This window comes from Pseudomonas sp. P1_F1_2 (assembly GCF_056405815.1).
The window spans coordinates 1-57671 of sequence record NZ_JBFUBK010000021.1 but is presented as its reverse complement, the minus strand read 5'-3'; the positions used below and the strand labels follow the sequence as shown (position 1 = coordinate 57671).

Below are 57671 nucleotides of genomic sequence, written 5' to 3'. Positions count from 1 at the left end.
ACACCGGTCAGGCCTTTTTGCTCGGTGTCGAACAATACCAGCACGCCGTCGACGCATTGCGCGACCTGGGCCGCCGGTTCCAGCGAGACTTTGTAGTCTTCGCCCGGAATGGTTTTAAGCATCGTGAATTCGTTGAGCAGCAACGCATCCTCAGGCTTGGCGAAATGCAGGTAGCCGTACCACCACAGGGCACCGACAGTGCCGAGGATGCTGCAGATACCGGTGATGATCAGCGGGATGGCGTTACGTTCTTCACTCATTGCGGACTCTCTGGTGGTTCATCTTCAGAATGTTTGGGCGCCGGGTAATTGGGGATTTCACCCAGGCGGCGCAGGCCGTTGAAATGCTGCGGATCGTCGAGATAACGCAACATGACGGTTCGCCAGACCGGGTCGGCGAACGTCTGCACATGCCCCCCTCGGGTCAGTTGCAGCACCCGTGGCGGCGGCGCAGCTTGATACAGACGGATGCCGTTGGAAAGGGGCACGATCGGATCGTCGATGCTGTGGTAGAGCAGTTTCGGTACGCCGTTGAGCTGTGGCATCGAGTTGATCGCGCTGTCGCCGTCCGGCACCAGCCACGACAACGGCACCTGGACTGGCCAAGTCAACCATGAGGTGCTCAGGGCAAACTGCCCAACACTTCGATAGCTGGCGGGCGCACCGTCAAGGACCAGCGCCTTGAGTTGCTTCTGGCGCTCAGGGTGTTGAACAAGGTAGTGCACGGCCATCGAGCCACCGAGGCTTTGACCGAGCAGGATCAATGGTTTGCCTTTGACCTCGGGTGCCTGATCGAGCCATTTGAACGCCGCGTCTATGTCCAGATAGAGTGCCGGCAGGCTCGGCTTCCCTTCGGATAAACCATAGCCGCGATAGTCGATCAGCAGCACTTGATAGCCTTCCTTGGGCAACCACCAGCTCCCCCCCAGATGCATCGGCAGGTTGCCACCGTTGCCGTGTAAATGCAGGACAGTGCCTTTGACCTCGACACCCTTTTTCGCCGGCAGCCACCAGGCATTCAGCTTGACGCCGTCGGCGGTGACCAGGGTGACATCGCGGTACTCGAGATCAGCTTTTTCCGGGGTGAACAACTGCCCGGGCTCAGGGTAGAACAGCAGCGAACTGCAACCGTTCAAGGTCAGAAGCAGACAAACAATGCCGAGGAATCTCATCCGTTGAAACCTCGCGAGAATAAGGGTTGAAACACTGGGTCTGTAGGAGCCGAGCTTGCTCGCGATAGCGGTATGTCAGGCGATACACAGGTTGAATGTAATTGCGCCATCGCGAGCAAGCTCGGCTCCTACAGGGGATCTCATGGTTCACAGGATGTTGGAGTAATCCGCCTCGATCCGGTCCAGGCTCAGGTGGTTGAGGAAGTTGGAGAAGCACATCCATGCGGACAGCGCGTTCAGGTCGCGGAACTGTTCGGGCAAGTACTTGGGTGGCACCACCAATCCTTCATCGACCAACTGGCGCAAGGTGCGCATGTCTTCCAGCGTGGTCTTGCCGCAAAACAGTAGCGGTATCTGCTCCAGCTTGCCTTTGCGCACCGCCAACTGAATGTAGTTGTAAATCATGATGAAGCCCTTGAGGTAGGACAAGTCTTTGGTAAATGGCAGACCTGTCGGCACCGAGCCACGGAAAACGCGACTGGTGTTGCTGTAGCTCTCGGGCATTTCAAACCCTTGCTCACGGAAAAACTCGAACACCTGCAGGAAGTCCGCGCCCTCCTCCACCATGTGAATGGCGCGGGTGCGGTTGGTCAGTTTGCGCAGGCGACTCGGGTAGGACGCGAAGGTGATGATTTCCATCAGGATCGCCAGGCCTTCCTGCGTCACCGTCGAGGACGGCGGGCCCTTGGCCAGAAAGGTGCAGATCGGCTGGTTCAGACCATTGAGCGTGGTGCCTACGTGCACCAGCCCTTCGTGAACCTCCAGGGCTCGCACGTCGCGGTCGTTGAACATCGCGTCGGAGCGGATCTTGATGTAGTCGGCCCCCGCTGCCGCATCGGCGACGATGCCGTCGGACTCAAACACCCGAATGGTTTCCTCGGCCTCGCCAAACACCTTGTTCAAACGATGCTGCAGCATCGCGACAGCGTCCTTGGCGGTCAACGTCTTCGGTTCATCCTTGAGATCGCCACGGCCATCAATATTGTTCAGGTAATCGGAGAGCATCAGGCCCAGGTCGGACAAGGTCGGGTCGCCAGCGTGAAACGCATCGGACGCGGCGCCATACAGCTCCTGGGAAATCAGCCCGAAATCCTCGGTGCCGCGCGCTTCGAGCATGCGCACCACCATGCGGTATTCCTTGCACATGCGACGCATGATCTGGCCGACCGGATTGAACTGGCCGAGCTGGCGGGTGATGTCGCGCTCGATGTTCTGGAACTCCAGTTTCACCTGGCTGGAATCGAACGCCAGCGGCCGATTCAGGTAATAGTCACGGTCCACGGCAGRCAATTCCTTGCCCTTGGCCTTGAGAAATTTCTGACGGATAGTGTCGTCCCACTTGACCGCATCAAGGACCCGAATCGGCGTCTGCGCCAGCACAATGCGATCGGACAAAATGCGTATCGTCTGCTGGTAATCGTCCACCCGAAACTCCTGTAGAAAAGCCGTTATGTACTGGGTTTATTTGCGTTTGGCCATGCGCTGATAGMGCACCGCTTCGACGAAGACATCGGAATTGGCCGGATCGTCGAGGTAAGTAAACACCTGATCCATCGAGTTGTTGACCAATACGCCGTCGCCGTCATCGGTCTGGAAGTCTTCGCCACTCAAGACTTTTTGTCCGAGGGCCTGGTTGATCTGCTCGAGGTCGAGGTTGTAGACCACCAGTTCATGTTGTTCAGTGAGCTCGAAACCGGCAATGGTGAAATGCCCGCCGAATTTGGCCGGCACCTTCGCCGACAAGTACCAGCGGCTGCCATGGCGCGAGACGGTGAAGGGATAGGCTTCACGTTCGCCGGGGGTTGCCTTGAAGTAACTGACCGCCTGATAGCGATTGTCGCCGATGCGCGTCAACTCAAGGTTCATCGGTTCGCCCCAGGCGTTGGTGCTGGTCCATTTGCCGAGTAAACCTTTGGGCGCGGGGTCGCTTGCGGGCAGAGGCTCCTTGAAGGTCACCAGACAGCCACTGAGCAGCAACAACGACAAGGCGATCACTACGCCACGCCAGGCTTTCATTCAACACTCCCTATGAACACACGCAGCCCTGAACTGAACACCTGCCCCTGTGGGAGCGAGCTTGCTCGCGATAGCGGTGTGTCAGCCAACAGAGATGTTGAATGTCAGGCCGTCATCGCGAGCAAGCTCGCTCCCACAGGGTTTTGTGGCGTCCTCAGGGATTACACCGACGCGAGTACCAAGTGCATGTAACGATTGAGGATACCGAGCATTTCTTCTTCGCCCACAGGCTCCGCGTCGTTGAGCAAGCCCTGATACTCCATCCGTCCGATAATCGCCGTCAACACTTTGGCATCCTCTTGTGGCTCACGAGAACCCAATACCTCGAAAAGCTGGCACGTGCCCTGAAGGAGGATTTGCTGATGCGAGCGCACCAGTTCCGCCAGGCGCGGGTTCAACAAGGCCTCCTGACGGAACGCCTGTTCCGCCATCAAGTGTTCGCGACGGTTGATCAATTGCCGGTGAACGTAGTCCGCCATCAGTCGAGCGATATCGTCCGCCAGTTGCGCGCGAGCCTGCGGGCTGCCGTCGCCGCTGACCACCATCTCGCGCAGCAGGCCTTCGTTGTTCACCCACAACTTGGCCATGAACGCCGCACTGCGTTCCACGTATTGAGCGAAGGTATCGGTGAGCAAGTCATCGATATCCTTGAAGTAATAGGTCGTCGCCGACAACGGTACGCCGGCCTCGGCCGCCACCGCCCGGTGGCGCACGGCCCGCACGCCATCGCGCACGACAATGCGCATCGCCGCATCGAGAATGTCCTGTCGACGCTGCTCGCTGCCCTGTCGGCTGGCCTTGCGGCCCTGGTACTGAACACTTTCAGCGACCGCAGTGGCGATACCCGCTGCACCTTCTTGAGCCATTGCACGATTCACGACAGGTCTTTCCTCTCAGATGAAAGCAACAAATTGATACGTTTGTGCCAGACAGGCAATAAAAAGCCGCCTGAAAAGGCGGCTTCTTAATTGAAACACTTACGCTTGCGGCCGCATGTGCGGGAACAGGATCACGTCGCGGATCGACGGCGAGTTGGTCAGCAGCATCACCAGACGGTCGATACCGATGCCTTCACCCGCCGTTGGCGGCATGCCGTATTCCAGCGCGCGCACGAAGTCGGCGTCGTAGTGCATGGCTTCGTCATCGCCCGCGTCCTTGTCAGCGACTTGCGCCATGAAACGCTCAGCCTGGTCTTCCGCGTCGTTCAACTCGGAGTAGGCGTTGGCGATTTCACGGCCGCCGATGAACAATTCGAAACGGTCGGTGACGTTCGGGTTGTCATCGTTGCGACGAGCCAGCGGCGACACTTCGAACGGGTACTGGGTGATGAAGTGCGGCTGCTCCAGCTTGTGCTCGACCAGTTCTTCGAAAATCATCACTTGCAGCTTGCCCAGACCTTCGAAGCCCAGCACCTTGGCGCCGGCCTTCTTGGCGATGGCGCGAGCCTTGTCGATGTCGTTCAGGTCGTCAGCGGTCAGCTCAGGGTTGTACTTGAGGATCGAGTCGAACACCGACAGACGCACGAACGGTTCGCCGAAGTGGAACACTTTGTCGCCGTAAGGCACGTCGGTGCTGCCCAGAACCAGCTGCGCCAGCTCACGGAACAGTTCTTCGGTCAGGTCCATGTTGTCTTCGTAGTCGGCGTAAGCCTGGTAGAACTCCAACATGGTGAATTCAGGGTTGTGACGAGTCGAAACGCCTTCGTTACGGAAGTTGCGGTTGATCTCGAACACTTTCTCGAAACCGCCAACAACAAGGCGCTTGAGGTACAGCTCTGGCGCGATACGCAGGAACATGCCCATGTCCAGCGCGTTGTGGTGGGTTTCGAACGGCTTGGCCGCCGCACCGCCAGGAATGGTTTGCAGCATCGGCGTTTCGACTTCCAGGAAGTCACGCTGCATCAGGAAGCTGCGGATGTGCGCGATGACTTGCGAACGAACGCGGAAGGTCTGGCGCACGTCTTCGTTGACGATCAGGTCGACATAACGCTGACGGTAGCGCTGTTCGGTGTCGGTCAGGCCGTGGTGCTTGTCCGGCAGCGGGCGCAGCGACTTGGTCAGCAGGCGCACAGTGGTCATTTCAACGTACAGGTCGCCCTTGCCGGAACGGGCCAGGGTGCCTTCGGCGGCGATGATGTCGCCCATGTCCCAGGTCTTCACGGCGGCCAGGGTTTCTTCGGACAGGGTTTTACGGTTGACGTAAACCTGAATCCGCCCGGTCATGTCCTGAATCACCATGAACGAGCCACGGTTGAGCATGATGCGACCGGCAACCTTGACCGGAATTGCAGCCTCTGCCAGCTCTTCCTTGGTCTTGTCCGCGTATTTCTTCTGCAGATCTTCGCAGTAGTTTTCGCGGCGGAAGTCGTTCGGGAAGGCATTGCCCTTGGCGCGCTCGGCAGCAAGCTTTTCCTTGCGCAGGGCGATCAGGGAGTTTTCTTCCTGTTGCAGGGCTTGCGGGTCGAGTTCTAGGTCGCTCATGTCTTTAAATATTCCATCACAGGTTCGTTGCCCCCAGGCCTGCGGCCTGGGGATCGCCGGCAGGCCGGCTCCTACAAGGATCGAGGTATGTCAGTCGATCCTGTATTGCATGGCTTACAGGCCTTGTTTCAGGCTGGCCACCAGGTATTCGTCGATATCGCCGTCGAGCACCTTGTCGCAGTCGCTGCGTTCGATGTTAGTGCGCAAATCCTTGATTCGCGACGCATCGAGTACATACGAGCGGATCTGGTGACCCCAGCCGATGTCGGACTTGGTGTCTTCCAGGGCCTGGGAGGCGGCATTGCGTTTCTGCACTTCCTGCTCGTACAAGCGCGCCCGCAACATTTTCATCGCGGTGTCTTTGTTGGCGTGCTGGGAGCGTTCGTTCTGGCAGCTGACCACGGTGTTGGACGGTACGTGGGTAATCCGCACGGCCGAGTCGGTGGTGTTTACGTGCTGACCACCGGCACCGGAGGAGCGGTAGGTGTCGATGCGCAGGTCCGACGGGTTGATGTCGATTTCGATGTTGTCATCGATTTCCGGCGACACGAACACGGCCGAGAACGAGGTGTGGCGGCGGTTACCGGAGTCGAACGGGCTCTTGCGCACCAGACGGTGCACGCCAATTTCGGTACGCAACCAGCCAAAGGCGTATTCGCCCTTGATGTGCACGGTAGCGCCCTTGATCCCGGCGACTTCACCGGCGGACAGCTCCATGATGGTCGCGTCGAAACCGCGCTTGTCAGCCCAGCGCAGGTACATGCGCAGCAGGATGTTGGCCCAGTCCTGAGCCTCGGTGCCACCGGAGCCGGCCTGGATATCCAGGTAGGCGTTGTTGGCATCCATTTCACCGCTGAACATGCGACGGAATTCGAGTTTTTCCAGCGACTCGCGCAGGCGCTCGACTTCGGCAGCGACGTCATCGACGGCGGCCTGGTCTTCTTCTTCGGCGGACATCAGCAGCAGGTCTTTGGCGTCGGCCAGGCCTGAGTGCATTTCGTCGAGGGTTTCGACGATCTGCGCCAGCATGGACCGCTCGCGGCCCAGTTCCTGAGCGTACGTCGGGTTGTTCCAGACAGACGGATCTTCAAGCTCGCGATTGACTTCAGTCAGACGCTCATGCTTTTGATCGTAGTCAAAGATACCCCCGAATAGTTTCGGAGCGCTCGGACAGGTCCTTGATACTGTTAAGGATCGGGTTGATTTCCATGGCGGGCAGCACTCGTTGGCGAACTTTTGAAAGCCGGCGAGTATAACGTAATCAGGCTGTCACGGCAGCCCGCCTGGCCGCTTTACCGGCGAATGGTTTTGATTGAAACCATGGAACATCCCTGTAGCAGCGGTCGAGCCCCGCGAGGCCGCGTCCGAGGACGAAGTCCTCGCCAATCCTGCGCACGCGGTTTGCCTGGTAGACCGTGTTGTATGGTTTTACGACGGCTTTGCCGCCGGACGCAGCCTCGCAGGCTCGGCAGCTGCTACAGGTCGCGTATTACTTCACTCAATCCCCACCTGATTACGCCCATTGTTCTTCGCCAGATACAGCCCTTTATCCGCCGCCGAGATCAATTGCCGGCAATCGCTGCCCTGCTGCGGGACCATGGTGGACAGGCCGATGCTGATGGTCAGGCATGAGCCTTCGGTCGGTGAAATGTGCGGAATTTTCAGCGCGGCCACGGTTTGACGCAGTTTCTCCGCCACCAGCCGCGCACCGCCCGGCGTGGTATTGGGCAGCACCAACGCAAACTCTTCGCCACCGTAACGGGCTGGCAGGTCGGACGGGCGAGCGCTGGCCTCGCGAATCGCCGTCGCCACCTTGCGCAAGGCTTCGTCGCCCTCCAGATGGCCGAAGCTGTCGTTATAGGACTTGAAGTAATCCACATCGATCATCAGCAACGACAATTGGCTCTGGTCACGCAGCGAACGGCGCCACTCCAGTTCCAGGTACTCATCGAAATGCCGGCGGTTCGACAGCCCGGTCAGGCCATCGGAGTTCATCAGGCGTTGCAGCACCAGGTTGGTGTCGAGCAGTTGCTGCTGGCTGACCCGCAACGCCCGGTACGCCGCATCGCGCTGCAACAGCGTCATGTAGGAGCGCGAGTGATAGCGAATGCGCGCCACCAACTCGATGTTGTCCGGCAGCTTCACCAGATAATCGTTGGCCCCGGCCGCAAACGCCGCGCTCTTGATCAGCGGGTCTTCCTTGGTCGACAGGACAATGATCGGAATGTCCTTGGTCGCCGGATGATTGCGGTACTCGCGCACCAGGCTCAGGCCGTCCAGACCGGGCATCACCAGATCCTGAAGGATCACCGTCGGCTTGATGCGGATCGCTTGGGCAATGGCTTGGTGCGGGTCGGCGCAGAAGTGGAAGTCGATATTGTCTTCGTTCGACAACCCGCGACGCACCGCTTCGCCGATCATCGCCTGATCGTCCACCAACAACACCATGGCGGCGTTTTCGTCGGTTTTGTAGTCGTCGAGCTGTAATTCATTCATGTGCGGTCACCTGAATACTGCCTTTGCCAGGATTACTGCTAATGGTGGTCATTTCGGAAAGATCTCCAGCAATCGTGGTGCGATCTTGTTCAGTGGGCGGACTTCCACAGCAGCGTCGATGGCCGCGGCCGCCTTGGGCATTCCGAACACCGCACTGCTGTTCTGGTCCTGAGCGATGGTCAGGTAACCCTGTTGGCGCATGAGTTTAAGCCCCTGCGCGCCATCGCGCCCCATGCCGGTCAACAAAACCCCCACGGCGTCACCGTTCCAGTAATTGGCAACGCTTTCGAAAAACACATCAATTGAAGGACGGTAGATTTCGTTGACCGGTTCAGCGGTGTAGGCCAGCGTGCCGTTTTTCAGCAAGCGAATATGGTGGTTGGTACCGGCCAGCAACACCGTGCCAGCCTGGGGCGCCTCACCTTCCACTGCCAGGCGCACGTTCAAGCCACTGGCGCTGCCGAGCCATTCGGCCATGCCGGAAGCGAAGACCTGATCCACATGCTGGACCAGCACGATCGCTGCCGAAAAATCTCGCGGCAAACCCTTGAGCAGAATTTCCAGCGCTGCCGGCCCGCCGGCGGATGAGCCGATGGCGATCAGGCGCTGGCGCGAGGCGGAACTGCGATGCGGGCTCGGTGCCTTCGGGACTTGAGCGTTGCGGCCACCAATCAGCCAGCCGATGTTCATGATCTTGCGCAACAACGGGGCCGCCGCCTCTTGGGCATTGCCGGCACCGAGGGCCGGGGTGTCGACCACGTCCAGCGCGCCGTGGCCCATGGCCTCGAACACCCGATGCACGTTCTGCTGGCGGTCAACGGTGACGATGACAATGGCGCACGGTGTTTCTGTCATGATCCGCCGGGTCGCTTCCACCCCGTCCATGACGGGCATGATCAGGTCCATCAAAATCAGATCCGGCGTATTTTCGGCGCAAAGCTGCACCGCCTCCGCTCCATTGCCAGCGACCCAAATCACCTGGTGCGCCGGCTCAAACGCCAAGGCCCGGCGCAAAGCCTCTACCGCCATGGGCATGTCATTGACGATCGCGATTTTCATGCCTTTGCTCCTCCGATGAGCTCAACCACTGCATCAAGCAGGGCATCGTCATGAAAACTGGCCTTGGCTAGATAATAGTCGGCCCCGGCGTCCAGTCCACGACGACGGTCTTCCTCGCGATCCTTGTACGACACCACCATCACTGGCAGCGATTGCAGGCGATTGTCCCGGCGCAATAACGACACCAGTTCGATGCCATCCATGCGCGGCATATCAATGTCGGTGATCAGCAGATCGAAATCCTCCGAGCGCAGGGCGTTCCAGCCATCCATACCGTCAACCGCCACGGCCACATCGTAGCCGCGATTGAGCAGCAGCTTGCGTTGCAACTCGCGAACCGTCAGTGAGTCATCAACCACCAGAATCCGTTTACGCGCCGCCTCGACCGCTTGATTGCTGTGGCGGGCAATGCGCTCCAGGCGCCCGGTATTGAGCAGTTTGTCCACCGAACGCAGCATGTCTTCGACGTCGACGATCAGCACCACCGAACCATCGTCGAGCAAGGCCCCGGCGGAGATGTCCTGCACCTTGCCCAGACGTTCGTCCAGCGGCAATACGACCAATGTCCGCTCGCCGATAAAACGCTCGACCGCCACGCCGTAAATCGCATCGCGCTCGCGGATGACCACGACTTTGAGCGTCTGCTGACTGTTCTGGCTGACCGGGCGCTGCAACAGCTGACTGGCCGCCACCAGGCCGACATGCCGACCTTCATGCCAGAAATGCTGACGCCCTTCGACCTGCACGATGTCCGCCGACTCCAGGTCGCACATGCGTTCGATATGAGCCAGCGGAAACGCATAAGCCTCGTCACCGACTTCCACCACCAGGCTACGGACCACCGACAGCGTCAGCGGCACTTCGAGGTGGAAGCGGCTGCCTGCGCCCGCCGTTTGCTCCAGCACCACCGCTCCGCGCAATTGGCGGACCATGTGTTGAACCGCATCCAGCCCGACACCACGTCCGGAGACTTCGGTGACCTTGTCGCGCAGGCTGAAACCCGGCAGGAACAAAAACGTCAGCAGCTCTTCTTCGCTCAATTGCGCGGCGGTTTCGGCTGGGGATAACTGCCGCTCGACAACGGTGCGGCGGACCTTTTCCAGGTCGACGCCGTTGCCGTCATCGCTCAACTCCAGCACCAGCAGACCGGCCTGATGGGAGGCACGCAGACGAATCACCCCCTCCCCCGGTTTGCCGGCCAGCAACCTTTGTTCCGGGGATTCGATGCCGTGATCCACGGCGTTGCGCAACAAGTGCGTCAGTGGCGCTTCGAGTTTTTCCAGGACGTCGCGGTCGACCTGGGTTTTCTCGCCCTCGATCTCCAGCCGCACCTGTTTACCCAAGTCCCGGCCCAGATCGCGGACCATGCGCACCTGCCCGCTCAACACGTCGGCAAACGGGCGCATGCGACAAGCCAGCGCGGTGTCGTACAGCACCTGCGCCCGCTGACTGGCCTGCCAGGCAAACTCATCCAGCTCGGCGTTTTTTTCGATCAACAGTTGCTGGGATTCCGCCAGCAACCGCCGCGCATCCTCGAGCGCCTCCTGAGCTTCAAGGCTCAAGGCGTGCTCCTTGAGATGCACGTTGAGGTTTTCCAGTGCCCGCAGACCGTTGTTTTGTATGCGCTTGAGGCGCTGCATGGTCGCCAGGTGTGGTTTGAGCCGCTGGGTTTCCACCAGGGATTTACTCGACAGGTCGAGCAGGCTGTTCAAGCGCTCGGCCGTGACGCGCAGCACGCGCTCACCGTTTTCGGTGGTGCGTTTAGCCTTGCGCGGGGTTTCAACCGGGGCGGCTGGCGGCTCAATGACCGGGGCCGGCAACTCGACGGTCTGCGGTTCAGGCAGACGTTCGTCCCTGAGCGGTTCGACCGGTGCCAACGGATCAAGTACATGGGCCATCAACGCCACATAGGCCTCGATATCCGCCGGTGTCAGGTTGTTGTTCGGCGTGGCGATGCGCATCAGCAGATCGGTGCCTTGCAACAACGCATCGATGTGCTCGGGCCGCAAGTACAACTGCCCTTCCTGAGCGCTGACCAGGCAGTCTTCCATCACATGCGCAACACTGACCCCGGCATCGACACCGACGATCCGCGCGGCGCCCTTTAGCGAGTGCGCCGCGCGCATGCACGATTCGAGTTGATCGGCCTGAGTCGGGTTGCGCTCCAACGCCAACAGCCCGGCGTTCAGGACCTGGGTCTGGGCCTCGGCTTCCAGGCTGAACAGTTCGAGCAACGAAGCGTCGCGCATTTGCTCGGGGGTCATGTGAGGCTCCGGGTCACGGCGGACAGCAACTGTTCTTCATCCAGCCAGCGCAAACTGCGACCTTTGAACGGCAACACGCCTCGGGTGTATTTGCCGCTGGCCTGAGTGCCCGATTGCGATGCGGCATCCAGAATTCGTTCGTCGATGGCATGAATCCCGTCAACCTCGTCCACCGGCACCACCACCGGCCCACCGTGGGCGGCGATGATCAGCATGCGCGGCATGACCCGCGCACCGGTGGCCACGTTGTTGGTGGCGTCGAGCCCGAGCAATTCCACCAACGACAGGCAGGCGACCAACGCTCCGCGCACATTTGCCACGCCGAGCAACGCCCGGGAGCGCTGGTGCGGCAACGAATGAATGGCTTGCAGGGGCGCCACTTCCACCAGGCTGCGAGTGGCCAGGCCCAGCCATTCCTCGCCGAGTCGGAACATCAGCAGCGAACGGGTTTTCACCTCGGTTTCAACCGCTGCCGAATGTTGCACGCGGTCGTCCTGCTGCAAGGCGTAGCGGTCGAGCAAACGCGTAGCGGCGGCCGAGTACACCGCGCAATTGCGGCAGTGAATGTGCTCGGTCAGCAGCGGGCAGGACTTGTCACCGTGAATACCGATGCGGTTCCAGCAATCGTCGATGGCCTGGGCATCYTCATGGGTAACGTTCAAGGTGTCGGAGGCGCTCATCGTTTACGCTCACTGTCAGCGCGCTCGCTGCGGGCGGCGCGGTCCTGCAATCGTCTGGCACCCGCCGCATCACCCTGGGATTGCAGCAAGGCCGCCAGGTGCATCAACGCGTCGGGATGTTGCGGTTCAAGGTACAACGCCTTGCGATAAAAACCTTGGGCTTCGAAGGTGTTTCCACTGACATCGCTGAGCAGCCCCAGCCAGTAAAACACTTGGGCGACCGGCTCGTGGCTGCGCAAATACCCTTCGCACGCGGCGCGGGCTTCGACACTTTTGCCTTCGTTGGCCAGCACCGCGATGTTCGCCAGCAACGCAATCGCGTCCGATGCTTTCGCCGCGATTGGCGACGTGAGGGGGGTGAACGGGCGGTTACGCACGGTTGGCGGTGTCACGCTGCGCACGGGTTGGCGTACCGGCAGCGGCGCCGGCACGAACACGGGAAACGGCTCAGGCTGTGGCGCACTCTGGCGGCTGAACGCAAACGACTGCGCAATGCCAATCGAGCGCATGCCAAAACGCCCCAACAAACCACCTTCGGCCGGGCCGATAAACAGCACGCCGTCGACATGCGTCAGGTGCTTGAGTACTTCAAAAACCTGCTGCTGGGTTGGCTGATCGAAATAGATCAGCAAGTTGCGGCAGAACACAAAATCATAAGGTTGCGCGTTAGCGAGCAAGGCCGGATCAAGCAGGTTGCCGACCTGCAAACGCACCTGCTCAAGCACGCGCTCGCTGAGGCGATAACTGTCGTCTTCGGCACTGAAATGGCGGTCGCGAAACGCGATATCGTGACCGCGAAACGAGTTTTTCCCGTAGACCGCACGCCTGGCCTTTTCCACCGACAGTGGGCTGACGTCCATGCCTTCTACCTTGAACTGATGCGGTTCAAGCCCGGCATCAAGCAGGGTCATGGCGATGGAATACGGCTCCTCACCCGTGGAACACGGCAGGCTGAGAATTCGCAGCGCACGCATGTTGTTGATTTCGGCCAGCCGTTTTACCGCCAGTTTCGCCAGGGTCGCGAAGGATTCCGGATAACGGAAAAACCAGGTCTCCGGCACGATCACCGCTTCGATCAATGCCTGCTGCTCATCCTGCGAGCCTTGCAGTGTGTGCCAATACTCATCGGCCGTCAGCGCATTGGACGCCGTGCTGCGCTGGCGCACCGCGCGCTCGATGATCGCCGGGCCCACCGACGTCACGTCGAGGCCGATACGTTCCTTGAGGAAATCGAAAAAACGCTGATCGCTGCTCATGACCGCTCCTCAAGCGATGCCAGGTCCAGCGGTGGCGAAGGAAACAGCAGCGCGCGAACCTGATCATCGAGCAAATCAACGACCCGTACCCATTGCAGCAGTCCTTGCGCATCCTCCCGAACCGGCCCCAGGTACGGCGCCTGGCGGTTGTCCAAACCATAGGGTTTGAAGTCCGCAGCGTCACAACGCAAGGTATCGGTGGCCTGCTCAAGGATCAGGCCCAGCAACATCGAGGGTGTCGTGTCATCCGGCCGATAGTGCACCAGCACCAGCCGCGTACTGGTACGGGCCTGCGCCGGTTGACCGAACGTCAGCGCACAAAGGTCGATCACCGGTACGACGGCGCCGCGATAAGCAAAGACCCCGGCGACCCAATCAGGCGCCCGTGGAATCGGCTTCAAAGGCAGGCGTGGCAACACTTCCGCCACTTCGATGGCCTGCAAGGCAAAACGCTCGCTGGCGATGCGAAACACCAGGAACAACGATTGCTTCGCCGGCACCACGGCGCCGCGTTTGCCCGCGAGTTCGCTCATCAGACTTTGAATCGCGAAACGCCGCTGCGCAGCCCGACGGCCACCTGGCTCAGTTCGTCGATGGCGAAACTGGCCTGGCGCAACGACTCGACGGTCTGGCTGCTGGCATCACCCAACTGCACCAGCGCATGGTTGATCTGTTCGGCACCGGTGGCCTGCGCCTGCATGCCTTCATTGACCATCAACACCCGCGGCGCCAGCGCCTGCACCTGATGGATGATCTGCGACAACTGCTCGCCGACCTGCTGCACTTCGGACATGCCCCGGCGCACCTCCTCCGAGAACTTGTCCATGCCCATCACGCCGGCAGACACCGCCGACTGGATCTCGCGCACCATTTGTTCGATGTCATAAGTGGCGACAGCGGTTTGATCCGCCAGGCGCCGCACTTCGGTGGCGACCACGGCGAACCCGCGACCGTATTCACCGGCCTTCTCGGCTTCGATTGCAGCGTTGAGCGACAGCAAGTTGGTCTGGTCGGCGACTTTGACGATGGTCACCACCACCTGGTTGATGTTGCCGGCCTTCTCATTGAGGATCGCCAGTTTGGCGTTGACCAGATCGGCCGCGCCCATCACCGAGTGCATGGTGTCTTCCATGCGCGCCAGGCCTTGCTGCCCGGAACCGGCCAGCACCGAAGCCTGATCGGCAGCAGTGGAGACTTCAGTCATGGTGCGCACCAGGTCCCGGGACGTCGCGGCGATTTCTCGGGAGGTCGCGCCGATTTCCGTGGTGGTGGCGGCGGTTTCCGTGGCGGTGGCTTGCTGCTGCTTGGACGTGGCGGCGATCTCGGTCACCGACGTGGTCACTTGCACCGACGAGCGCTGGGCCTGAGACACCAGCGACGTCAGCTCGGTCATCATGTCGTTGAAGCCGGTTTCCACGGCGCCGAATTCGTCTTTGCGCTCCAGGTTCAAACGGCCACTAAGGTCGCCGGTGCGCATGATTTCGAGGATGTCCACGATCCGGTTCATTGGCGCCATGATCGCGCGCATCAGCAGCAAACCGCACAGGCCGGCGGCCAGCACCGCAATCAGCAAGGAAATGCCCATGATGACCTTCGCGGTGACCACGGCGTCGTCAATGTTCGCCATGTCCTGGTCGGCCACTGCTTTGTTTTCGCGGATGATGTCGTTGAGTTTCATCCGGCCCGCCGTCCACGCCGGGGTCAGCTGTTCATTGAACAGTTTGATGGCGTCGGCCTCCTGATTGTTCTTATGCAGGTCGAGGAGTTTCGCCAGGATCTTCTGGTACTCCTCATGCAGCTTTTCGAACGCGGCGATTTCGACCTTGTCTTCCTCCGTGGTCACCGTGCGTCGATAGTTGTTCATCTGCTCCAGCAGTCGCGCCTCGAACGCCTTGAAATCGGCGGCGTCTTCGACACTGACGCCCTGCCCTTCCTTGAGGCCGAGCATCTCCTGGGTCTGGATAAAACTGTCGACCCAGGCACTGCGAATCATCGAGCTGAAATACACCCCCGGCAGCGCATCATCGCGAACGCTTTCTTCACTGGCTTCGATCTTCAACAGCCGTGAATACGAGACGACGACCATCAACAGCATGATGGCGATGATTACCGCAAAGCTCGCCAAGATGCGTTGGCGCAACGTCCAGTTTTTCACAGTCAGTCCTCGGGGCGGTTCAAATGCTGGGGAGTATAGCCGAGGGCGTTGTTTCATTTATAAGACGGTGTGCGGCGGTTCTCAATCCAGGACTTACAGGGAAACCTGTCGCACCTGCTTCTCCAGCTCTGCCTTCAACCCCGGCTCCAGCTTCAACTGCCGCGCCAGCTCATCGAGGTAGGACTTCTCCATGAAGTTCTGCTCATCCACCAGCATCACGCTGGCGATGTACATCTCGGCGGCCATTTCCGGCGTGCTGGCAGCCCGGGCAACGTCCGTCGGGTCCAGCGGTTTGTTAAGTTCGGCATGCAGCCAGTGCTGCAACACCTGATCGTTGTCGAGCTTGCTGAACTCACTTTCGATCAGCGCACGCTCGCGTTCATCAATATGGCCGTCCGCTTTCGCTGCAGCCACCAACGCCTTGAGAATCGCCTGGCTGTGCAGTTCAACTTGCGCCGGGGGCAAGCGATCGAGGGTTTGCGGTTCAGTGTTCGGTGCCGTGCCTTGCTGGGCCTGCCAGTTGCCAAAGGCCTTGTAGGCAATCACGCCCAACGCGGCGAGGCCGCCGTAGACGGCGACTTTGCCGCCGACGCTACGAGCCTTTTTGCTGCCGAGCAACAAACCCATGGCGCCCGCAGCTATTGCACCGCCGCTCGCGCCCGAGAGCAAACCGCCGAGGCCACCGCTGGACGCCTTGTTCTGATTGCCGCCGGCCTTGTTCTGCAGCAGGTCCTGACCGGACTTGAGCAGTTGATCGAGCAATCCACGGGTATTCATTTTGCCGCCTCCAGGAAAGGGGTTAACCGGACACTTAAGGCCCCGAGCCTAATTCGAAAGTGCCCCGCGTCTCCCGGCGAGAGTGCTTCTGAATGTTGCCAGGATAAAACGGCCCATCGAATAAAAAGATATACACTCGAGCGAATCTATAAAAACCGCCCACCGGGTACTGTCCCATGATGACCCTGCGTCAGATTCGTCATTTCATCGCCGTGGCCGAGACCGGCTCGATCTCCGCCGCCGCGCAAACCGCGTTCATTTCCCAATCGACTTTGACCCTGGCGATCCAGCAACTGGAAGAGGAGATAGGCGTAGGCCTGTTTAACCGGCACGCCAAGGGGATGAGCCTGACTCATCAGGGCCATCAATTCCTGCGTCAGGCGCACTTGATCCTGGCCACGGTGGACAACGCCAAGCGCAGCCTGCAACAGAGCACCGATCAGGTGGCCGGGCAGTTGATCGTCGGGGTGACCAGCCTCGTGGCCGGCTATTACCTGGCGGACTTGCTGACAAGATTCCAACGCGCCTACCCCAACGTCGAAATCCGCGTAATGGAAGACGAACGCCCCTACATCGAGCATTTGCTGGTCAGCGGCGAGATCGACGTCGGCGTGTTGATCCTCTCCAACCTCGAAGACCGCCACGCCCTGCAAACCGAAGTCCTGACCCATTCGCCCCATCGCTTGTGGCTGCCGGCGCAGCATCCGCTACTGGAACACGACAGCATCAACCTCGCCGACGTAGCGCGAGAGCCGCTGATTCAACTGAACGTCGATGAAATGGACCGTAATGCCCAGCGCATGTGGTCCGCCGCGTCGCTGCAACCACGCATCACCCTGAGAACCGCGTCGACGGAAGCCGTGCGAAGCCTGGTGGCGGCCGGTTTGGGCGTATCGATCCAGCCCGACATGACCTATCGCCCGTGGTCGCTGGAGGGCGACATCATCGAAGCGCGCCCGATTGCCGACCTGAGCCAGACCCTCGACGTCGGCCTGGCCTGGCGTCGCGGCACGGCGCGGCCAGCGCTGGTGGACCCGTTCCTGACGGTTGCGCGCGAGCAGCCCCACGGCGGGCGCAAGCCATCTATTTAATCGAACGCCACCTTCAGTATTTAGTATTTGTCGACCTCGGGTCCGCGCACTAGTCTTGTTGCATCTATATAAGACGGCCGGCCCCAGTCACAGGGAGCAGCATGGCCACACAAGAAAAGAGAACCCGAAAGATGGCTGGCGCGCAGACCCCGTTGTTCACCGCGTTGTTGATCGATGGCGAATTGGTCGCGGGTCAGGGTTTTGTCGAACCCATCCTCAACCCCGCCACCGGGGAAGTGCTGACGCACATCGCCGAGGCCAGCACCGAGCAAGTGGAAGCCGCGATTCTCGCCGCCCATCACGCCTTCGCCAGTTGGTCACGGACCACGCCACAGCAACGTTCGAACCTGTTGCTGGACATCGCCAATGCCATCGAAAAACAAGCCGACCTCCTCGCCCGTCTCGAATCCCTGAACTGCGGCAAGCCGTTGCACCTGGCCCGTCAGGACGATTTGAGCGCGACAGTGGATGTGTTCCGTTTCTTTGCCGGCGCCGTGCGCTGCCAGACCGGCCAGCTCAGCGGTGAATACCTGCCGGGGTATACCAGCATGGTGCGCCGCGATCCTATAGGGGTCGTCGCCTCTATCGCGCCGTGGAATTACCCGATCATGATGGCCGCGTGGAAAATCGCCCCGGCCCTTGCCGCCGGCAACACGCTGGTGTTCAAGCCGTCCGAACACACGCCGTTGTCCATCCTCGCCCTGGCCCCAGCCCTGGCCGAGATCCTGCCGCGTGGTGTGATCAATATTGTCTGCGGCGGCGGTGAAGGGGTCGGCAGCCACTTGGTCAGTCACCCGAAAATCCGCATGGTGTCGTTGACCGGCGATATCGTCACCGGGCAAAAAATCCTGCAAGCAGCGGCGAAAACCTTGAAGCGCACGCACCTCGAACTCGGCGGCAAAGCGCCGGTGATCGTCTGTAACGATGCGGACATTCAAGCGGTGGTCGAGGGTGTGCGCACTTACGGTTATTACAACGCCGGTCAGGATTGCACCGCCGCGTGCCGGATTTACGCACAGGCCGGGATTCATGATCGTTTGGTGGCTGAGCTCGGCGCGGCGGTCAGCAGCCTGCGTTTCGCCGGCAAGCGCGATGCCGATAACGAAATCGGCCCGCTGATCAGCACCCGCCAGCGCGACCGCGTGGCCAGTTTTGTCGAACGCGCCCTCGGCCAACCGCACATCGAGCGGGTGACCGGTGCGGCGGTGCATTCCGGTGCCGGCTTCTATTACCAGCCGACGCTGCTGGCCGGCTGCAAGCAGAGCGATGAAATCGTTCAGCGTGAAGTGTTCGGGCCGGTGGTCACCGTGACCCGTTTTGACGGGCTCGAACAAGCCGTGGACTGGGCCAACGACTCCGAATACGGCCTCGCCTCCTCGGTCTGGACCCAAAACCTGGACAAGGCGATGCAGGTCGCAGCGCGCTTGCAGTACGGCTGCACCTGGATCAACAGCCATTTCATGCTGGTCAGCGAAATGCCCCATGGTGGCCTGAAGCGTTCGGGCTACGGCAAAGACCTGTCCAGTGACTCGCTTCAGGACTACAGCGTGGTGCGGCACATCATGGCGCGCCATGGCCAGCATCTCTGACTACGCTAATAACAAGCCGCTAACGGCATGCTTCACCACGTTCACAACTGCCCCGACCATAATTAAAGAAGAGGGAATTCCCATGTTCGTGCACAAGACCGCACTGCTCAGTGCAATCACTACAGCGCTGCTGGCCAGCGCCAGCCTCCAGGCCGCTGAACCGCTGAAAGCGGTCGGCGCCGGCGAAGGTCAGCTGGATATCGTGGCCTGGCCCGGCTACATCGAACGTGGCGAAAGCGACAAGGCCTACGACTGGGTCACCGGTTTCGAGAAGGAAACCGGCTGCAAGGTGAACGTGAAGACTGCGGCCACTTCCGATGAAATGGTCAGCTTGATGGCCAAGGGCGGTTACGACCTGGTGACCGCGTCGGGCGATGCCTCGTTGCGGTTGATTGGCGGCAAGCGTGTGCAGCCGATCAACACGGCGTTGATCCCGAACTGGAAAAACATCGACCCGCGTCTCAAGGATGCGCCGTGGTACGTGGTCAACAAACAGACTTACGGCACCCCGTATCAGTGGGGCCCGAACGTATTGATGTACAACACCAACGTGTTCAAGACCGCGCCGACCAGTTGGGCCGTGGTGTTCAATGCGCAAAACCTGCCGGACGGCAAGCCGAACAAGGGCCGCGTGCAGGCCTATGACGGCCCGATTTACATCGCCGACGCGGCGCTGTACCTGAAAACCGCCAAGCCGGAATTGGGCATCCAGAACCCGTACGAACTGTCCGAAACGCAGTACAAAGCCGTGCTTGATCTGTTGCGTGCCCAGCAGCCGCTGATCCACCGCTACTGGCATGACACCACCGTGCAGATGAGCGACTTCAAAAACGAAGGCGTGGTCGCGTCTGGCGCCTGGCCGTATCAAGTCAACGGCCTGATGAACGAGAAACAGCCGATCGCTTCGACCATCCCGAAAGAAGGCGCCACCGGTTGGGCCGACACCACCATGATGCACGCTGAGGCCAAACACCCGAACTGCGCCTACAAGTGGATGGACTGGTCGTTGCAACCGAAAGTCCAGGGTGATGTGGCGGCTTGGTTCGGCTCGTTGCCAGCGGTGCCGGCGGCGTGCACCGGCAGCGAACTTCTGGGTGCCGAGGGCTGCAAAACCAACGGTTTCGACCAGTTCGAAAAAATCGCCTTCTGGAAAACCCCGCAGGCTGAAGGCGGCAAGTTCGTGCCATACAGCCGCTGGACCCAGGACTACATCGCGATCATGGGCGGCCGATAAGCCCCCCGTAGCAGCTGCCGAGGCACGAGGCTGCGTTGCGTGTCCGCAGGACCGCCCTCGGGGCCGCTGCGCAGCCCAACGCAGCCTCGTACCTCGACAGCTGCTACGACGCTGTTCATTAAGTTTCAGATTTTTCAGAAGTCCAGGCAGGGCCGCTGCGACGGCCCTCGCCTTTTTGGAGCACCGCACCATGACGCTTGCAGTCCAGTTCACCAACGTTTCCCGTCTGTTCGGCGAAGTGAAAGCCGTAGACCGGGTTTCCATCGACATCCAGGACGGCGAGTTTTTCTCCATGCTGGGCCCTTCCGGCTCGGGCAAAACCACCTGTTTGCGCCTGATCGCCGGTTTCGAACAACCGAGCGCAGGCTCTATCCGGATTCACGGCGAAGAAGCCGCCGGGTTGCCGCCGTATGAGCGTGATGTCAACACGGTGTTTCAGGATTACGCCCTGTTTCCGCACATGAATGTTCGCGACAACGTCGCCTATGGTTTGAAAGTCAAAGGCGTCGGCAAGGCCGAGCGCCAGAAACGCGCCGAAGAAGCCCTCGACATGGTCGCCCTCGGTGGCTACGGCGAGCGCAAACCGGTGCAACTGTCCGGCGGTCAACGTCAGCGTGTGGCCCTGGCCCGCGCACTGGTCAATCGCCCGCGTGTGCTGCTGCTCGACGAACCCTTGGGCGCCCTCGACTTGAAGCTGCGCGAGCAAATGCAGAGCGAGCTGAAGAAACTGCAGCGTCAGCTCGGCATCACGTTCATTTTCGTCACCCATGACCAGACCGAAGCGCTGTCGATGTCCGACCGCGTGGCCGTGTTCAACAAGGGCCGCATCGAACAGGTCGACACCCCGCGCAACCTCTACATGAAACCGGCAACGACCTTCGTCGCCGAATTCGTCGGCACCTCCAACGTGATTCGCGGCGATCTGGCGAAGCAGTTGAGCGGCAATCCACAGCCGTTCTCGATTCGTCCCGAACACGTGCGTTTCGCCGAAGGCCCGCTGGCCGGCCACGAAATCGAAGTCAGCGGATTGCTGCACGACATCCAGTACCAGGGCAGCGCTACTCGCTACGAACTGAAGCTGGAAAACGGCCAGACCCTGAACATCAGCCAGGCCAACAATCAATGGCTGGACGTCAGCGCCCAGCACCAGACCGGGCAACGCATCAGTGCTCGCTGGGCACGGGAAGCGATGATCCCGCTGCACGACACCGTTGCCGGCGGGGTGTGAAATGACCAGCGTGGTTATCCCTCAAACCCCGGCCGGCGGCTCGCCGTTGCGCAGGTTTTCCAACCTGCTGTATCGCCGGCCGAATTTTTACCTGTCATTGCTGCTGGTGCCGCCACTGCTGTGGTTCGGCGCGATCTATCTCGGCTCGTTGCTGGTGCTGCTGTGGCAAGGCTTCTACACCTTCGATGACTTCACCATGGCGGTCACACCTGACCTGACCCTGGCGAACTTCGCAGCGCTGTTTCAGCCGTCGAACTTCGACATCATCCTGCGCACCTTGAGCATGGCTGTCGTCGTGTCGATTGCCAGCGCCATCGTCGCGTTCCCGATTGCCTACTACATGGCGCGCTACACCACCGGCAAGACCAAGGCGTTTTTCTACATCGCGGTGATGATGCCGATGTGGGCCAGTTACATCGTCAAGGCGTATGCCTGGACCTTGCTGCTGGCCAAGGGCGGCGTCGCGCAGTGGTTCGTTCAACACATGGGGCTGGAGCCGGTGTTGCAGTTTGTGCTGGGCATTCCGGCCGTGGGCGGCAGCACCTTGTCGACCTCGCACCTGGGGCGCTTCATGGTGTTCGTCTACATCTGGTTGCCGTTCATGATTCTGCCGATCCAGGCATCGCTGGAACGTCTGCCGCCGTCCTTGCTGCAAGCCTCGGCCGACCTTGGCGCCAAGCCACGCCAGACCTTCATGCAAGTGATTCTGCCGCTCTCGATTCCCGGCATCGCCGCCGGTTCGATCTTCACATTCTCGCTGACCCTGGGCGACTTCATCGTGCCGCAACTGGTCGGCCCGCCGGGCTACTTCGTCGGCAGCATGGTGTACGCCCAGCAAGGCGCGATCGGCAACATGCCGATGGCCGCGGCCTTCACGCTGGTGCCAATTGTGCTGATCGCCATTTACCTGTCCATCGTCAAACGACTGGGGGCCTTCGATGCACTCTGACAAAGCCTCTTGGGGCCTGAAAATCGCAGCCTGGGGCGGATTGGTGTTTTTGCACTTCCCGATCCTGATCATCTTCATGTACGCCTTCAATACCGAAGACGCGGCTTTCAGCTTTCCGCCCAAGGGTTTCACCCTGAAGTGGATCGGCGTGGCGTTCTCGCGCCCCGACGTGCTGGAAGCGATCAAGTTGTCGTTGCAGATCGCTTCGATCGCCACGCTGATCGCCATGGTCCTCGGCACGCTGGCTTCAGCGGCGTTGTACCGGCGCGACTTCTTTGGCAAGCAAGGCATTTCGCTGATGCTGATCCTGCCGATTGCGTTGCCGGGGATCATCACCGGGATCGCCTTGCTGGCGACCTTCAAGACCTTGGGGATCGAGCCGGGGATGTTCACCATCATCGTCGGCCACGCGACCTTCTGCGTGGTGATCGTCTACAACAACGTCATCGCCCGTTTGCGCCGTACTTCACACAGCCTGATCGAAGCGTCCATGGACCTCGGCGCCGATGGCTGGCAGACCTTCCGCTACATCGTCCTGCCGAACCTCGGCTCGGCGTTGCTGGCCGGCGGCATGCTCGCCTTTGCCTTGTCGTTCGACGAAATTATCGTCACCACCTTCACCGCCGGCCATGAACGCACCTTGCCGCTGTGGCTGCTCAACCAGCTCAGCCGCCCACGGGACGTGCCGGTGACCAACGTCGTCGCGATGCTGGTGATGATCGTGACCATGCTGCCGATCCTCGGCGCCTATTACCTGACCCGGGGCGGTGAGAGCGTCGCGGGCAGCGGCGGGAAATAACCGAATAACCACTGAAGGAACCGAATCTCTGTAGGAGTGAGCCTGCTCGCGATGACTGACTGTCTTTCAACAGTGATGTCGACTGTAAGACCGCTATCGCCGGCAAGCCGGTCTCACTCCTACATTTAGAGCCGGTTCAGACAGAAAAATAAAAGCGTCAATGAGGACAATGCCATGCAAACCAAACTCTTGATCAACGGCCAACTGATCGACGGCGAAGGCCCCGCCCAACCCGTGTTCAACCCGGCCCTGGGTCGTGTGCTGATCGAAATCAACGAAGCCAGCGAAGCCCAGGTCGATGCCGCCGTGCGTGCGGCGGATGCCGCGTTCGACAGCTGGTCGCAAACCCCGCCCAAAGAACGCTCGCTGCTGCTGCTCAAACTCGCCGACGCCATCGAAGCCCATGGCGAAGAACTGGCCAAACTGGAATCGGACAACTGCGGCAAACCGTACAGCGCCGCGTTGAACGACGAGATCCCGGCGATTGCCGACGTGTTCCGCTTCTTCGCCGGCGCCAGCCGTTGCATGAGCGGTTCGGCGGGCGGTGAATACCTGCCGGGCCATACCTCGATGATCCGCCGCGATCCGGTGGGCGTGATCGCCTCCATCGCGCCGTGGAACTACCCGCTGATGATGGTCGCCTGGAAAATCGCCCCGGCCCTGGCCGCCGGTAATACCGTGGTGCTCAAGCCGTCGGAACAAACCCCGCTGACCGCCCTGCGCCTGGCCGAACTGGCGTCGGAAATTTTCCCGGCCGGCGTGCTCAACCTGGTGTTTGGCCGTGGTCCTACCGTGGGCAGCCCGTTGGTGACGCACCCGAAAGTGCGCATGGTGTCGCTGACCGGTTCGATCGCCACCGGCTCGAACATCATTTCCAGCACCGCCGATACGGTTAAACGCATGCACATGGAACTGGGCGGCAAAGCCCCGGTGATCATCTTTGACGACGCCGACATCGACGCCGCCGTGGAAGGCATCCGCACCTTTGGTTTCTACAACGCCGGTCAGGACTGCACGGCGGCATGCCGCATCTATGCGCAGGCAGGCATCTACGAAAAATTCGTCGAGAAGCTCGGCGAGGCGGTCAGCAGCATCAAGTACGGCTTGCAGGATGATCCGTCGACCGAACTGGGGCCGTTGATCACCGCCCAACATCGCGACCGCGTGGCCGGGTTTGTCGAGCGCGCCATTGCACAACCGCACATCCGTTTGATCACCGGCGGCAAGTCGGTGGACGGCAATGGCTTCTTCTTCGAGCCGACCGTACTGGCCGACGCCCAGCAGGATGACGAAATTGTTCGCCGCGAAGTGTTCGGGCCTGTGGTGTCGGTCACAAAGTTCAGCGATGAAGCCCAAGTGCTGGGCTGGGCCAATGATTCGGACTACGGCCTGGCGTCGTCGGTCTGGACGGCGGATGTCGGTCGCGCGCATCGCATGTCTGCCCGCTTGCAGTACGGCTGCACCTGGGTGAATACGCACTTCATGCTGGTCAGCGAAATGCCTCACGGCGGTCAGAAACTGTCCGGTTATGGCAAAGACATGTCGATGTACGGGCTGGAGGACTACACCGTCGTCCGGCATGTGATGTTCAAGCATTAAAAACATCGCGAGCAAGCTTTGCTCCTACAGGTTCACTGCAATACCTGTAGGAGCCGGGCTTGTCGGATCGCCGCACCGCCGCGATGGCGTCACCGCAAACTCAAGGAAGAAACCGGCACCCGCACCATCAGGCACCAAACCAAAGAAGTCAAAACAATAACCACCGATCCGGGCAGTGCCGTCATGGCCCCGCCACGGTTTCGGACATCCGAAATCTGCCGATTTTCCGGAGCTAACACCATGGATACAACACCCGAACTTGCTGTCCCCGTCGCTGACAGCGACGCCGAGCAGTTACGCAAACTGGGTTACACGTCGAACTTCAATCGCAGCATGAGCCTGTGGGAAAACTTCGCCCTGGGCTTCACGTACCTCTCGCCCGTCGTAGGGGTTTATACCCTCTTCGGCCTGTGCCTCGCCGCTGGCGGACCACCGATGTTCTGGGCCTATTTGCTGGTCGGATGCGGCCAGTTGCTGGTGTGCCTGATCTTCGGTGAAGTGGTTTCGCAATTCCCGATTTCCGGTGGCGTCTACCCGTGGGCCCGTCGTTTAGTGGGCAAGCGCTGGGCGTGGATGGTCGGCTGGATCTACTCCATCGCCCTGTGCGTGACCATCGCCGCGGTTGCCGTGGGTGCCGGTCCGTACCTGGCGGCCATGATGGGTTTTGAACCGAGCAACAACACCAACATCATCATCGCGCTGTTGCTGACGCTGTTTGCCACGTTGGTCAACCTCAGCGGCACCAAGGTGCTGGCGCGCATCGCCATGTTCGGCTTCCTGTGTGAATTGGTGGGCGCGGTGATCGTCGGCGTTTACCTGCTGGTCTTCGAGCGTCATCAACCGCTCAGCGTGTTGTTCAACACCTTCGACATCAGTGTTGACGGCTCGTACCTGCCAGCCTTCCTGACCGCTTCGCTGGCGGGGATGTTCCTGTACTACGGCTTCGAGGCCTGCGGCGATGTGGCCGAAGAAACCCCGAACCCGAGCAAGAAAATCCCGGTGGCCATGCGCATGACCATCTACATCGGCGGCATCGCGGCAATGTTTGCTTGCCTGGCGCTGATCCTCGCCGTGCCGGACATGCAAGCCGTCATCAACGGCACCGACAAAGACCCGGTCACCACCATCCTCAACAACGCCTTCGGCCCGGTCGGTTCGAAAGTGGTGATGGGCGTGGTGATGATTTCCTTCATCTCCTGTGTCATCAGCCTGCAAGCGGCGGCGAGTCGTCTGCTGTATTCCTACGCTCGGGATGAAATGGTCATCGGCAGCTCACTGCTGAAGAAGATTTCTCCTAACACCCAGGTACCGGTGGCTGCGCTGTTCGTGTCCGGCGTCCTGCCGGCGCTGATCATCGTGCTGGGCTTCTTCCTGCAGGACGCGGTAGCAACCATCGTCAGCTTCGCGGCCATCGGCATCTACCTGGCGTTCCAGATGATCGTGCTCGGGGCTCTCTATGCCCGTATGAAAGGCTGGAAACCAAGCGGAAAATTCACCCTCGGTGCGTGGGGCTGGATCGTGAACATCGGCGCGCTGGCGTATGGCATTGGCGCAATCATCAACATGGCCTGGCCGCGTACGCCGGATGCGGCGTGGTACATCAACTACGCCATGGTGCTGAGCACGGCCATCGTGATTGGCCTGGGGTTGTTGTACATGTGGATTGCCAAGCCGTATGACCACGGTACAGCGCCTGCGGGGGATGCGTGGAAGGTTAGTCGGTAAAGGTACTTTCTCAGCCCGCAGCGATGCGGGCTGGGTTGGTGGTGTTAAATCGGTTGAGGTTTGGAGAGACTTTCAAACTCGTCCATCAATAGATGGATTTCGGTACTCGGGTTGGCTTCGCCGCTAATGGCGACATCCTCGATAATCTTTGGCGCTAAAGCTCTTGCCCTTTGAAATGGCTCCCCCAAGAGTTTGGCGAAATAGTTGATGTCTTCGCCCTTCGCATACTTATCCATGTTGGGCTTTTCTCTGAGGCTCTTGGCTACCAAGTCGCCTGGAGAGCACTTCCCGACCGCACGAAAAGGCTTTCGATTGAACCCGAAATGCAGAAGAAGCCAAAACTCAAAACAGGGGTATGAAGCGATAACTTTGATTTTCGGATGCGGCCTAGCCAGATTAATTGCTCGCTCAAAACACAAATGCGTATCGCGATCCAAGGCACAAAACACCTTATCGAATCCTTTCTGACGGGCGATGGCTGTTTTTACAATGCCACTTGGGTGTGTGATGCCGCAGTGGGCAATGTCCACTTGAGCATTGGCGCGAAAATGAAATGCGGCCTCTTCCAGGTATCGTTTTCCTGACTTGCTGTCTTCACAGAGAATCAGCACTTTGGGTTGAGGCTTGAACCGGGATGCCTTTCGATCAAACAGCCGTATAGGGCGTGCCATGATCAGCCCCGCCTTATCAACGGTAATCCGCGATAACGGCCTTCAAAGTAGCGTTTCTCGACGTCCTCTCCTTCTCGTCCTTCAAAATCGTGAACCGAATAAAGACAGGTTGCACCGTTGGCATCGCGCTCGGTGATCCAGAACTGATCGCGCCGAAGTGTTTTGGCGTTCATTAGATGAGTGTCATGGGTGGTAAAGATCAGTTGAGTATCCAGCCCACTGTCCAAGTGTTTCTCAATCAGGTCATCAACGATTGAAGGGTGAAGGCTGCTGTCCAACTCATCGACAGAAAGAATCCCGCTCCCATCGGCGTGATTGATCATGAACCAAGGCAGCCAGAATCCGATCAGGTTTTTTGTACCCCCCGACTCCTCTGAAAAATCGAATTCGGCTTTTCCAAGAAGGCTCGTATGCGTCAGGGTAACTTTGTCTTTTTGGGCGGCCGCAAAGAACTCTTTCAGCGTGAGTTTTTTTGCAGGTTGAACAGATTCCGCGTCTTCGGTGTTGAGGTGGATAGCTGACACAGGGATATCCACATCCTTTAGAAAATCTCGCAAATTGCCGGTGTGATCCGAAGCAATCTTCAGAAATCTGATGGACGCGGCTGACAGCCCCATGAAGTTGTTCTGCTCGATCACGAGTAGACCGGTTTGAAACCAGCCAAACGGACCCCGCAACTGGGTCAGCTCTTCGCTACTGTTCGCTATCGCCTGCGAAATAAACAATGTTTTGGGGCTCGTCAGACGCCGCCACGCATTGTGGACTTCTTTACCACCCTCAAGGTGTGCTCCAAAAATATACTGCTCACCCTCCTCCGCAAAACGACGCTGATACAGCAGCACTTCCTTGCCTTTGGGGTATGAAACCAGTTGTTCCTCGATAATCCGCAGAGCAGTCAGGCGCAGAACAAACCGATATCGGAGCCCGCGTTGAATGAAGTTGTACTCAAAACAACTGGGTTCATGTTGGAGTTTCGGGTCAAAACGAAAGGGCGAAACCGGTAGCGGTTCATCATTTGAGGACGGTAATGCTGTGAGCAACTGTCCGATGATTCCCATCGCCCGAATGAGCGAAGATTTACCAGACGCATTCGGCCCGTAGATCGCCGCCACCTTCAACAAATCCGGCAGTTTTTCTCCATTTACCGGCGGCGCGAACAGGTTGCGCTTTTTGCTCAAGCGCGGCGTCGCAGCCATGGACAGGGTTTGTTTGTCACGGAAGGAGCGATAGTTGGAAACAGAGAATTCGATCAACATGTAGCAAACCTGCAGTTCGTTCCTGAAAACGAAAAAACTATAGGAAAAACCTGGGCTGGGATGCTGCATCAGTGCATTTCAAGCAAAAACAGGAAATTCCTACAGCCCGAGCCTTCAAGTTAAAAGCCCCATTCCTACGGCATGCGTCGCCAGAGTAGACTTGGCGCCGCGAGCGCCTGAGAGATAGGCTTTACCTCGTCGCTGCCAAATCAGCGACCCGGGGTCGAAGCCGGAACACTATCAACATGGCGCATCCGCGCCCCCATATGAACTGGGGCAATTTTTTGCCTTTCAGTTTCGCTTTATGGTGGGCCGTGTGGCGCGGGCCTCTTGGCTTCATGTTGATCGAGAATGTCCCGACTTCGAACGCCGCACGGTCCGCCACCCAAATCTGTCGAAGGATCAGTGGCGGCTCCTTTTCAACATGGAGTCGAAAATGCTTGAGCACACGCTAAATCCGTCCAAAATCCATCCTCATTTCACCCCAACCGTCTTCACCCGCCACAACCGCTTTCTTCACACCTTCATGCACGCCAACCAGGCTTGGTTCTGCGTCCAGGACCTCGGTCGCCTGATGGGCCGCCCTCTGGATCAACGCCTCACCCTGAAGCTCGATCCCGATCAGCGCCAACAGGTCTTGTTGCTGAGGAACGGCAAAACCATTGAATCGTTGATGGTCAGCGAATCTGGGATGTACGCCCTGCTGGTTCACCATTTCGTCCCGGAAAACCGAAACTTGCGCCAATGGCTGAGCAACGAGGTCATACCTACCCTGCGTGAGTCGAAAGCTGCTGTGGATAACATTCCAAGCCTGAGTTCATTGCAATGGGCAGGCATCTCGGTGCCGCTGCTGCATTGGCAACATCAAGCCTGGATCAAATGGCGGGACATGCCTGACCTGATGCAAGTACAACGACCCTTCAAGATCATGGGCACTTGCAGTTGAAGACAGGGTAAAAAATGAAAAAGGGGCGGACTTCACAGTCCGCCCCTTGGCTTTCCAACAAGACTTAATCTCAAACCTTCAAAACCGCGAAACACTCCGCATCGCATCCACCAGATACCGCATCGCAATCCGGTCGCTCTCCGACAGCTCGCGATACCGTTGCAACAACTTCAGCTCATCCGGGCTGAGCCGACGCCTTCGCCGGCCACTCGCCAGGCATGGAAGGATTCCTAACATATCGGTGAGTCCTTGTACTTTCGTCATGGACGATGTCCTTCTATAGGTCTGTGGAAACTTCAAAAACCGCATCGCCCTTTCCTCTTCATCAGTCGCCGGCCTGAAGGGCAGAAACCGGTCATGACCACAGAATAGAAACTATCTGCGCGCTGAAAAGCGATTTTTAGAGTAATTAGTCAAAAAAAGCAGAAATGCCCTATAAATCAGAAAGTACTGTCGGAAAACTTCACCGACATTTCTTGTTTCATTGCCACACTGACAAAGTGTTACCCATCAATTCTTGTCTGCAATCGAACGGTTTAAGCTATTTGGCATCTGTTTAAAGTCCGTTGCGTTTGGCCGAAGGCATGTCCGAACCGATATTTTTGATCCAGCACGTGCCAGGAACGGCGCGGGATTGTTCACGACAGGTTGTACTTATGCATCGCAGGAACTTGCTCAAAGCGTCCATGGCCATCGCGGCTTACACCGGTTTGTCTGCCACCGGCCTGTTGGCCGCCCGCGCCTGGGCGGGCAATGGCACAGCGGATGGCGAGGCCCAGGCCTTCGATTTCGAAGCACTGAAAATTCAGGCCAAGCAACTTGCCGGCAACCGCTATCAGGACACCAAGCAGGTGCTGCCGCCAACGCTGGCGACCATGACGCCGCAGAATTTCAACGCCATCCGCTACGACGCGAACCATTCGCTGTGGAAAGACCTGAACGGTCAGCTGGACGTGCAGTTTTTCCACGTCGGCATGGGGTTCAAGCAGCCGGTTCGCATGTACAGCGTCGATCCCAAGACGCGTCAGGCGCGCGAGGTGCATTTCCGCCCTTCCCTGTTCAACTATGAAAAAACCACGGTCGACACCAAACAACTGACGGGCGATTTGGGGTTTTCCGGGTTCAAGCTGTTCAAGGCCCCGGAGCTGGACAGGCACGATGTGCTGTCCTTCCTTGGCGCGAGTTATTTCCGAGCGGTGGATAGCACCGGGCAATACGGGCTGTCGGCACGCGGCCTGGCAATCGATACCTACGCAAAGAAGCGCGAGGAATTTCCGGACTTCACCAAGTTCTGGTTCGAGACTCCGGACAAGGACAGCACCCGTTTTGTGGTCTATGCCCTGCTGGATTCGCCGAGCGCCACCGGCGCTTACCGTTTTGACATCGATTGCCAGGCCAATCAGGTGGTCATGGCGGTCGATGCCCACGTCAACGCGCGTACTGCCATCGAGCAACTGGGGATCGCGCCCATGACCAGCATGTTCAGCTGTGGCACCCATGAACGGCGCATGTGCGACACCATTCACCCACAGATTCACGACTCGGACCGTCTGGCGATGTGGCGCGGTAACGGCGAGTGGATCTGCCGCCCACTGAACAACCCGGCGAAACTGCAATTCAACGCCTTCGCCGACACCGATCCCAAAGGCTTCGGCCTGGTGCAGACGGACCATGAATTCGCCAGCTATCAGGACACGGTCGACTGGTACAGCAAGCGTCCGAGCCTGTGGGTAGAACCTACAACCGCGTGGGGCGAAGGCTCTATCGATCTGCTGGAAATTCCTACGACCGGTGAAACACTGGATAACATCGTCGCGTTCTGGACCCCGAAAAAACCGGTCGCGGCCGGTGACTCCCTGAACTATGGCTACAAGCTGTACTGGAGCGCGCTGCCACCGGTCGGCACGCCATTGGCTCGGGTCAACGCCACCCGCTCGGGCATGGGCGGCTTCACCGAGGGCTGGGCGCCGGGCGAGCACTACCCCGAAGTCTGGGCGCGGCGTTTTGCCGTGGACTTCACTGGCGGCGGCCTCGATCGCTTGCCCGAAGGTGCCGGGATCGAGCCGGTGGTGACGTGCTCGAACGGGCAGGTGAAGGATTTCAACGTGCTGGTGCTCGATGACATCAAGGGTTAMCGCATCACCTTCGACTGGTTCCCGACCAATGACAGCGTCGAGCCGGTGGAGCTGCGGTTGTTCATTCGAACCAATGACCGGACGTTGAGTGAAACCTGGTTGTATCAGTATTTCCCGCCAGCGCCGGATAAGCGTAAGTACACCTGACAGTTAATGGTTGTCTGGGCTGGCCCCATCGCGAGCAAGCTCAGCGCCTACAAGTGTATGCGTTCGATACGATACCCTTGTAGGCGCTGAGCTTGCTCGCGAAGAGGGCCTGACAGACAACAAACCTCAGTGCACAGAAACGCAAAAGCCCCAGTCAACTCGACCGGGGCTTTTTGGTTTTACAGCGTCAATCAGTCACGCAAATCCGACTCATGAATCGGCTGCTCCCGATGGGTCGCGCGTTGGTATTGCGCCGGCCAGATGGCCTTGCGTCCACCCAGGTCATCATCGGCATGCAGCGGCCAATACGGGTCGCGCAACAACTCACGGGCCAGGAAGATGATGTCCGCCTGACAGGTGCGCAAAATGTGCTCGGCCTGCGCCGGCTCGGTAATCATTCCAACCGTGCCAGTGGCAATGCCCGACTCCTTGCGCACACGCTCAGCGAAGCGGGTTTGATAACCGGGCCCTGTCGGAATTTCGGCATTGGCGGCCGTACCGCCCGAGGAAACGTCAATCAGGTCCACGCCCAACGCCTTGAGGCGTCGCGCCAGCTCTACCGTTTCATCCGGGTTCCAGCCGTCTTCCACCCAATCGGTAGCCGACACCCGCACGAACAGCGGCAGCTCTTCAGGCCATACCGCACGCACCGCTTCAGTGACTTGCAGCACCAGCCGAATCCGGTTCTCGAACGAACCGCCAAATTGATCGCGTCGCTGATTGCTCAGGGGCGAAAGAAATTGATGCAACAGGTAACCGTGGGCGGCGTGTATTTCGACCACTTTGAAACCAGCGGTCAGTGCGCGCCGGGCCGAGTCAACAAAAGCCTGGACGACCTCGGCGATCTCGCTTTCATCGAGCTGCCGTGGGTGGGTGTGCTGCGGGTCAAATGCAATCGTCGAAGGCCCCACCGGCACCCAGCCACCGTCTTCGGGCTTGACGCTGCCATGTTTGCCGAGCCACGGCCGATGGGTGCTGGCCTTGCGCCCGGCGTGCGCCAACTGGATACCGGCCACAGATCCCTGGGCGGCGATAAAGCGCGTGATGCGTTGCAGGGGTTCGATCTGTTCGTCGTTCCACAGGCCGAGGTCCTGGTCGGTGATGCGCCCGTCGGCGGTGACCGCCGTGGCTTCGGTAAACACCAGGCCGGCACCGCCGACAGCGCGACTGCCGAGGTGGACGAGGTGCCAGTCATTGGCCAGCCCATCGACGCTGGAGTACTGGCACATCGGAGAGACCGCAATACGGTTGAGCAGGGTCAATTGACGCAGGGTATAGGGTTCAAGCAGCAGACTCATGGGTCACCTCTCGTATCAGTGGGCAGGCTCCAGGGTTCTGTTTGAAAAGTCGACGAGTGACATGAAAAAGGCGCAGCACCCGCCCCCGCGGGCAAAAAATTCGACAAGACGTCACAAGGATAATCAAGCAGTGATTAGAGCCTAGTCGACATCGGGGGATGAGGGAGGGTTCAGATGAATTGGGGGTCAGAAAGTTTGCTATCGCGGGCAAGCCCGCGATGGAGTCAACGCGGTTCGATGTGGACAATCATCAGCTGAACGGTTTCGTTGCCACGGAACTCGTTGAGGTCGAGCTTGTAGGCCAATTCCACCCACTTGATGGTCGGGTTCGGCCAAATATCGCGGTCGACGCCGAAGGCGATACCGTCGAGTTTGACCGAACCGCATTCGCTTTTCAGTACCACTTTGAGGTGACGTTCGCCGACCACGCGCTGCTCGACCAATTGGAACACGCCATGGAACAACGGCTCCGGGAAGTGCTGCCCCCAAGGACCGGCATGTCGCAGGGCACGCGCCAGCTCGAGGTGAAACTCTTCGACCGCCAGCGTGCCGTCCGACAGCAGGCGCCCGGTCAGGTCTTCTTCACGCAATTGTCGCCGCACTTCGGCGTCAAAGGCCTCGGCGAACAGCGGAAAATTCGCTTCCGGCAGCGTCAGGCCAGCCGCCATGGCATGACCGCCGTATTTGCTGATCAGGTTCGGATGCTGCGCTGCCACCACGCTCAACGCGTCGCGAATGTGGAAGCCCTGAACCGAACGCCCCGAGCCCTTGAGCAAACCATCGCCCGCATCGGCAAAGGCGATCGTCGGACGGAAATAGCGCTCTTTCATACGCGAAGCGAGGATCCCGATGACCCCTTGGTGCCATTCGGGGTCGAACAGGCATAAGCCGAACGGCATCGACTCGACCGGCAAATCCTTCAGTTGCGCCAGCGCTTCACGCTGCATGCCCTGCTCGATGGATTTGCGGTCCTGGTTCATGCCATCCAGCTGGACGGCCATTTCCCGCGCCATTCCCGCGTCTTCGGTGAGCAGGCATTCGATACCCAGGCTCATGTCGTCCAGCCGCCCTGCCGCGTTCAGGCGCGGGCCGACAATGAAGCCCAAATCCGTGGAGGTGATGCGTGCAGGTTCGCGCTTGGCCACTTCCAGGATGGCCTTGATTCCCGGCCGGGCACGTCCGGCGCGAATTCGCTCCAGGCCCTGGTGCACCAGAATCCGGTTGTTGGCATCCAGCGGCACCACGTCGGCAACGCTGCCCAGCGCCACCAGGTCGAGCAGTTCACCGATGTTTGGCTGCGGGCGGCTCTCGTACCACCCGAGGCTGCGCAGACGGGCGCGAAGGGCCATCAGCACATAAAAAATCACCCCGACGCCGGCCAGCGCCTTGCTCGGAAACTCGCACCCTGGCTGGTTCGGGTTGACGATGGCATCGGCCAGCGGCAGTTCATCGCCCGGTAAGTGGTGATCGGTAACCAGCACGTTCAGGCCATGCTGCTTCGCCGCCGCGACACCTTCGACGCTGGAGATCCCGTTGTCCACGGTAATCAGCAGCTGTGGCGAACGGGTCAACGCCACTTCGACGATTTCCGGTGTCAGGCCGTAGCCATACTCAAAACGGTTCGGCACCAGGTAGTCGACATGAGCGGCGCCCAGCAGGCGCAACCCCAACACGCCCACGGTACTGGCCGTCGCGCCATCGGCGTCGAAGTCGCCGACGATCAGAATCCGCTGCCGCTGCTCCAGCGCCGTCACCAGCAAATCCACGGCGGCATCGATGCCTTTGAGCTGCTGGAACGGAATCAGCCGCGCCAGGCTCTTGTCCAGTTCAGCCTCGGTGAGCACGCCCCGCGCCGCGTACAGGCGGGTCAGCAGCGGTGGCAGATCACCGAGAAATGGCAGAGTTGCAGGCAGTTGGCGAGGATCGATACGCATGGGGTGACGGAGGCTTCTCTTGAATACGTGGGATTAATCGGGTGTCGGCGCAGGATCAGCCGCGCTCACCTTGCAGCCATTGCAACTGGACTTCGTGCTGACCACGGTCGTCGGTCACGAAAATCGTCCCTTCGCTGATCATCACGTCCCACTTGATAACGCGTGGCATGTCCTTGGCCAGGGTTTCCAGGACTTCCTGCGGCACGGCGGCGATGTTGACGTTTTTCAGGGTTTTGATCGCCGGGATCACTTTGGTTTCCCAGACACGCAGGCTGCCGTAGGCCAGCAGGCTGGTGCGTTCGGTGCGACGCGAGCACCAGGTCAGGCGATCGGCATCTGGCTGACCGACTTCGATCCAGTGCAGGACACGGTCGTCCAGGCTCTTTTCCCACAGAGCGGGTTCATCCACGTCTGACAGACCACGACCAAATGACAGCTGCTCGTTGTACCAGAAGGCGTAGGCCAGCAGCCGCACGGTCATGCGCTCTTCGGTTTCCGAAGGGTGACGGGCGATGGTCTGCTTCACAGTCTGGTAAACGCTGCGGTCGAGGTCGGTGAGGTTCAGTTCAAACTTGTAGGTCGTGGACGGCTGGGCCATGAACGGGCTTCTTGATACGAGGAAAGGCGGCAAGTCTAACCGATGCTGTAGGCAATCAACGAATTGAAGGCGATGAACCTTGGTCGTCTGACGTTCGGCTATGTTAAAACGCTGTATCCGCTCAGCCTTTGTCCTACAGGATCCCGCATGCCGCTTACAGGAAAACCGCTCTCAGGTTTGAAAGTCATTGAATTGGGTACGCTGATCGCCGGGCCGTTTGCCTCACGCATTTGCGGCGAGTTTGGCGCTGAAGTGATCAAGATCGAATCCCCCGACGGCGGCGATCCGTTGCGTAAATGGCGAAAACTGTACGAAGGCACTTCGCTGTGGTGGTTCGTTCAGGCGCGCAACAAAAAATCCCTGACACTAAACCTGAAACACCCTGACGGCCTGGCGATTCTGAAAAAGTTGCTGGGCGAAGCCGACATCCTGATCGAGAATTTCCGCCCTGGCGTGCTGGAAAAACTGGGCCTCGGCTGGGAGACCTTGCACGCGCTGAACCCGAAACTGGTGATGGTGCGTCTCTCCGGCTTCGGTCAGACCGGGCCGATGAAAGACCAGCCAGGTTTTGGCGCGGTTGGCGAATCCATGGGCGGTTTGCGCTATATCACCGGTTTCGAAGACCGACCACCGGTACGCACCGGGATTTCCATCGGCGACTCGATCGCGGCGCTCTGGGGCGTGATCGGCGCACTGATGGCCCTGCGTCATCGCGAAGTGAACGGCGGTCTCGGCCAAGTGGTCGACGTGGCGCTGTACGAAGCGATCTTTGCCATGATGGAAAGCATGGTGCCGGAGTTCGATGTGTTTGGTTTCATTCGCGAACGCACCGGCAACATCATGCCGGGTATCACGCCCTCCTCGATCCACACCAGCGCCGACGGCAAACATGTGCAGATCGGCGCCAACGGCGATGCGATTTTCAAACGGTTCATGCTGATCATCGGCCGCGAAGACCTGGCCAATGACCCGGTGCTGGCCAGCAATGACGGGCGTGACAGCCGTCGCGACGAAATTTATGGCGTGATCGATCGCTGGGTCAACTCACTGCCGCTGGACACGGTTATCGAACAGCTGAATCAGGCCGACGTTCCGGCCAGCCGGATCTTCAGTGCCGAAGACATGTTCAGCGATCCGCAGTACCTGGCCCGGGAAATGTTCCTGCAGGCCAAGCTTCCGGACGGCAAAGATTTCAAGATGCCGGGAATCGTGCCGAAACTCTCAGAGACACCCGGCACTTCGCAATGGGTTGGGCCGCAACTGGGCGAGCACAACGCACAGGTACTCCAGGAACTTGGCTATGACGCGACGCAGATCGCACAACTGCGCAAAGACGGAGCTATCTAAGCTGAGGCGCCTGCTTGCGTTGCCCTTTAGACCTCGCACGTCGTCCGACGCGCGGGTGACAGGCGCGTTGCTGTTGATATTTCTGCTCGGCGGCCTGGTCTCATCGGCGATGGCACAACCCAGGGAAACCCTGGTCTGGTTGATGCGAGATCTACCGCCCCTGACCATTTTCGAAGGACCGAAAAAAGGTCAAGGCGTCATCGATCAGCTGTTGCCTCTATTGATCGCCGGCATGCCGCAATACGAACACACCGTCATGCGGGTCAATCGCGCTCGCGGCTTGCAAATGCTCCACGAGCCGTCCCTGACCTGCGATGCGGCGTTGAACTGGAGCAAGGAGCGTGAAAGCTGGATCGCATTTTCCCTCCCGGTTTTTCGGGCCATGAGCAATGGTTTGGCGGTCAGACGGATAGATCAGCCGGTGCTGGAGCCCTTTATTCGGGACGCTGAAGTAGACCTGGCTGCCCTGCTGGCCAGTGGTCGCGAGAAGCTGGGGATTATTGCCGAGCGCAACTACGGCGAATACCTCGATGCATTGCTCAAACAAGCACCGCCCGGTGCGTTGACGTTGCACTACGGAAACGACGCCTTGGGCAGTCTGTTGCAAATGCAACGCCTGGGGCGCTTGCGACTGTTGTTGGGTTACCGCCCGGAAATCCGCTATCAGGCCCAACAGCAAGGGATAGCGGAAGATGAATTGCAGTTTTATCCGATTCGCGGCACCGGCAAATACCTCTCCGGCTACATCGGTTGCACCGACACTCCCAAGGGTCGGCAGGCCATCGTCGAGATCAACCAATTGCTGCGCAAAATGCCGCGCGATCATTTGAGCGAGGCCTATGCGGCCTGGCTCGATCCGGAAAGTCGCGGCGCCTATCTGGAAGAGACCCGGGCCTTTTTCGAGCATCAGGCCGGGCAGTGACAAATCGCAGGCAAAAAGAAACCCCGAGCAGTGGGGAGACAACTCGGGGTTAAACGTGGCCTACATAAAGACCCGTAACAGCAAGCGACAAGCACCGGAGCACAATGCTTGATCCTGCTGCTGTAGGGTCTGACTGATCTGTGCGCAGGAAGGTTCCCACAGATGTCACTTCAATTTCGGCTAGCCAGCATTTTGTCCTGAGCGGCATTGCGCAATGCCGCGATAACGCAAGGCTCCAGCCGTCCTTCGGCAATGAGCACGTCGCGGTGCAAGCCGTCGACGACGTCGGTCAGCAGACGTTTGTCGGTCAACTGAGCCTGATTGAAGGCCCGTTCGACGACAATGACGCCGGTCGCATTTTTCAGTGTTACCAGGCATTCGCCATGGGCACCCGACGGGGACAGCGTGACCTGATACGGGCTCAGCGCTTCACCGAGCAACAGACTGATACTTTCCATCTCGATCACCACTCAATAGTCCGAAAACAAAGTGCCTGGGGCGTGCTCACCATTAGTGACCACTGGCCCGAGTAGAAAGTTCTGGATTCCAGGTACACGCGCGTCGGCGCCTCTGGTTGTTAGAGCATGCACGGCAAAGATGACAGGGAAAAAACAAGCGCATCACCCGTCGCGGCTCCGCCCCCTGTCCGTCCAGCCGCCCAACAAACCACGCAATTGGCCATCGGCGCTATAGAACGGCACCGTCCACTGGTAGATATCCCTGATACCGTTCTTGAACTGCAATTGACGTTCGCTGAACCGCGCCTTGCGCGTACTCAATTGGCTGATGAACTCGGCATGCAAACGTTCAGCAGTCGCTTTGGGCAAGACATCCAGTTCAATCAACTGTCGGCCCTGAATCTGCTCGAAACGGGTCGCCAGGCTCTCCTCGTAACTTTTGTTGCACATGATCAAACGCCCTTCCAGATCACGCACAAACATCGGATCGGGCATGGCATCCATCAAGGCGTGCTGAAAGGCGAGCTGGTCGCCGAGGCTTTTCTCCGCTTCCAGCCGTTTCTTGATCAACACCGTGAAGCGACGACTCCACAGCAACGACAGCAAGCCAAACAGACTGACAAAGACCACTCCCCAGCAACCCCACTGGCTTAGCCGCTGCCATACAGTGGGCGCGTGCACCGGGCTGATACCGTCGAGCCATTTCAAGCGAATGGCGCGCAACTCGGCAGGCGGAAAAGCTTCGAGCGCTTTGTTGAGGATACTCAACAATTGCGCCTGGCCTTTGCGGACCGCCAGGTAATCGGGGTCCCACTTTCCCTCCAGGGTATGCCACACCTTAAGCTGTCCCGCGGGATAGAGATGCGCACCGATTTCGTTTTCGATGGTGGCATACGCCTCACCGCTCTCGACCAGCGCCCGGCCTTCGGCATAGGTTTTCACCGAGCGCAACACGATCGCCGGATGGTCACGACGAATCGTCGCCTCCAGCGCATGCCTGGCCGGTAGCACCAGCACCCGTTTTGCCATTTGATCCAGAGACTCAACGACAGGCATCCCCGCGCGCCCGATCAGCACCCAGCCAGCGCCCCCGAACGAGTGACTGAAATCCATAAACGTCTTGCGCTCGTCATTCATTGCCAGCGTCGTGGTCATGTCCGCGGCTCCACTTTCCAGACGCCCCATCAACTGATCAGTGGAAAACGTCTCTTCGTGAACAAATTGCAAGCCTGTCATGGCGCTGATGCGGTTGAGCAAATCGTTGTTCAAGCCGCTCCATTGACCGTGCTCATCCTTGAACAGATACAGCGGGTACTGCGCCGAAGCGACAATCACCCGAGGGTGTGCAGCAATCCATTCACGTTCTTGGGCGTCGAGCTCGATCATCGCTCTGACGGCAGGCTCCGCGGACTGCGGCACTGCCAATTGCGCTGCAGTTGCCCCTTGAGCAAAACCCAGGGCAATGAGTAAAAACATCCAGCACACGGCTGGTTTTAATCCTTTGAAAAACTGCATCACCACTTCCTTGCTGTTCAACTCGTCTGTCCGTCATAGGCGGCTCTTCATTAACGAAGTGGGACAAGTGTGGCATGCAGAAACGAGAAAGCCCGTCAGGAGACGGGCTTCAAAATGTGACAGCTTTTAGCGCTTACAAGGGTTTACCACGGTTGCCATGCTGACTGACAAAGGCCTGTACAGCTTTCAGGTCGTTCGGCAACACGGTGCAACGCTCATCTCGCTCAAACAAATCAGAAAGATGTGCAGGGAGCTCAAGCGCTTTTCCTACGCCAGCCTTCTCCACCGCGTCCGGGAATTTGACCGGATGGGCCGTCCCCAGAATCACCATTGGAATATCCAGGCTACGACGGCACTCGCGCGCAGCTTTCACGCCGATGGCCGTGTGCGGGTCCAGCAATTCGCCGGTCTGCTCGTACACTTCGGCGATGGTTTCGCAGGTTTGTGCATCATCCACAGCCAGCGAATCAAACAGCTTGCGGGCTTCGGTCCAGCGCTCCTCTTCAACGCTGAAACCGCCACCCTGTTTGAAGCTGTCCATCAGGCCGGCAATGRCTGCACCGTTGCGACCGTGCAGGTCAAACAGCAGGCGTTCGAAGTTCGACGACACCATGATGTCCATCGACGGTGACAGCGTGGCGTGCAGGGTTTCCTTGACGTACTGATTACCGCTCATGAAGCGGTGCAGGATGTCGTTGCGGTTGGTAGCGACGATCAACTGGTTGATCGGCAGGCCCATGTTACGCGCCAGGTAACCGGCGAAGATGTCGCCGAAGTTGCCGGTCGGCACCGAGAACGATACCGAGCGCGCCGGGCCACCCAGCTGCAGCGCTGCGTGGAAATAGTAAACGATCTGGGCCATGATCCGCGCCCAGTTGATCGAGTTCACCGCCACCAGACGTGTGCCTTTGAGGAAGCTCTGGTCAGCGAAGCTCGCCTTGACCATTTCCTGGCAGTCATCGAAGTTGCCTTCGATGGCGATGTTATGGATGTTCTCGCCGAAGATAGTGGTCATCTGGCGACGCTGCACTTCCGACACGCGGTTATGCGGGTGCAGGATGAAGATGTCGACGTTTTCGCAGTGCTTGCAGCCTTCGATGGCAGCCGAACCGGTGTCGCCGGAAGTAGCGCCGACAATCACCACGCGCTCACCGCGCTTTTCCAGCACGTAGTCGAGCAAACGACCGAGCAGTTGCAGGGCGAAGTCTTTAAACGCCAGGGTCGGGCCGTGGAACAGTTCCAACACCCATTCATTGCCGTTCAGCTGACGCAACGGTGCCACGGCGTTGTGCGAGAACACGCCGTAGGTTTCTTCAAGGATCTTTTTGAAATCGGCGTCGGGAATGCTGCCGGTAACGAACGGGCGCATGACCCGGAAGGCCAGCTCGTGATACGGCAGGCCGGCCCAGGAGGCGATTTCTTCCTGGGTAAAACGTGGCAGGTTTTCCGGGACGTACAGACCGCCGTCGGTGGCAAGACCTGCCAGCAGGACGTCTTCGAAATTCAGGGCCGGTGCCTGGCCGCGGGTACTGATGTAACGCATGACTGACTCCAATGGACAGTGTTCGTAGTGCCGGGCCCGCAAGCGGGCCCGGTCAACGATATCGGCTTAGTTCAGGTGCTCGACGCGGATCCGTACAACCGGACCGACGACGCCCGCCAGGGCTTCGAGAGCGGCGATCGCATCGTTGATGTGCTGCTCCAGCACGCGATGGGTCAGCAGGATCATCGGCACCAGGCCGTCGTGTTCCTCGGCTTCCTTCTGCATGATCGACTCGATGTTGATGCCGCGCTCCGACAGGATGCTCGCCACCTGGGCCAACACGCCCGGATGGTCCTTGGCCTGAATGCGCAGGTAGTAGGCGCTTTCGCAGGCTTCGATCGGCAGGATCGGGTGAGCCGACAGCGAGTCCGGCTGGAAGGCCAGGTGCGGCACACGGTTTTCCGGGTCGGACGTCATGGCGCGAACCACGTCCACCAGATCAGCGATCACGGACGAAGCCGTTGGCTCCATGCCGGCGCCAGCACCGTAGAACAAGGTCGAACCGGCAGCGTCGCCGTTGACCATGACCGCGTTCATCACGCCGTTGACGTTGGCGATCAGGCGATCAGCCGGGATCAGCGTCGGGTGTACGCGCAGTTCGATACCGCTGGCGGTGCTGCGTGCAACGCCCAGGTGCTTGATGCGGTAGCCCAGCGCTTCGGCATAGTTCACGTCAGCGGTGGTCAGCTTGGTGATGCCTTCGGTGTAAGCCTTGTCGAACTGCAGCGGGATACCGAACGCGATGGACGCCAGGATCGTCAGCTTGTGGGCTGCGTCGATGCCTTCAACGTCGAACGTCGGGTCAGCTTCGGCGTAACCCAGGGCTTGCGCCTCGGCCAGCACGTCTTCGAAGGTGCGACCCTTCTCGCGCATTTCGGTGAGGATGAAGTTGCCGGTGCCATTGATGATCCCGGCGACCCAGTTGATACGGTTGGCGGACAGGCCTTCACGGATCGCCTTGATCACCGGAATGCCACCGGCCACCGCCGCTTCGAACGCCACGATCACGCCTTTCTCGCGTGCCTTGGCAAAAATTTCATTACCGTGAACGGCAATCAATGCCTTATTCGCGGTGACCACATGCTTGCCATTCTCGATGGCCTTGAGTACCAGCTCGCGGGCAACGGTATAGCCGCCCATCAGCTCTATAACGATGTCGATCTCAGGGTTCGTGGCCACTTCGAAGACATCGTTGGTAATCGCAATACCGGTCGTCTGGAACTGAGGCTTTGGCGTGCGCATGGCAATTTGTGCCACTTCGATTCCACGCCCGGCACGACGAGCAATTTCCTCGGCGTTGCGCTGAAGTACGTTGAAGGTACCGCCACCGACGGTTCCTAACCCACAGATGCCTACTTTGACCGGTTTCACTGTGAACTCCCCATAAAACGGCCGACGCAAGGTCGGCCGTGAAAACAACCGCGTGCTCGCGGTTCTCTATTAATGGCCCGGCGATGTGGCTGCCGGACCATGATCGTCAATGGCTGACCGTGACGATGCGAATTTACTTCGCGCCCAGTGCCAGTTTGGCGACTTGTGGCGCCGGCTGGTAGCCCGGAATGACCTGACCGTCGGCCAAAACGATGGCCGGTGTACCGTTCACGCCGATCGACTGACCGAGGGCGAACTGCTTGGAAACCGGGTTATCGCACTTGGCGGCCTTGATTTCCTTGCCATCGACCATTTTGTCCATGGCCGCTTTCTTGTCCTTGGAGCACCAGACCGCTTGCAGCTGTTCGTCACCCGGCGAACCCAGGCCCTGGCGCGGGAACGCAACGTAGCGCACTTCAATGCCGCGCTTGTTCAGCTCAGGCACTTCGGCGTGCAGCTTGTGGCAGTACGGGCAGGTGGTGTCGGTAAATACGGTGATGTGCGACTTGGTTTCGCCGATGGCCGGGTAGACCACGGTTTCAGCCACAGGAATGTCGTTGACCAGTTTGGAAATACCCAGGCGCTCGGTCTTCTCGGTCAAGTTGACCGGTTTGCCATCCTTGAGCTGGAACAGGTAGCCCTGAACGACATACTGGCCGTCGGCGCTGGCATACAGCACACGGCTGCCCTTGAGTTTGACTTCGTACATCCCTGGCAACGGGCTGGCCGTAATGGTTTCGACGGGCACGTCGAGCTGGAGGTTTTCCAGGCTTTTACGAATGGCTTTGTCAGCCGCGTCATCGGCGACGGCAAAGGTGCTGACCAACGCAATGGCGGCGGCGGCGAAAATCTGGGTCAGACGCATGAGAACTCCTGAAGGCGGACAAATGGGACGATCAGAACGCCCGTGCCGAAACACCGGGTCATAAACGCCCATCGTGCAAACCGGCAAAGCCTACCACATAAGGTCCGTGTGGCCGAATGCGCCTGTCGTAAGTCATCTCACTCACCGTGCACGACGCTTTTATGTAGCAGCTGGCGAAGCCTGCGTTCGACTGCGCAGCAGTCGTTAAATCAGACACAGAGGTGTATCAGTTAAACCGCGGGCTCAGGGTTTACGGCTGCTGCGCAGTCGAACGCAGGCTTCGCCAGCGGCTACACAGTCCTGTGTTAACCGCGCGGGTGATGTTTGGCGTGCAAGTCTTGCAAGCGCGCCCGGGCTACATGAGTGTAGATCTGGGTGGTGGACAAATCGCTGTGGCCGAGCAGCATTTGCACCACCCGCAAGTCGGCACCATGGTTGAGCAGGTGCGTGGCGAAAGCATGGCGCAACGTGTGCGGCGACAGCGACTTGCCGATCCCGGCGACCTTGGCCTGGTGCTTGATGCGGTGCCAGAAGGTCTGGCGGGTCATTTGCTCGCCGCGCAGACTCGGGAACAGCACATCACTGGGGCGCCCGCCGAGCAGTTCGCCACGGGCATCGCGCATGTAGCGCTCAACCCAGACAATCGCTTCCTCCCCCATCGGCACCAATCGTTCCTTGCTGCCCTTGCCCATCACCCGCAACACGCCTTGACGCAAGTTGACTTGCTCCAGGGTCAGGCTGATCAACTCGGTCACCCGCAAGCCACAGGCATACAGCACTTCGAGCATGGCGCGGTCACGCTGGCCGATCGCTTCGCTCAAGTCCGGCGCCTTGAGCAAGGCTTCAACGTCGGCTTCCGACAGGGATTTAGGCAAAGGCCTGCCCAACTGAGGCATGTCGACGCGCAAGGTCGGATCGACAGCGATCAACTTTTCCCGCAGCAGATAGCGATAAAAGCCACGCACACCCGAGAGAAATCGCGCAGTGGAACGGGGTTTGTAGTTCTGCTCCAAGCGCCAGGCCAGATGATCGAGGATCAGCTCACGACCGGCGTTGATCAGCTCCAGATCCTTCTCCTGCAGCCAACCGTTGAACAGGGCCAGGTCGCTGCGATAAGCATCGCGGGTATTGTCGGAAAGACCTTTCTCCAGCCACAGGGCGTCGAGAAACTGGTCTATCAGCGGATGATCGATAGCAGGCATGGGCGCTCTAGGCACACAGTCTCGGGACTGCGCGCGAAAAAAAGGTGAACTGTAAAAATGGCCGCTAGTCTTTCATAGCCCGCCACTTCAAGGAACAGGAGCTTCAATGAGCGAACAGCAGATTCTGTTGGTTTTTGGCGGTATCGGTGCGGCAGCGTTGGGCTGCCAATGGTTGGCCTGGCGCCTCAAGTTACCGGCGATTCTGTTTCTATTGTTGACCGGGATTCTGGTCGGGCCGGTTCTGGGTCTGCTCGACCCGCTGGAAATGTTCGGACCATTGCTGATGCCGCTGGTATCGCTGGCGGTGGCACTGATCCTGTTTGAAGGCAGCCTGACCCTGCACCTTTCAGAATGGCGCGAGATTGGCAGCGTGGTGCATCGACTGGTCACCATCGGCGCGCTCTCGACCTGGGTGGTCATTGCCGTCGCGACCCATTGGCTACTGGGGTTCGACTGGTTGCTCGCCATTCTGTTCGGCAGCTTGACGCTGGTCACCGGCCCCACGGTCATCGTGCCAATGCTGCGCGTCGTGCGGCCGAAAGCCTCGATTGCCAACATCCTGCGCTGGGAAGGCATTGTCATCGATCCAATCGGAGCCCTGCTCGCCGTGGTGGTTTACAGCTTTATCATCGCCCGCGCCTCGGGTGATGGCTGGAGCCAAAGCCTGCTGACTTTCGGTGGCGTGATTGTGTGCGGCAGCTTATGCGGGATCGCCGGGGGCTGGGTGCTCGGCACGATCATCCGACGCCAATGGCTGCCCGAATACCTGCACAACCTGGCAGCGCTCGCGGCGGTGTTGGGGATTTTCATTGCGGCCAATGAAGTCATGAACGAATCCGGATTGCTGGCGGTGACGTTGATGGGGATGTGGCTGGCCAACATGAAGGGCGTGGATGTGCGCGACATCCTGCACTTCAAGGAGAACCTCAGTGTGCTGCTGATCTCCGGGCTATTCATTCTGCTGGCCGCGCGGCTGGACTTGAACGCCTTGATTGCACTGGGGCCGCTGGTGCTGATTCTGCTGCTGATCATTCAGTTGATTGCCCGGCCATTGAACGTGATGCTTTCCACGGCGGGTTCAAGCCTGAGCTGGCGTGAACGCGCGCTGCTGGCCTGGATCGCACCGAGAGGGATTGTGGCGGCGGCGGTCTCGGCGATTTTCGCGATTCGTCTGGATGAAGCCGGCCATGAAGGTGYCTTGCTGCTGGTGCCGCTGACGTTTGCTGTGATCATCGGCACGGTGGTACTGCAAAGTGCCACGGCTCGACCGTTAGCCCGGTTATTGAAAGTCGCTGAACCAGCGCCCAGCGGCTTCCTCATCGTCGGCGCCAACGGCCCGGCGCGAACCGTGGGCAAAGCCTTGCAACAACTGGGCAGTCGAGTACTGCTGACGGATTCAAGTTGGGAGAACATTCGGGCGGCGCGAATGGACGGTCTGCCCACCTACTTCGGCAATCCGGCATCACAGCATGCCGATGCTCATCTGGATCTGGTTGGCCTGGGGCATTTGCTGACCCTGTCACCTTCGGGCGAATTGAACACGGTGGCGACCATGCGCTTTCGTCATGACTTTGGTCATCAGCGCATGTTCGGCGTAGCCAGCGGCCAGGACAGCCGCCGCACCGACAAGCATCGGGCGAGCCGCAAGCATCGTGGGCGCTTGCTCGGCAGCGAGGGAATGACCTACGGCAAACTGGCCAGTCTGCTCAGCCAGGGCGCCGAGCTCTACAGCACGCATCTGACAGAGGAATTTGATTTGGAAGACTACCGGGAACTGCACGGGGATCGGGCAACGTTGTTGTTCATCCGCGATGCCAGCGGATGGGTGCATGTGGTGACGCCTGGCAGCTCGCTGAAACCTTCGGCGGGGTGGACGCTGCTCGCGCTGATTCAGCCAGACACCGTCTGCGCCTGAGAAATCGCAGGCAACAAAAAAGCAGCCCGCAGGCTGCTTTTTTTTTGCATCGGAAGCTGGACTTAAGCCAGTTTTTCCTTGATGCGAGCTGCTTTACCGGACAGGTCACGCAGGTAGTACAGCTTGGCTTTACGTACGTCACCGCGACGTTTAACGGCCATGCTGTCGATTTGCGGGCTGTAGGTCTGGAAAGTAMGCTCTACGCCAACACCGTTGGAGATTTTACGAACGGTGAATGCACTGTTTACGCCGCGGTTACGCTTGGCGATTACAACGCCTTCGAACGCTTGCAGACGTGCACGGTCGCCTTCCTTCACTTTCACCTGAACGACAATGGTGTCGCCCGGGGCAAAGGTAGGGATTTCTTTGGTCATCTGCTCTGCTTCGAGTGCAAGGATGATTTTGTTAGTCATGCTGTGCTCCTAAGGTAAATCAACGGATTTACCATCGATACGTTGTTAACTATCGTCCCGCTCGCGGATGTATTCCTCGAGCAGCTTCTTCTCTTCTCCAGAAAGCGAGCGGCTTTCCAGAAGATCGGCGCGTCGTTCAAAGGTCCTACCAAGGGACTGCTGTAAACGCCAACGCCGGATGTGCGCGTGATTGCCACTTAGCAATACGTCGGGAACACGCTGATCCGCATACACCTCCGGTCGGGTGTAGTGCGGGCAATCCAGCAAACCATCCGTAAAGGAATCTTCCTCGGCGGAGTCCGCATGCCCTAAAGCTCCAGGCAGCAGTCGTGTAACCGCATCGATCAGGACCATCGCCGGCAGCTCGCCGCCAGACAGTACATAGTCGCCAATCGACCACTCTTCATCGACATGAGCTTCAATAAAACGCTCGTCAATGCCTTCATAGCGGCCGGCAATCAGGATCAATGCATCCAGATTCGCCAACTCACGCACCGCCGACTGAGTCAGTTGACGGCCTTGGGGGGACAGGTAAATTACCTTCGCCGCCTCCCCGGCTGCTGCCTTGGCCTGAACCAGTGCATCTTCCAGGGGCTTGATCTTCATCACCATGCCCGGACCACCGCCAAATGGGCGATCATCCACAGTGTGATGTCGATCCGTCGTGTAGTCTCGCGGGTTCCAACAGGTGAGCTGCAACAGCCCCTGTTTCACCGCCCGACTGGTGATGCCGTACTCGCTGATGGCGGAGAACATCTCGGGAAACAAACTGATCACTTCTACGCGCAAGTTAGCCACGCTTAGAAATCCGCGTCCCAATCCACCTTCATCTCGCCTGCGGCCAGGTCGACAGCCAACACGCATTGCTCCGTATAGGGCAACAGACGTTCGCGATCATCCAGGCTGCCAGCGCAAGGCTTGACCACCATGACATCGTTCGAGCCAGTCTCTAACAGGTGATCGATCTTCCCGAACAATTGTCCGAGTGTGTCGATAACCTTGAGACCTTCCAGCTGGTACCAGTAGTACTCGCCGTCGGTCAGTTCAGGGAACAGGTTGCGCGGCACGCAGATCTCATAACCGGCCAGAAGACGAGCTTCTTCGCGATCATCGAGATCCTTGAGCTTTGCGACCAGGAATTTGTCATTCCCGCGTCCGCTGACCAGCTCTACCTGTTTTACATTACCGTCACGCTTGAGCGTCCAGGTTTTGTATTCCAGCAGGTTTTTAATTGGATCAGTAAAGGAGTACACCTTCACTTCGCCGCGAACGCCATGAACAGAATAAATTTTGCCAATAACGATCAAATCATCGGCAACAGCTGGCGTCGCGTTCATATTGCTCAGGCCGCAGCCTTAGCAGATTCCTTCAACAACTGAGCAACACGCTCAGAAGGTTGTGCACCAACGCTCAGCCAGTAGGCTACGCGCTCTTGGTTCAYGGACAGACGGACTTCTTGACCACGAGCAACAGGGTTGAAGAAACCAACCTGTTCCTTGTGCGAACCGTCGCGCGGGTTGCGGCTGTCGGTTACGGTCAAGTGGTAAAACGGGCGCTTTTTGGAGCCGCCAAGGGCAAGACGGATTGTTAGCATGTGAACATCGTTCCTGTAGTCGGTGCTGCAAATCTAAAGGCACAGCGGGCATAGGTGCCCGAAAGGCCGCATATTCTAAGGAATATCCGGACTTTTGCAAATGACTTTTTCCGGCGGCCTATCGGACGCCATCCAGATTTGCTATAGAGCCGTCGTTGAAAACGGCCGGTCAGCTCCCGCCAAGTGCGGGTTTGCTGGAGATCCCGCATCCTTGCGGGTCTGCGCCGGTGCGATGACCGGCGCGGATTCTTTACATCTTCGGCATGCCGCCGCCGGGCAACATACCGCCCATGCCGCGCATCATTTTGGCCATTCCGCCTTTCGCGGAGAATTTCTTCATCATCTTCTGCATCTGCTTGTGCTGCTTGATCAAGCGACCGATGTCCTGCACCTGAGTGCCGGAACCCATGGCGATCCGGCGTTTGCGCGAACCACTGATCATCTCAGGGTCGCGGCGCTCGGCCGGGGTCATGGAGTTGATGATGGCTTCCATCTGCTTGAATTGCTTCTCTGCCGCACCCTGGGCGTTGCCCATCTGCGCCAGATTCACGCCGCCCATGTTCGGCAGCTTGTCCATGAGCCCGCCGAGGCCGCCCATGTTCTTCATTTGTTGCAACTGATCGCGGAAGTCTTCGAGGTCGAAGCCCTTGCCCTTCTTCAGTTTCTTGGCCAGTTTGTCGGCCTTGTCCTTGTCGAGGGTCGCTTCGGCCTGTTCGATCAGGCTGAGCACGTCGCCCATGCCGAGGATGCGTGAAGCAATACGCTCAGGGTGGAACGGATCGAGCGCTTCGCTCTTCTCGCCCATACCGATGAACTTGATCGGCTTGCCGGTGATGGCGCGAACCGACAGGGCGGCACCGCCACGGGCATCGCCGTCGACCTTGGTCAGGATCACACCGGTCAGCGGCAGGGCATCGCCGAAGGCCTTGGCCGTGTTGGCGGCATCCTGGCCGGTCATGGCGTCAACCACGAACAGGGTTTCAACCGGGTTGATCGCGGCGTGCAGCGCCTTGATCTCGCCCATCATCTCTTCGTCGATGTGCAGGCGACCGGCGGTATCGACGATAACCACATCAATGAACTTAAGCTTTGCTTCTTTTATAGCCGCTTGCGCGATGTCGACCGGCTTCTGGCTCAGGTCGGACGGGAAGAAGGTAACGCCGACTTCACCCGCGAGCATTTCCAGCTGCTTGATCGCCGCCGGACGGTAAACGTCCGCGGACACGACCATGACCGACTTCTTCTTGCGCTCCTTGAGGAAGCGCGCAAGTTTGCCGGCGGTGGTGGTTTTACCCGCGCCCTGCAAGCCGGCCATCAGGATCACGGCGGGTGGAACGGCGCTCAGGTTCAGGTCTTCGTTGGCTGCGCCCATCAGGCTTTCGAGCTCGGCCTGGACGATCTTCACAAAGGCCTGGCCCGGCGTCAGGCTGCGCGACACCTCGGTGCCGACAGCGCGCTCCTTGACCGAGTTGACGAAGTCTTTGACCACGGGCAAGGCGACGTCAGCTTCGAGCAACGCCATGCGCACTTCACGCAGGGTGTCTTTGATGTTGTCTTCGGTCAGCTTGGCCTTGCCGGTGACATGGCGCAGCGTCTGCGAGAGACGGTCGGTTAAGTTTTCAAACATTGCGCGATCCTTTCAGGCCCTGTGTAGACCGGGATAATGGCGGCCCAGACCGGAATAAACATGTGCTCGGCGAGCCTGCGGCGTGGGCAGGTCGCGGATTATAGCGAAGACTGCGTCTGGCGGACACCTCGCACTTTCGTGCCGCGGGGGTTCTATGCCAAACTCAGCGCCTTTCGGGCCTGCCTAACAGGATTTATGCTCCCCTTGTCACCCAGTTTGCTTACTACCCTCGCCGCCGCCTGCTTATATGCCGCTGCGACTCTTTATCAGGGCTCTCGTCTGGCCACCGGCGCCAAGGCGAACAAGCGCCTGCTGGTCACGCTCGGCGTGCTGGCCGTCCTGGCTCACAGCGCCAGCCTGTTCACCCATCTGCTGACGCCGATCGGCCTGGGCCTGGATTTTTTCAGCGCCGCCAGCCTGATTGCCGCAGCGGTCATCGCACTGACCCTGCTGGCCTGCTCACGGATCCCGGTGGAAAACCTGCTTATATTGCTGTTCCCGCTGGGGGCCGCGACCGTGTTGCTGGCGCAGCTCGCCCCGGCCGGCACCGTACAGGTCATCGACGAAGAACCGGGCATCCTCGCCCATATCCTCTTGTCGATTCTCGCTTACGGCATGTTTACCATTGCGGTGTTCCAGTCGTTGTTGCTGCTGGTTCAGGACCATCAGCTCAAGCACAAACATCCGTCAGGGCTGATCAAGAACTTCCCGCCGCTGCAAACCATGGAAAGCCTGCTGTTCGGTTTCCTGTGGGCTGGCTGGACCCTGCTATCGTTGTCGTTGATCTCCGGCTGGTTGTTTGTCGACAACCTGTTCGCCCAGCATCTGGTGCATAAAACCTTGCTGGCGTGCCTGGCCTGGGTTGTCTTCAGCGTGCTGTTGTGGGGCCGTAACCGCCTCGGTTGGCGCGGCCACAAGGCGATTCGCTGGACCCTCGCCGGTTTCTGCCTGCTGATGCTGGCGTATTTCGGCAGCAAGCTGGTTCGTGAATACATCCTGCATATCTGACGAGCGGCATTAATGGACGACTTGCCCATAGGGCCGATGCTCGCGGTATTGGCCCTGCTGATTTTATGGTCGGGGCTGTTTACCGCTATCGAAGTGGCACACCAGCATTTGCTGGCCCAGCGGACCGCATCGCGCTCGAGCGACAAACCGGTGGCGAAGCTGAGCTTTCCACTCAACAGCCTGATCTTCTGCAATACCCTGTGCCGCGCGCTGGTCATGGTCATCAGCACCTTGCTGGCGATCTTCACCTGGTCGGCCAATGGTCCGTGGGCTGCCTGCATCGGCGCCGGCGCCGCGCTGCTGATATTCGCTGACTACCTGCCACGCACCCTCGCCACTCGCTATCCGGACGCCGTGCTGAACCTGGGCAACACCTTGCTCGGCGCGCCCCTGAAAATCATCTACCCGCTCGCCTGGATGCTCAATGGCATCAGCCAGTTGCTGATGCGACCGTTCGGCCGCAAAGTCAAAGTGGTGCAGCAGAGCGAAGACGAAATGCCCACGGATCGCCATGACGATCAGGACCACGGCGTCTGCCGCCCGCATCCACTGTCCGGCATCCACGCGCTGGACAACATCACGGTCAACGACATTCTGGTGCCGCGCAGCGACGTCGACGGCATCAACCTCGACGACCCGATTGAAGAAATCATCGAGCAGTTGCGTCATAACAAGCGCACGCGCCTGCCGGTATTCCACAGCGATATCAACCAGGTCGAAGCCGTCCTCAACACCCGGCACATCCGTCACTTGCTAGGCGATGCAAGCTTGACCCTGGATGCGCTGATGGCGGCCAGCCACGACCCTTATTTCGTACCGGAAAGCACGCCGCTGCAGCTGCAGCTGCTGAATTTCCACAAGCAGCAGCGACGCTTGGGCATGGTGGTCGACGAGTACGGCGAAGTGCTCGGTATCGTGACCCTGGAAGACATTCTTGAAGAGATCGTCGGCGAGTTCGAAAGCCAACACAGCCTGAAGAATCCGCACATTCATCCACAGGCCGACGGGCGCCTGGTGATCGAAGGGGCGGCATCGATTCGCGAACTGAACAAGAGCCTGGGCTGGCATTTACCCAGCGATGGTCCAAAAACCCTTAACGGGTTGGTGACCGAGGCCCTGGAGACCATTCCGGACAGCGCCGTATGCCTGAAGATCGGACGCTATCGCCTGGAGATTCTGGAAACCGAAGATAACCGTGTCACGCGGGTGCTGATCTGGCATACCAGCTCAGTGCCAGCAATCCTCTAGCCTCAACCCCTGTAGCAGCTGCCGAAGGCTGCGTCCGGCTGCGCAGCAGTCGTAATACTGGACAATGCGGTGTTTCAGGGCGTCCGCGTGTACAGGGTTTACGACTGCTGCGTAGCCGGACGCAGCCTTCGGCAGCAGCTACAAGGATTTGCGCTTGTTTGATCGTTAGCAGCCTTCCTATAATCGAGTCGCTTACCCAAGCCCCGCCTTACTCCAGTGCTACCCGCACTCTGCGTTAAGCCCACATCCCTGGGTGTTCGACCATAATAATTCGCTCCACTGGGGCACATGACTGTCAGGGATAACCGCATGACGACCAGCACGACTTACACCCAAACCACACCTGCACAACCGACCAACTCCGCCACCCGCGTGGCCACCGCGAGTTTCATCGGTACCGCTATCGAGTTTTACGACTTCTACGTCTATGCCACGGCGGCCGCACTGGTGATCGGTCCGGTGTTYTTYCCGCAGACCTCMGGCACCGCGCAAATGCTGTCGGCATTCCTAACTTTCGGCATCGCCTTTCTYGCACGACCACTGGGCTCAGCGCTGTTCGGCCACTTCGGTGACCGTATCGGCCGAAAATCGACACTCGTTGCCTCGCTGCTGCTGATGGGCATCTGCACCACGTTGATCGGCGTGTTGCCGGGCTACGACAGCATCGGGGCCTGGGCGCCGATCCTGCTTTGTGTGCTGCGCTTCGGCCAAGGCCTGGGACTGGGCGGTGAATGGGGGGGCGCGGCGTTGCTGGCGACCGAGAATGCCCCCAAGGGCAAACGCGCCTGGTTCGGCATGTTTCCGCAGCTTGGCCCTTCGATTGGCTTTCTGGCGGCGAACGGCCTGTTCCTGACACTGGCCATGACCCTGAACGACGAGCAATTCCGCTCGTGGGGCTGGCGCATTCCGTTCCTGCTCAGCGCCGCACTGGTCATGGTCGGCCTGTATGTGCGCCTCAAACTCCACGAAACCCCGGTGTTCGCCAATGCCATGGCCCGCCAGGAAAGGGTGAAGATCCCGCTGGTCGAGTTGCTCAGCCAATACTGGGCGCCGATGCTGTTGGGTGCCGGCTCGATGGTCGTGTGCTACGCGCTGTTCTACATCYCGACCGTGTTTTCGCTGAGTTATGGCGTGTCGACCCTCGGCTATACCCGTGAAACCTTCCTCGCCTTGCTGTGCTTCGCAGTGCTGTTCATGGCGGCAGCCACCCCACTGTCGGCGTGGGCCAGCGACCGTTACGGACGCAAGCCAGTGCTGATCATCGGCGGTGTGCTGGCGATTCTGTCGGGGTTCTTGATGGAGCCGCTACTGACCCACGGTTCGACCTGGGGCGTGGCATTGTTCCTGTGCATCGAGCTGTTTCTGATGGGCGTGACGTTTGCGCCGATGGGTGCGCTGTTGCCTGAGCTGTTTCCGACTCACGTTCGCTACACCGGCGCATCGGCAGCGTACAACCTGGGCGGGATCGTCGGGGCCTCGGCGGCACCGTTCTTCGCACAGCAACTGGTGGCGATGGGGGGACTGAGTTATGTCGGCGGGTATGTGTCGGGGGCGGCGGTGCTGAGCTTGATTGCGGTGCTGTGCCTGAAGGAAACGCGTCACAACGATTTGAATCGGGTGGCCTGATAGAAGATCGTTCCCACGCTCTGCGTGGGAACGATCAGAGAGGAAGTTTACAGCTCTACAACAACAGCCTGAGAAGCACGGGTCGCCTTGGCGCGAGCCGCATCAATCGACTCATCACGCGCCAACGCCACGCCCATCCGGCGCTGACCGTTCACTTCTGGCTTGCCAAACAAACGCAACGCCGTGTCCGGCTCGCTCAACGCAGCACCCAGGTTAGCGAAAGCGGTCTGGGTCGACTGCCCTTCCACCAGAATCACCGCAGAAGCCGAAGGACCGAACTGACGGATCAATGGGACCGGCAGGCCCAGAATTGCCCGTGCGTGCAGCGCGAACTGCGACAGGTCCTGGGAAATCAAGGTGACGAGGCCCGTGTCATGCGGACGCGGCGACACTTCACTGAACCACACCTGATCGCCTTTGATGAACAACTCGACGCCGAAAATTCCACGACCGCCCAAGGCTTCAGTCACGGCTTTGGCAACATGCTCGGACTCAGCCAGGGCAACCGGGCTCATGGCTTGTGGCTGCCAGGATTCCTGATAGTCGCCTTTCTCCTGACGGTGACCGACTGGCGCGCAGAACGTGGTGCCGCCCACATGACGCACGGTCAGCAGGGTAATTTCGTAGTCGAAGTCGATGAACCCTTCGATGATCACCCGACCTTTGCCGGCACGACCGCCTTCTTGCGCGTAATCCCAAGCGGTCTTCACGTCATCGGCACTGCGCAGCAGGCTCTGGCCTTTACCCGACGAGCTCATGACCGGCTTGACTACACAAGGGAAACCGAGGTCTTCGACCGCTTTGCTGTAGTCCTCGAAGGTATCGGCGAAGTGGTACGGCGAGGTCGGCAGGTCGAGCTCTTCGGCGGCCAGGCGACGGATACCCTCGCGGTTCATGGTCAGCTGTGCAGCGCGAGCAGTCGGGATCACGGTGAAGCCTTCGGCTTCCAGTTCGACCAGGGTGGCCGTGGCGATGGCTTCGATTTCCGGCACGATGAAGTGCGGCTTCTCGGCTTCGATCACTGCACGCAGGGCGGCGCCGTCGAGCATGTTGATCACATGGCTGCGATGGGCGACTTGCATGGCGGGTGCATTGGCGTAGCGATCCACGGCAATCACTTCAACGCCCAGGCGTTGCAGCTCGATCACCACTTCCTTGCCCAACTCACCACAGCCACACAGCAATACGCGGGTCGCGGTTGGCGACAATGGAGTTCCGATACGGGTCATCTCAGGTCCTCAAGAAGCGGATCATCGAGGGATGCGCCACGCGCTTCCCATGGGGAGAAAGCGCGGCATTTTACATGAACCTGAGGGTTTGGCTTCAGCTGACGACGGCCTGTTTGCGCAAGCGCCAGGCCATGATCAGCCACACGGCGGTCACGCCCGCGAACTTCGAGCCCATGGCCGTGAGGATCACGGCCGGGGTGAACGCGTCGATCATGCCAAAGAAGATGAAGGTATCGAGGGGAATGCTCAGCGCCGAACTTATCCACAGGCGGTCGTGCAGCGGGCGCTTGGTGATGCTGAACACCAGCCAGTCGATGCACTCGGACACGGCAAACGCCGTGGCGCTGGCCAAGGCAATGGACGGATCGGAGGTGACATAGGACAGGACCAGCGCCGCCAGCATCGCGGCGATGGCGCCGTGACCGAAACGGGTCTGCACCATGTCGCGCAACACGAACACCAGACCACCCCAGGCCGACCAGATGATGTCCAGGTGCGGAGCGGTGGAGAAGGCGTAGTTGATCAGCACGACGCTGCTGATGTAAGCGATCAGGAAGAGCATGGGGCGTGGGGATACCTGTCAATTTGGCGAACAGATTACTTCAGCCCTGCCCAACAACCAAACCCGAACACGAACCTGTAGCAGCTGGCGCAGCCTGCGTCCGGTTGCGAAGCAGTCGTAAAATCAGGCCATTGAGTCATTCAGGCAAACCTCACGTTCAGGATCTACGACTGCTACGCAGCCGGACGCAGCCTCCGGCAGCTGCTACAGGTCCGGGGTTTTACCGATCATCCAGACCAGCCCGCTGGACTTGGCCCGTTCATGACACAACCCCAACACCGCGCGGCGCTCGTCGTTGGTCATCCGGCTCCAGCGGGTAATCTCTTCCACCGTGCGCTGGCACCCGGTGCAAATATCATCCTCGTCCAACGCGCAAATGTTCACGCAGGGCGATAGCACCGGTCGTTCAGTGGCGCTCATTCTTCCTGCTCGACCAGATCACGGGCATAGCGTTGCGAGTTATGCACATAGTGAGCGGCGCTGGCCTCCAGCATCTTCTTCTGCGGCTCGGTCAGCTCACGCACCACTTTGCCCGGCGAGCCCATGACCAGCGAACCGTCAGGGATTTCCTTGCCTTCGCCGATCAGCGAATTGGCGCCAATGATGCAGTTTTTGCCGATTTTCGCGCCGTTGAGAATCACGGCATTAATACCGATCAAGCTGTAGTCGCCCACGGTGCAACCGTGAAGCATGGCATTGTGGCCGATGGTCACGCCGGTGCCGATGGTCAGCGGGAAGCCCATGTCGGTGTGCATCACGGTGCCGTCCTGGACGTTGCTGTTCTTGCCTATCAGGATCAGTTCGTTGTCGCCGCGCAGTACGGCGTTGAACCAGACATTGGCACCCTCTTCCAATTTGACCTTGCCCACCAGTACGGCATTGGGTGCGACCCAGCTCTGCGGGTGGGTTTCGACGCGGGCGTCGCCCAGGCGATACTTCATCTTGTTGTCCTCAAGGCCAGGCAGGCTTATGCACAGCACGGTTCACGCCATACGAACGATGGCTTCAGGTGTTGATAAAACTCTTGGGCGGTTGATGCAGGCTGATTTTCGCGTCATAGAGCAGATTGATCAACTCGACGATCATAATCGCGGTGAGGCCCCAGATTTTGTATTCGCCATACCGATAGCTCGGAACGTACCAGCTACGGCCCTGGTAATCGATGCGATGGGTGTGTTCGCGCGGGTCCTTGCGGAAAAACTCGAGCGGCACGCTAAAGACGGCGGCGATCTCGGCATCGTTGGCCCGGTACTCGACAAAATCCGGAATCACCCCGACATAGGGTGTGACCTTGATACCGTGCAGGGAGATCAGCGGGCTAAGCGGGCCGATCACTTCAACCAGACCCGGCGGCAAGCCAATTTCTTCTTCGGCCTCACGTAGCGCGGTGAAAATCAGGTCGGGGTCCTCGGGATCGCGACGACCACCGGGAAAGGCCACTTCGCCACCATGGGTCGAGAGCCCGCTGGCGCGCAGGGTCAGAACCAGTTCCGGCTCATCACTGCGAGTGATGGGCACCAGTACCGCAGCTTCCGGGAAACGCTTGTCGGTTTCCAGTGTGCGAGGGGTGTGGTTACTAACTCGATGCAGTAGCTCGTCCAGCATGAGACTTCTCGATTTATTCGCTACTTTGCATCATGCACCAATCGAACCGAGCGCCCAAGCCCATAACC

General features: G+C 59.4%; 53 protein-coding genes (1 of these 53 running past the window's edge). 16 read left to right on the top strand and 37 right to left on the bottom strand.

Annotated features, from left to right (window positions below; all coding sequences use genetic code 11):
- The 15 genes from AC1D2P_RS08850 to AC1D2P_RS08780 form a co-directional block, all read right to left on the bottom strand.
- Positions 1-260, bottom strand: the 5' portion of a protein-coding gene (locus AC1D2P_RS08850) for a PA3694 family proteiin (protein ID WP_046029133.1). Its footprint begins 70 nt before the window's first position; only the first 260 of its 330 coding nucleotides appear in the window; the start codon lies at positions 258-260; its stop codon lies off the left edge, out of view.
- Positions 257-1171, bottom strand: a complete 915-nt coding sequence (locus tag AC1D2P_RS08845) for an alpha/beta hydrolase (protein ID WP_477757759.1) — start codon at positions 1169-1171, stop codon at positions 257-259. Before AC1D2P_RS08845 ends, AC1D2P_RS08850 begins: the two co-directional genes overlap by 4 nt.
- A 147-nt stretch (positions 1172-1318) precedes the next feature.
- The gene (locus tag AC1D2P_RS08840) at positions 1319-2596 is read right to left on the bottom strand and encodes a flavohemoglobin expression-modulating QEGLA motif protein (protein WP_477811396.1); all 1278 of its coding nucleotides are present in this window, start codon (positions 2594-2596) and stop codon (positions 1319-1321) included.
- A gap of 36 nt (positions 2597-2632) precedes the next feature.
- The gene (locus AC1D2P_RS08835; protein ID WP_477811395.1) at positions 2633-3187 is read right to left on the bottom strand and encodes a hypothetical protein; all 555 of its coding nucleotides are present in this window, start codon (positions 3185-3187) and stop codon (positions 2633-2635) included.
- A gap of 161 nt (positions 3188-3348) precedes the next feature.
- Positions 3349-4065, bottom strand: coding sequence for a TetR/AcrR family transcriptional regulator (locus AC1D2P_RS08830; RefSeq protein WP_046029123.1), 717 nt, complete (start codon positions 4063-4065; stop codon positions 3349-3351).
- A gap of 99 nt (positions 4066-4164) precedes the next feature.
- Positions 4165-5667: a lysine--tRNA ligase gene (lysS, locus tag AC1D2P_RS08825; protein WP_046029121.1), complete on the bottom strand. Its 1503-nt coding sequence runs from the start codon at positions 5665-5667 to the stop codon at positions 4165-4167.
- A gap of 114 nt (positions 5668-5781) precedes the next feature.
- A protein-coding gene (gene prfB, locus AC1D2P_RS08820) for a peptide chain release factor 2 (RefSeq protein ID WP_109786026.1) occupies positions 5782-6877 on the bottom strand; the annotation gives its coding sequence in 2 pieces (ribosomal slippage) (positions 5782-6804 and positions 6806-6877; 1095 coding nt in all).
- A gap of 284 nt (positions 6878-7161) precedes the next feature.
- Positions 7162-8163: a response regulator gene (locus AC1D2P_RS08815; protein WP_046029115.1), complete on the bottom strand. Its 1002-nt coding sequence runs from the start codon at positions 8161-8163 to the stop codon at positions 7162-7164.
- A 48-nt stretch (positions 8164-8211) separates the two neighbouring features.
- Complete coding sequence (gene cheB, locus AC1D2P_RS08810) at positions 8212-9222, bottom strand: chemotaxis response regulator protein-glutamate methylesterase (protein ID WP_109786027.1); 1011 nt, start codon at positions 9220-9222, stop codon at positions 8212-8214.
- Positions 9219-11486: a response regulator gene (locus AC1D2P_RS08805; RefSeq protein WP_477757758.1), complete on the bottom strand. Its 2268-nt coding sequence runs from the start codon at positions 11484-11486 to the stop codon at positions 9219-9221. The genes cheB and AC1D2P_RS08805 overlap by 4 nt, the downstream gene beginning before the upstream one ends.
- Positions 11483-12166: a chemotaxis protein CheW gene (locus tag AC1D2P_RS08800; protein ID WP_046029107.1), complete on the bottom strand. Its 684-nt coding sequence runs from the start codon at positions 12164-12166 to the stop codon at positions 11483-11485. Before AC1D2P_RS08800 ends, AC1D2P_RS08805 begins: the two co-directional genes overlap by 4 nt.
- Positions 12163-13422, bottom strand: coding sequence for a CheR family methyltransferase (locus AC1D2P_RS08795; RefSeq protein WP_223523822.1), 1260 nt, complete (start codon positions 13420-13422; stop codon positions 12163-12165). The genes AC1D2P_RS08800 and AC1D2P_RS08795 overlap by 4 nt, the downstream gene beginning before the upstream one ends.
- Positions 13419-13955 carry a chemotaxis protein CheW gene (locus AC1D2P_RS08790; protein ID WP_046029103.1) on the bottom strand — a complete coding sequence of 179 codons (537 nt, stop codon included), beginning with the start codon at positions 13953-13955 and terminating at the stop codon, positions 13419-13421. Before AC1D2P_RS08790 ends, AC1D2P_RS08795 begins: the two co-directional genes overlap by 4 nt.
- Positions 13955-15577, bottom strand: coding sequence for a methyl-accepting chemotaxis protein (locus AC1D2P_RS08785; protein WP_109786029.1), 1623 nt, complete (start codon positions 15575-15577; stop codon positions 13955-13957). Before AC1D2P_RS08785 ends, AC1D2P_RS08790 begins: the two co-directional genes overlap by 1 nt.
- 93 nt (positions 15578-15670) lie before the next feature.
- On the bottom strand, positions 15671-16354 hold the full coding sequence (locus AC1D2P_RS08780) for a tellurite resistance TerB family protein (protein ID WP_109786030.1): 684 nt from the start codon (positions 16352-16354) through the stop codon (positions 15671-15673).
- Between the two features lie 176 nt (positions 16355-16530).
- Between AC1D2P_RS08780 and AC1D2P_RS08775 the strand changes: the two genes are divergently transcribed.
- From AC1D2P_RS08775 to AC1D2P_RS08740, 8 genes are all read left to right on the top strand, one after another.
- Positions 16531-17445, top strand: a complete 915-nt coding sequence (locus AC1D2P_RS08775; RefSeq protein ID WP_046029088.1) for a LysR family transcriptional regulator — start codon at positions 16531-16533, stop codon at positions 17443-17445.
- A 101-nt stretch (positions 17446-17546) separates the two neighbouring features.
- A complete protein-coding gene (locus AC1D2P_RS08770; RefSeq protein WP_077430810.1) occupies positions 17547-19034 on the top strand; it encodes a gamma-aminobutyraldehyde dehydrogenase in 1488 nt (495 codons plus the stop codon).
- Between the two features lie 82 nt (positions 19035-19116).
- Positions 19117-20268 carry a putative ABC transporter substrate-binding protein YdcS gene (gene ydcS, locus AC1D2P_RS08765; protein ID WP_223523816.1) on the top strand — a complete coding sequence of 384 codons (1152 nt, stop codon included), beginning with the start codon at positions 19117-19119 and terminating at the stop codon, positions 20266-20268.
- 190 nt (positions 20269-20458) lie between these two features.
- A complete protein-coding gene (locus tag AC1D2P_RS08760; RefSeq protein ID WP_077430811.1) occupies positions 20459-21496 on the top strand; it encodes an ABC transporter ATP-binding protein in 1038 nt (345 codons plus the stop codon).
- A 1-nt stretch (position 21497) separates the two neighbouring features.
- Positions 21498-22445, top strand: coding sequence for an ABC transporter permease (locus tag AC1D2P_RS08755; RefSeq protein ID WP_077430812.1), 948 nt, complete (start codon positions 21498-21500; stop codon positions 22443-22445).
- Complete coding sequence (locus tag AC1D2P_RS08750) at positions 22435-23244, top strand: ABC transporter permease (protein WP_046029074.1); 810 nt, start codon at positions 22435-22437, stop codon at positions 23242-23244. Before AC1D2P_RS08755 ends, AC1D2P_RS08750 begins: the two co-directional genes overlap by 11 nt.
- A gap of 174 nt (positions 23245-23418) precedes the next feature.
- Positions 23419-24843 (top strand): gamma-aminobutyraldehyde dehydrogenase, encoded by a 1425-nt coding sequence (locus AC1D2P_RS08745; protein ID WP_109786033.1) that lies wholly within the window; start codon positions 23419-23421, stop codon positions 24841-24843.
- Between the two features lie 240 nt (positions 24844-25083).
- Positions 25084-26568 (top strand): APC family permease, encoded by a 1485-nt coding sequence (locus AC1D2P_RS08740; RefSeq protein ID WP_477757757.1) that lies wholly within the window; start codon positions 25084-25086, stop codon positions 26566-26568.
- 44 nt (positions 26569-26612) lie between these two features.
- Here AC1D2P_RS08740 and AC1D2P_RS08735 read toward each other — a convergent pair whose 3' ends face one another.
- Both AC1D2P_RS08735 and AC1D2P_RS08730 read right to left on the bottom strand, forming a co-directional pair.
- On the bottom strand, positions 26613-27239 hold the full coding sequence (locus tag AC1D2P_RS08735) for an RloB family protein (RefSeq protein WP_077430814.1): 627 nt from the start codon (positions 27237-27239) through the stop codon (positions 26613-26615).
- A gap of 2 nt (positions 27240-27241) precedes the next feature.
- A complete protein-coding gene (locus tag AC1D2P_RS08730) occupies positions 27242-28495 on the bottom strand; it encodes an AAA family ATPase (protein ID WP_046029628.1) in 1254 nt (417 codons plus the stop codon).
- 436 nt (positions 28496-28931) lie between these two features.
- On the opposite strand from AC1D2P_RS08730, the gene AC1D2P_RS08725 reads away from it, so the two are divergent.
- Positions 28932-29441, top strand: a complete 510-nt coding sequence (locus tag AC1D2P_RS08725) for a BRO-N domain-containing protein (protein WP_460163407.1) — start codon at positions 28932-28934, stop codon at positions 29439-29441.
- A 78-nt stretch (positions 29442-29519) separates the two neighbouring features.
- Here the strand turns inward: AC1D2P_RS08725 and AC1D2P_RS08720 are convergent, their stop codons facing one another.
- On the bottom strand, positions 29520-29705 hold the full coding sequence (locus tag AC1D2P_RS08720) for a hypothetical protein (RefSeq protein WP_046029626.1): 186 nt from the start codon (positions 29703-29705) through the stop codon (positions 29520-29522).
- Between the two features lie 392 nt (positions 29706-30097).
- Between AC1D2P_RS08720 and AC1D2P_RS08715 the strand changes: the two genes are divergently transcribed.
- Positions 30098-31723 carry a glucan biosynthesis protein D gene (locus AC1D2P_RS08715; protein ID WP_477811394.1) on the top strand — a complete coding sequence of 542 codons (1626 nt, stop codon included), beginning with the start codon at positions 30098-30100 and terminating at the stop codon, positions 31721-31723.
- 191 nt (positions 31724-31914) lie between these two features.
- Here the strand turns inward: AC1D2P_RS08715 and AC1D2P_RS08710 are convergent, their stop codons facing one another.
- From AC1D2P_RS08710 to AC1D2P_RS08700, 3 genes are all read right to left on the bottom strand, one after another.
- Positions 31915-33021, bottom strand: coding sequence for an NADH:flavin oxidoreductase/NADH oxidase (locus AC1D2P_RS08710; protein ID WP_046029058.1), 1107 nt, complete (start codon positions 33019-33021; stop codon positions 31915-31917).
- A gap of 224 nt (positions 33022-33245) precedes the next feature.
- On the bottom strand, positions 33246-34955 hold the full coding sequence (recJ, locus tag AC1D2P_RS08705; protein WP_046029056.1) for a single-stranded-DNA-specific exonuclease RecJ: 1710 nt from the start codon (positions 34953-34955) through the stop codon (positions 33246-33248).
- A 55-nt stretch (positions 34956-35010) separates the two neighbouring features.
- Positions 35011-35553 (bottom strand): YaeQ family protein, encoded by a 543-nt coding sequence (locus AC1D2P_RS08700; RefSeq protein ID WP_046029054.1) that lies wholly within the window; start codon positions 35551-35553, stop codon positions 35011-35013.
- Positions 35554-35700: 147 nt separating this feature from the next.
- Here AC1D2P_RS08700 and AC1D2P_RS08695 point away from each other — a divergent pair, with 147 nt between their 5' ends.
- Both AC1D2P_RS08695 and AC1D2P_RS08690 read left to right on the top strand, forming a co-directional pair.
- Positions 35701-36900 (top strand): CaiB/BaiF CoA transferase family protein, encoded by a 1200-nt coding sequence (locus AC1D2P_RS08695; protein ID WP_046029052.1) that lies wholly within the window; start codon positions 35701-35703, stop codon positions 36898-36900.
- Positions 36901-37009: 109 nt separating this feature from the next.
- Positions 37010-37822: a TIGR02285 family protein gene (locus tag AC1D2P_RS08690; protein WP_408980992.1), complete on the top strand. Its 813-nt coding sequence runs from the start codon at positions 37010-37012 to the stop codon at positions 37820-37822.
- A gap of 170 nt (positions 37823-37992) precedes the next feature.
- On the opposite strand, the gene AC1D2P_RS08685 is transcribed toward AC1D2P_RS08690, so the two are convergent.
- The 6 genes from AC1D2P_RS08685 to xerD all read right to left on the bottom strand — a co-directional run bounded on the left by AC1D2P_RS08685 (position 37993) and on the right by xerD (position 44776).
- Positions 37993-38280, bottom strand: coding sequence for a DUF3509 domain-containing protein (locus AC1D2P_RS08685; RefSeq protein WP_109786036.1), 288 nt, complete (start codon positions 38278-38280; stop codon positions 37993-37995).
- Between the two features lie 162 nt (positions 38281-38442).
- Positions 38443-39795 (bottom strand): transporter substrate-binding domain-containing protein, encoded by a 1353-nt coding sequence (locus AC1D2P_RS08680; protein ID WP_109786037.1) that lies wholly within the window; start codon positions 39793-39795, stop codon positions 38443-38445.
- Positions 39796-39928: 133 nt separating this feature from the next.
- A complete protein-coding gene (thrC, locus tag AC1D2P_RS08675; RefSeq protein WP_477811393.1) occupies positions 39929-41338 on the bottom strand; it encodes a threonine synthase in 1410 nt (469 codons plus the stop codon).
- 66 nt (positions 41339-41404) lie between these two features.
- Positions 41405-42709, bottom strand: coding sequence for a homoserine dehydrogenase (locus AC1D2P_RS08670; RefSeq protein ID WP_046029043.1), 1305 nt, complete (start codon positions 42707-42709; stop codon positions 41405-41407).
- 133 nt (positions 42710-42842) lie between these two features.
- Positions 42843-43574, bottom strand: coding sequence for a bifunctional protein-disulfide isomerase/oxidoreductase DsbC (dsbC, locus tag AC1D2P_RS08665; protein WP_046029041.1), 732 nt, complete (start codon positions 43572-43574; stop codon positions 42843-42845).
- A 305-nt stretch (positions 43575-43879) separates the two neighbouring features.
- Positions 43880-44776 carry a site-specific tyrosine recombinase XerD gene (gene xerD, locus AC1D2P_RS08660; protein ID WP_046029039.1) on the bottom strand — a complete coding sequence of 299 codons (897 nt, stop codon included), beginning with the start codon at positions 44774-44776 and terminating at the stop codon, positions 43880-43882.
- Between the two features lie 106 nt (positions 44777-44882).
- Between xerD and AC1D2P_RS08655 the strand changes: the two genes are divergently transcribed.
- On the top strand, positions 44883-46691 hold the full coding sequence (locus AC1D2P_RS08655) for a cation:proton antiporter (RefSeq protein ID WP_477811392.1): 1809 nt from the start codon (positions 44883-44885) through the stop codon (positions 46689-46691).
- A gap of 62 nt (positions 46692-46753) precedes the next feature.
- Here the strand turns inward: AC1D2P_RS08655 and rplS are convergent, their stop codons facing one another.
- The 5 genes from rplS to ffh form a co-directional block, all read right to left on the bottom strand.
- Entirely contained in the window at positions 46754-47104 is a 351-nt protein-coding gene (gene rplS, locus AC1D2P_RS08650; protein WP_477811391.1) for a 50S ribosomal protein L19, read from the bottom strand.
- Positions 47105-47149: 45 nt separating this feature from the next.
- Positions 47150-47902: a tRNA (guanosine(37)-N1)-methyltransferase TrmD gene (gene trmD, locus AC1D2P_RS08645; protein ID WP_010463006.1), complete on the bottom strand. Its 753-nt coding sequence runs from the start codon at positions 47900-47902 to the stop codon at positions 47150-47152.
- Positions 47903-47904: 2 nt separating this feature from the next.
- Complete coding sequence (gene rimM / locus AC1D2P_RS08640) at positions 47905-48441, bottom strand: ribosome maturation factor RimM (protein ID WP_109786040.1); 537 nt, start codon at positions 48439-48441, stop codon at positions 47905-47907.
- Between the two features lie 5 nt (positions 48442-48446).
- On the bottom strand, positions 48447-48698 hold the full coding sequence (gene rpsP / locus AC1D2P_RS08635) for a 30S ribosomal protein S16 (RefSeq protein ID WP_477811390.1): 252 nt from the start codon (positions 48696-48698) through the stop codon (positions 48447-48449).
- A gap of 250 nt (positions 48699-48948) precedes the next feature.
- On the bottom strand, positions 48949-50325 hold the full coding sequence (gene ffh, locus AC1D2P_RS08630) for a signal recognition particle protein (RefSeq protein WP_034149000.1): 1377 nt from the start codon (positions 50323-50325) through the stop codon (positions 48949-48951).
- A 195-nt stretch (positions 50326-50520) separates the two neighbouring features.
- On the opposite strand from ffh, the gene AC1D2P_RS08625 reads away from it, so the two are divergent.
- The 3 genes from AC1D2P_RS08625 to AC1D2P_RS08615 all read left to right on the top strand — a co-directional run bounded on the left by AC1D2P_RS08625 (position 50521) and on the right by AC1D2P_RS08615 (position 54207).
- Positions 50521-51333, top strand: coding sequence for a cytochrome C assembly family protein (locus AC1D2P_RS08625; protein WP_046029026.1), 813 nt, complete (start codon positions 50521-50523; stop codon positions 51331-51333).
- A gap of 12 nt (positions 51334-51345) precedes the next feature.
- Entirely contained in the window at positions 51346-52581 is a 1236-nt protein-coding gene (locus tag AC1D2P_RS08620) for a transporter associated domain-containing protein (RefSeq protein ID WP_109786041.1), read from the top strand.
- Positions 52582-52890: 309 nt separating this feature from the next.
- A complete protein-coding gene (locus AC1D2P_RS08615; RefSeq protein WP_477811389.1) occupies positions 52891-54207 on the top strand; it encodes an MFS transporter in 1317 nt (438 codons plus the stop codon).
- 47 nt (positions 54208-54254) lie between these two features.
- On the opposite strand, the gene purT is transcribed toward AC1D2P_RS08615, so the two are convergent.
- The 5 genes from purT to AC1D2P_RS08590 all read right to left on the bottom strand — a co-directional run bounded on the left by purT (position 54255) and on the right by AC1D2P_RS08590 (position 57603).
- A complete protein-coding gene (gene purT, locus AC1D2P_RS08610; RefSeq protein ID WP_477757755.1) occupies positions 54255-55436 on the bottom strand; it encodes a formate-dependent phosphoribosylglycinamide formyltransferase in 1182 nt (393 codons plus the stop codon).
- Between the two features lie 94 nt (positions 55437-55530).
- Positions 55531-55998 (bottom strand): 7-cyano-7-deazaguanine/7-aminomethyl-7-deazaguanine transporter, encoded by a 468-nt coding sequence (locus tag AC1D2P_RS08605; RefSeq protein ID WP_008151608.1) that lies wholly within the window; start codon positions 55996-55998, stop codon positions 55531-55533.
- A gap of 204 nt (positions 55999-56202) precedes the next feature.
- Positions 56203-56418, bottom strand: a complete 216-nt coding sequence (locus AC1D2P_RS08600) for a DUF1289 domain-containing protein (protein ID WP_077430820.1) — start codon at positions 56416-56418, stop codon at positions 56203-56205.
- Entirely contained in the window at positions 56415-56939 is a 525-nt protein-coding gene (locus tag AC1D2P_RS08595) for a gamma carbonic anhydrase family protein (protein ID WP_034154816.1), read from the bottom strand. The genes AC1D2P_RS08600 and AC1D2P_RS08595 overlap by 4 nt, the downstream gene beginning before the upstream one ends.
- A gap of 64 nt (positions 56940-57003) precedes the next feature.
- Positions 57004-57603, bottom strand: coding sequence for a CoA pyrophosphatase (locus AC1D2P_RS08590; protein WP_007944856.1), 600 nt, complete (start codon positions 57601-57603; stop codon positions 57004-57006).
- Positions 57604-57671 lie beyond the last annotated feature (68 nt).

What these genes read in the sequence shown, in the direction of transcription:
- AC1D2P_RS08845 (WP_477757759.1), bottom strand. Translation starts at nt 1,171, where the DNA reads ATGAGATTCCTCGGCATTGTTTGTCTGCTTCTGACCTTGAACGGTTGC.
- lysS (WP_046029121.1), bottom strand. Translation starts at nt 5,667, where the DNA reads ATGAGCGACCTAGAACTCGACCCGCAAGCCCTGCAACAGGAAGAAAAC.
- AC1D2P_RS08815 (WP_046029115.1), bottom strand. Translation starts at nt 8,163, where the DNA reads ATGAATGAATTACAGCTCGACGACTACAAAACCGACGAAAACGCCGCC.
- cheB (WP_109786027.1), bottom strand. Translation starts at nt 9,222, where the DNA reads ATGAAAATCGCGATCGTCAATGACATGCCCATGGCGGTAGAGGCTTTG.
- AC1D2P_RS08805 (WP_477757758.1), bottom strand. Translation starts at nt 11,486, where the DNA reads ATGACCCCCGAGCAAATGCGCGACGCTTCGTTGCTCGAACTGTTCAGC.
- AC1D2P_RS08795 (WP_223523822.1), bottom strand. Translation starts at nt 13,422, where the DNA reads ATGAGCAGCGATCAGCGTTTTTTCGATTTCCTCAAGGAACGTATCGGC.
- AC1D2P_RS08790 (WP_046029103.1), bottom strand. Translation starts at nt 13,955, where the DNA reads ATGAGCGAACTCGCGGGCAAACGCGGCGCCGTGGTGCCGGCGAAGCAA.
- AC1D2P_RS08780 (WP_109786030.1), bottom strand. Translation starts at nt 16,354, where the DNA reads ATGAATACCCGTGGATTGCTCGATCAACTGCTCAAGTCCGGTCAGGAC.
- AC1D2P_RS08775 (WP_046029088.1), top strand. Translation starts at nt 16,531, where the DNA reads ATGATGACCCTGCGTCAGATTCGTCATTTCATCGCCGTGGCCGAGACC.
- AC1D2P_RS08770 (WP_077430810.1), top strand. Translation starts at nt 17,547, where the DNA reads ATGGCCACACAAGAAAAGAGAACCCGAAAGATGGCTGGCGCGCAGACC.
- ydcS (WP_223523816.1), top strand. Translation starts at nt 19,117, where the DNA reads ATGTTCGTGCACAAGACCGCACTGCTCAGTGCAATCACTACAGCGCTG.
- AC1D2P_RS08760 (WP_077430811.1), top strand. Translation starts at nt 20,459, where the DNA reads ATGACGCTTGCAGTCCAGTTCACCAACGTTTCCCGTCTGTTCGGCGAA.
- AC1D2P_RS08755 (WP_077430812.1), top strand. Translation starts at nt 21,498, where the DNA reads ATGACCAGCGTGGTTATCCCTCAAACCCCGGCCGGCGGCTCGCCGTTG.
- AC1D2P_RS08750 (WP_046029074.1), top strand. Translation starts at nt 22,435, where the DNA reads ATGCACTCTGACAAAGCCTCTTGGGGCCTGAAAATCGCAGCCTGGGGC.
- AC1D2P_RS08745 (WP_109786033.1), top strand. Translation starts at nt 23,419, where the DNA reads ATGCAAACCAAACTCTTGATCAACGGCCAACTGATCGACGGCGAAGGC.
- AC1D2P_RS08740 (WP_477757757.1), top strand. Translation starts at nt 25,084, where the DNA reads ATGGATACAACACCCGAACTTGCTGTCCCCGTCGCTGACAGCGACGCC.
- AC1D2P_RS08735 (WP_077430814.1), bottom strand. Translation starts at nt 27,239, where the DNA reads ATGGCACGCCCTATACGGCTGTTTGATCGAAAGGCATCCCGGTTCAAG.
- AC1D2P_RS08730 (WP_046029628.1), bottom strand. Translation starts at nt 28,495, where the DNA reads ATGTTGATCGAATTCTCTGTTTCCAACTATCGCTCCTTCCGTGACAAA.
- AC1D2P_RS08725 (WP_460163407.1), top strand. Translation starts at nt 28,932, where the DNA reads ATGCTTGAGCACACGCTAAATCCGTCCAAAATCCATCCTCATTTCACC.
- AC1D2P_RS08720 (WP_046029626.1), bottom strand. Translation starts at nt 29,705, where the DNA reads ATGACGAAAGTACAAGGACTCACCGATATGTTAGGAATCCTTCCATGC.
- AC1D2P_RS08710 (WP_046029058.1), bottom strand. Translation starts at nt 33,021, where the DNA reads ATGAGTCTGCTGCTTGAACCCTATACCCTGCGTCAATTGACCCTGCTC.
- recJ (WP_046029056.1), bottom strand. Translation starts at nt 34,955, where the DNA reads ATGCGTATCGATCCTCGCCAACTGCCTGCAACTCTGCCATTTCTCGGT.
- AC1D2P_RS08700 (WP_046029054.1), bottom strand. Translation starts at nt 35,553, where the DNA reads ATGGCCCAGCCGTCCACGACCTACAAGTTTGAACTGAACCTCACCGAC.
- AC1D2P_RS08695 (WP_046029052.1), top strand. Translation starts at nt 35,701, where the DNA reads ATGCCGCTTACAGGAAAACCGCTCTCAGGTTTGAAAGTCATTGAATTG.
- AC1D2P_RS08690 (WP_408980992.1), top strand. Translation starts at nt 37,010, where the DNA reads ATGGCACAACCCAGGGAAACCCTGGTCTGGTTGATGCGAGATCTACCG.
- AC1D2P_RS08685 (WP_109786036.1), bottom strand. Translation starts at nt 38,280, where the DNA reads ATGGAAAGTATCAGTCTGTTGCTCGGTGAAGCGCTGAGCCCGTATCAG.
- AC1D2P_RS08680 (WP_109786037.1), bottom strand. Translation starts at nt 39,795, where the DNA reads ATGCAGTTTTTCAAAGGATTAAAACCAGCCGTGTGCTGGATGTTTTTA.
- dsbC (WP_046029041.1), bottom strand. Translation starts at nt 43,574, where the DNA reads ATGCGTCTGACCCAGATTTTCGCCGCCGCCGCCATTGCGTTGGTCAGC.
- xerD (WP_046029039.1), bottom strand. Translation starts at nt 44,776, where the DNA reads ATGCCTGCTATCGATCATCCGCTGATAGACCAGTTTCTCGACGCCCTG.
- rimM (WP_109786040.1), bottom strand. Translation starts at nt 48,441, where the DNA reads ATGAACGCGACGCCAGCTGTTGCCGATGATTTGATCGTTATTGGCAAA.
- ffh (WP_034149000.1), bottom strand. Translation starts at nt 50,325, where the DNA reads ATGTTTGAAAACTTAACCGACCGTCTCTCGCAGACGCTGCGCCATGTC.
- AC1D2P_RS08625 (WP_046029026.1), top strand. Translation starts at nt 50,521, where the DNA reads ATGCTCCCCTTGTCACCCAGTTTGCTTACTACCCTCGCCGCCGCCTGC.
- AC1D2P_RS08620 (WP_109786041.1), top strand. Translation starts at nt 51,346, where the DNA reads ATGGACGACTTGCCCATAGGGCCGATGCTCGCGGTATTGGCCCTGCTG.
- purT (WP_477757755.1), bottom strand. Translation starts at nt 55,436, where the DNA reads ATGACCCGTATCGGAACTCCATTGTCGCCAACCGCGACCCGCGTATTG.
- AC1D2P_RS08605 (WP_008151608.1), bottom strand. Translation starts at nt 55,998, where the DNA reads ATGCTCTTCCTGATCGCTTACATCAGCAGCGTCGTGCTGATCAACTAC.
- AC1D2P_RS08600 (WP_077430820.1), bottom strand. Translation starts at nt 56,418, where the DNA reads ATGAGCGCCACTGAACGACCGGTGCTATCGCCCTGCGTGAACATTTGC.
- AC1D2P_RS08595 (WP_034154816.1), bottom strand. Translation starts at nt 56,939, where the DNA reads ATGAAGTATCGCCTGGGCGACGCCCGCGTCGAAACCCACCCGCAGAGC.
- AC1D2P_RS08590 (WP_007944856.1), bottom strand. Translation starts at nt 57,603, where the DNA reads ATGCTGGACGAGCTACTGCATCGAGTTAGTAACCACACCCCTCGCACA.